Below are 57,671 nucleotides of genomic sequence, written 5' to 3'. Positions count from 1 at the left end.
AGCACCCGTGCGTGCGCCTTCGCTGTCCATGACGTCGAGACGGAATTGCACCTTCGCCCATGCGCCCGATTCGAACAGCCGCATCACCTCGGACACCGCGCTCGGATACAGCACGTCGTCCGAATCGAGAAAAATGACATATTCGGTGTCGATCAGTTCGATCGCATGGTTATACGCGGACACCTGCCCGCCATTACTCTTGAATACCGCCTGCACGCGCTCGCCATAGCTTTCGATGATCGCGCGCGAACCGTCGGTCGAGCCGTCGTCGACGACCATCACTTTGGTCGCCGGATAATCCTGTGCGAGCGCGGAGTCGATCGCCGCGGCCAGATAGCGTTCGTAGTTGTAGTTACAGATCGCAATGGTGACGTTATTCATGATGCCTCGACGCTATCGGTCAGTTTCGATCCGCCGGTTCCCGGCGGGCATAAAACACACGATATATGGAGATGCGACGCGCTACGCTGCATTGCGCACCACCAGATAAGCCAGATGTTTCGGTGGGTTGTTGCGCGCGCCGTTGACACGGTCGGGGACTCGGAAACGCAGTTTCATCAGATCGTTATCCCAATCGATTGCCAGCTGGTTCGACGCGCTGGTCTCGCCGCTGAGCGCATCGACAAAAGCGGTCCTTACGGTGCCGGCGCGCAACGCTTGCAAGCCGCCGATGCGAATTTCCTGCCAGCCCGCATTCGCGCTGACCTGCAGCACCAGATCGCGGCCGGACAATAGCGCTTTCGCAGCAACGCCCGGGCCTGTCTGCACGGGGTTCGCGAAACTCGCGAGTTCGCCGCCGACGGTCTGACGCAGCACGACGAGGCTGCGGCCGGACACGTTGTAAGTTCGCGCCGGCGGCCCGCGATGGGTCAGACGGAAGGGTTCGAAACCGTCCCAGTGATAGATCATCGACACGTACTTGTTCGGATCGTCCCACTGTCTGTCGAGCGCCCACACCGCGAAATCGAAGAAATAGCGCGGCAGGTAATGCGGGTCCTTCATGTACTCGTCGCCGATCTCGGTCTGCCAGATACCGCGCGCCGGACCGTTCTTCACATACTGCTGATAAAGCGACTCCATGTCGGACACCGACAGATAATGCGTGTCGATGTAATCGACCCAGTCGAGCATCCGTTCCTTCGATGCCGGGCTGCGGTATTCGAGCCAGCGCTGAAAGTTGTCCAGACCGCCCTGGTCCGGCCAGCCGCCATACACGATGTAAGCGTGATACTTGCGGATGATGCGCGCGGCCGGCAGATGAATTTTTTCGACGTAGTCCTGCATTGCGCGCTCGTACGGCTTCGCGCGCTTCTCGTCCTTGTCGAAATGCGGTCCGTGCCAGAACGTCGCCTGCGGAAGTCCGCCAGACAGCTTGCCGGCCGCCTCGTTCCAGATCTGGAAATAGCGCAGGTTATACGGGGGCGCCGAGTACTTGCGAACCACCGCTTCGACGTATTGCTCCCACGGGCCGACATCGACCGGCGCCGAGTTGCCGTCGCCGGGCACGCTCGCATTCCATTCCGGCGTATAGCCGAGCAGCAGCAGCGAACCGATGCCGTTGCGCTCGTTGCGAATCAGTACCGACGGTAGATCGCTATCGAATGCGGAGCCGGTTTTGTCGATCCGCATGTTCTCGCCACGGCGGTCGGGTTGCCCCGGCCCCACCGAGCCGCGCCCCCAACTGATGCCCATCGCGCGCCACATCTCGAAGTCGGTAGGCGAGCCGGCCCAGCCGTTGGTTCCGATCAGATCGGTCATCATGCGAGCGCCGGCAGCGGCGCGCGGCGGCTGGGCGTTCTGCGCCAATGCATATGCGGGAGCGCTACGCGTCAGCGGCAACACGCCGCCTGCGGCGAGCGCGGCAAGCGCGCGCAATGCACGTCTTCGACCGGCACGGGTTTTCACGTGATTCATATTCGTGTCCGCCCATTGCTAGCTCGCCGACGCACGCGGCGCCAGGTTGGCCAGCCGGGTGCCGGTCTGACCGTGGAGAATGTCGAGAACCTTCTTCGCGGAGCGCTCCCAGCGATACTCGCGCGCATGCGCGAGGCCCGCGCTTCGATAGCGCTGGCGCAATTGCGGATCGCTCATCATCTGGGTGATTTTCGCGGCGATGTCGTCGGGCGAAGTGGCCTCGCAGTACATCGCGGCATCCCCGCACGCTTCCGGAATCGATGTGCGCGCCGACGCGATTACCGGACAGCCGCAGTACATCGCTTCGAGCGGCGGCAAACCGAACCCTTCGTACAGCGATGGAAACACGAGACAACCGGCATTCTCGTACAGCGACTTCAATTCGCCGTCCGATACGAATCCGGCCCACACGATCCGCCGCGAGCGCGCGGGCGGCTGCGCACCCTCACCGCTGAAAACGCGCGAGTTCTTGCCGCCGACGATCACGAATTTGACGTCGGCCAGATGGTCGAGCCGCTCGATCGCATCGAGCACGCCTTGCAGGTTCTTGCGCGGATCGAGACTGCCGACGATCACGCAATAAGCGTCCTTGTTCAATTCGAGGCGCTGAAGCACCGCGGGGTCCGCGACGATCCGGTCGAGATGGTCGGCGCCCGGCGTGACGACTTTCACGCGCGACTCATCGATCTTCAGATGATGACAGATACGCATCTTCGAGAACGTCGAGACGGTCAGCACCGTCGGCTGGGTACGCGGCAGCAACGAAAAGCACAGCCGGTACCAGAGCCGGAATTTTCTCGAGAAGCCATTGGGCACGTCGTACACGGCCATATCGTGCACCATCACGACCTGGCCGCGCTTGAACAACGGATTGGTATTGCACAGACTGAGCAGCGTAATGCCGCGCGCCGCGAGCGGCAGCGTGATCTGCTCCCACAGCGTGCCGCGCAGCCCCGGCACCCGCCGCTGCGGCTGCAGCAGCGCGCCCGGCGCGACCGCGTTCTGCGGCACCAACAGCTCCGGCTCGTCGCCGGGGTCGGAGTTCATCTGCATCGCCCGTGTCAGTTCATACGCAACGCGCTGAACCCCCGTGACAGACTGCGAAGTAAATTTTCCGTTGATTGCAAAGGCCATCTGCTGATTCTCCGTTTTACGCCGTCGCAAGCCGCTCAATTGCCCTTTCCTTCCTGTTTGTTGTGTTCAATTCCGAACCGCTCACGCGCCGTGCGGCGCCTGGCGCGTGGCGTCGTCCTCGCCGTAATCGCTGGCGTAATTGGTTTCGTAGTCGTAGTTTTTGGTGCTCCGGCGCAACGGAATGCCGTTGAACACCGCGCCCGCGATCCGGCCTTCCGCACGATCGACCTTCTTGACCGTGTCGGCGATTTCCTCTTCGCTCTGCATACCCGAGCGCAGCACCAGCAGCGACGAGCCCGCATCGCTCGCGATGATCGACGCATCGGTGACCGCGAGGAACGGCGGCGTGTCGATGATCACCAGATCGAACTGGGTCGACAGCCGCTCCAGCACTTCCTTGAAGCGCGGCTTCATCAAGAGTGCCGCCGGGTTCTCCGGGCGCACGCCGCACGACAGGAACGTCAAACCGTCAATACCGGTTGCGCGCAGCGCGCTGCGCAGCGGCATCCGCTCGGACAGCACTTCCGACAGACCGCCGCGATTGGCTTCATTGAATAGCGACGCCAGATGACCGCGCCGCATATCGGCATCGATCAGTACGACACGCGAGCCGACTTCCGCATGCAGGATCGCCAGATTCGCGGCGACGAAGCTTTTGCCGGCCGAAGGCGTCGGCCCGATGATCATCATGATGTTGTTGCGCGCCCGTGCGAGATCGCGCGTCATCGCGGTACGCACGCTGCGCAGCGCTTCCACCGAACTGTCGTGCGGGAAACGCGCGGCCAGAATCCGGTTGTTCTCGCCGGCATTGAACTGGATGTCGTGCGCGCCCTTCTGCATCAGCGGCCCGCCATGCGCGGCCGCCGCCGGAAGCGATTTGCGCAGGGTACTCGCCGTGTTGCGATCGAGCAGCGACTGCTGCTGGCTGAACAGGATTTCGCCGAACACCGGCACGCTCATCTGACGCTCGATAAAACGCGGATCCGTCACGCCGACCAACACGTGGCGACGCATGAACACCATTACGACACCGGACACCAGACCGAGGATCAGCCCGCCGCCCAGCACCAGCATCGGCTGCGGCATCACCGGACGATGCGGGGTCAGCGCCTGATCTAGAATATGCGCGCCGCCGGTCGTGCTCGCGCGCCGCACCTGCAATTGCTGAGCCTTCTGCACCATGCCGAGATAAACCGTTTCGGCGACCTTCTGCGCGCGCAGCAGGTCGACGCTCGCGCGCTCGGATGCGGGCATGCCGTTGAAATGCGTGTCGAACTTCGCTTTCGCGGCCTTCAGTTGCGACAGCTGCTGGTCGATGTTCTGCACCCAGCGGCTTTGCTCGGTATAGCGTTCGAGCATTTGCGTGCGCTGCAATTGCAGACTCGCGATCTGCTTGTCGAGATCGAGGCCGCCTTGCAGATACGCTTGCGCTTCGTTGGTAGGCTGCATCGATTGGGCATTCGCGCGGTAGTTCTTCAGCGCCTCTTCCGACTTGCGCAGATCGCCGAGCAGTCGCGGCAATTCGCCGTTGATGAACTCGAGAGTCTGGGTATCGTTCAACTGGCGGCTGGCAATCGCTGAATTCAGGTATTGCTGGCCCAATGCATTGGCGACGGCCGCGGCCTTATCCGGGTCCTTGTCGCGGTACTGGATTTGCAGCAGTCCCGAGTCCTTGACCTTGTCGCCGACTTTCACGGAGTTCTGAAAATTTTTCACCGCGTCCAGTTCATTCCAGCGAATCACTTCAAACTTGGTACCGGGACGCGCTGCGAGCTCTTTCACCAGCATCGACACGCCATTCTGTTTGACGGGCGTGCCCACCGTGCCGCTCACCAGCAATTCGCCGGACGGATTGAGCAATTCGAAAGCACCGTGCTCGCCGGCCACCAGCGTGAGCTTCTCTTCTTCGAGTTCGCGCGGCACGTCCAACGAGCCGATCTGTACGCGCTCGCCGCCCCACGCATAGGATTTCAGTCCCAGCCACGGCGCCGACGGATGACCCGGCGTCGAGAATTTTTCGGCGATCGGTCCCAGCACCGGAACCTGATGCGGCTTCACCGACACGTCGAAACGGAATTGATCGATGACCGGCTGCAGCACCGCGCGACTTTGCATCACCGCGGCTTCCGTGACCGGTGACGGCGCCGGTGGCGGCAGCGCTTCCTGGGTTTGCAACGCAAGTCCAAGCGCATTGGGTTCGGGCGGATCGACGCGCACGACCACGTCACTGGAATAGATCGGCGTAGCGATCAACAGATAGGCGACGGCCAGCGTGAGCACGACGACCGTCGTTACGACGATCTCCCACACGTGGTCGCGCATCAATGTGAGCATCCCACTGGCTGTGAGTTGCCTGCGCTCGCTGTCGACAGCGGGATAGAGCGAATTTTGCGGGTAGTAATCCACCGGTCTGATCCTTGCAGGTTAATAGGCAAAGCAATCGACGATCGCTTTACGTCGCCACAACGTCATGAGCACCGCCGCCCCAGAAACGAGCTGAATCGGCGGGTAGCACGGCGAAGCGACGTGCTGGGTCGGGTTAGGTCGGGGAACCGGGTTCGGGACCTCTCGAACGCCGGCAGGCAGCGCGCCTATGGCTATCCACCACGGCGCGGCCGAACGCGCTCCTCGCGAACTCGTAGACACACAGGTCCATAGCCCCATTCGCGAGAGGCACTTTTTCTTTGGATGTTGCGCTGAAGCATAGGTGGGGAAAGCGCCGGACTTTCGCCGGGGGCGCAAAGTCGGGTGCTATTGGCCGATTTTGTGGAGCAATTTACGGCGCGAGAAGTTGACAGAAAGCGTTGTTGCGATGTGCAATTGGTGTAACAGAGTTATACGGTGAAACCCGTACAACGCGCCAGAACCGCAGCGCCGTTTTCTGTTCCGAAGAATTGCGCGCGATTCACCTCAATCGGCCGCAATCCATTGCCAGATGGCGCATTCGGCACGATTTTCGCAGCGTTTTCGGCCTGGGCGGCCTAAAGCAGGCAAAAGAAAATCTTCCCTGCAGTGTTAAGTAATAGAACCATTTTAAAGAAATCGCAAGTAAGAATTTCTGCGCCCCAGTCGATTACGCCAAAACACCCCGCGAGCCGGCCAGACTCGTCTGTCACTCTTCGATGCGCTAATCTCAAGCGTAGATCTTCCCGTCTGGAGAGCCTCGCGTGATGAAGCACATTGGTCTATTCGTCTTTCAAGACTGCTCGATGGCAAGTACCGGAGCGATCGGCGACGCCTTTCGCCTTGCCAACGAATTCAAAAAGGCGGGCGGCGAAGAGCCGCCCTACAAGTTCACCGTCGTGTCCGACGGCGGCGGTCTCGTCACGAGTTCGTCCGGTATTTCAATCTGGACACAAGGGCTCGAACGCTACTGTCTCGCCGATTTCCATGCGTTCTTCGTCGCCTGTCGCGACGTGAGCGAAGTGGCGGAATCAAACGATCGCTTCCTGTCATGGATCTCTTTACAGGGATCGATCGCTTCGTTCGGCATGCAGCAAGGAGCGAACCTCGCGGTGATCTGCAACGATCCGCTGCAATCGACGGTACCGATATTTCTGTTCGATGACAGCGGCGACGCCGCGCGCTCGCAAAGCAGCGTCACGCCAACCGATCTCGCGCTTGCGCAGATCGAGCGCGACATGAATACCGACACCGCCCGCAAGATCGGCCGCATTCTGCAGGCGGGCTACGTGGAGAAGAGCCGCGCCGAATACGACGATGCGAATATCACCACGACCACCGAAAAGATTCGCGAGTCGGCCCGCTGGATCAAGGAGAACTACAGCAAGCCGATTTCCGTCGCGCAGGCGGCTGAGTCGGTCGCCATGAGCAAGCGCAATTTCCAGCGCCGCTTCAAGTGTGAATTCGGCATGACACCCCTCGAATATTTGTTGCGTACCCGTTTCGAAATCGTCTGCTCGATGCTGAAGAATACGGATCTGCCTGTCGACAAGATCGCGCGCCGCTGCGGGATGGGTGACGGCAACCGGCTCGGCCGTCTGTTCAAGGAGCGCTACGGCATGGCGCCCACCCAATTCCGCGCGCAGCAGCATGTGGAATCCGAAGAACGCTGGCTCAAGCCGGAACAGAGCTGGAGCGCCGCGGCCGAGAGGTTGCGGCAGATCCCCGCTACCGTCTGACCTCAATCTTTGTCTTTCCGGGTGCGATAACTCGTTGCAATGTTTTGTAGCGAGAGAATCGCCTCGTCCACCCGAAGGGAAATAACAATATGACAATCCTTAAATCCGCTGAGCTCGACGAGGAGGTTTCGGCAGTCGGACCGAAACCCAATGCTTTCGGACAAATCGACGGCCGCGCGGGTGCCGCCGTTCTCGCGCAGACGCCTCCCGCGCAAGCCGGGCATGCCCATGGAGCGGCGTCTCAACCGCCGTCGCGAGCGAAAAAACTGAAGGAAGTCGCCAAGACATTCCTGCCGGACGCGTTATTCGTCAGTCTGTTGCATCACAAGTGCATTGGCCGTTACCCGAATCTGTTGAATCCAACCACCTTCAACGAAAAGATTCTCCAGCGCAATCTGCACCCCGATCCACGCTACATTCCGCTGACGGATAAGCTGGCGGTTCGGGAATATATTGCCGGCAAGATCGGCGAGCAGCATTTAATACCGCTCATTAGCGCACCGGAAGAGTTCACGCCCGAAGTGTTCGAGGCGTTGCCCGAAGCTTTCGTGATGAAGGCCAATCATGGCAGTACTTTTGTCGAAATCGTCAGAAACAAGGCGGACACTTCATTCGAGAAGCTGAAAGCATTGGCCGATAAGTGGCTGACCACCGAGTTCTACTACGTCGCGCGCGAACGCCATTACCGGACGATCGAGCCGCGCCTGTTCTTCGAGCAGTTGCTGCTCGACCGGCGCGGCCAGATTCCTGCGGACTTCAAGTTGCATTGTTTCAACGGTCGTCCCGGCCAGCGGCCGATCATGTACCTGCTGGTGATTTCCGATCGCTTCGGCGATGCGACGCATGGCGACGTGTTCGACGTCGACTGGAATCGCCTCGATATCCAGATCGGCCCATACACGCGCAGTCCGGTGCCCCCGCCTCGCCCCGCGCATTTGCAGCAGATACTGGATGTGGCCGCGCGGCTGGTCGAAGACTTCGACTACGTGCGTGTCGATCTGTACGCGCCGGACGACAAGGTCTATTTCGGCGAATTGACCTTCACGCCCGGCGCGGGCGTGCTGCCGTTCAAACCGGACAGCATCGATTACGAGTGGGGCAAACTGCTCGCCTGAACGTTTGCAGTCTGCGGCGCGTGTGCACTGGCGTGCATGCGCGGGCAGTGCAGCGTGATCATTCGTATTGCTTTGAACCGGCCATCAGTTCGCGCCTGCCGATCAGTTCGTCAAGCGCCTCGAAATCGGGCATGCGATCGCGCCACGGAACGGCCCAGGCGACAATCCGCTGACGGCTGTCAGGCCGGCGTCATCCCATTGGCCAGCTTCGCGCCGGCGGCCTGCGCCGAAACCAGAAAGTCCAGCAATGCCCGCGCGGCGTCGCGCTGGCGCGCGGCCGTGCAAATCGCGGCGGTGAACACGGTTGTGGCTTGCACATCGGGCGGCAATTCGCCGAGTACGGCAATACCCGGCACGTGAATCAATTCGCTCAATTGCTGAAATCCCAACGCAACTTCGCCACGCGCGACGAGCTGACCGACCGGCACACCCGGCGGCGCCTTCACGAGCCGCGGCGCAATCCGTTCGGCCACGCCCCAGCGCTCGAACAGCTTCAGCAGATGCGCGCCGCTCGGCCCGGTCGAATAACCGACGCTGCGCGCGCCGAGCACCGCGTCGCGCAGCGCCGCTTCGCTGCCGATGTCCGGGCGCGCGCTGCCGGCCGTCACCGCGACCGCGATGCCCGAACGCGCGACACCGACCCGGCTGGCCGGCTCGACTCGGCCGGACACCACCAGCCGTTCGATCGCATCCGCGGCGAGCACGACGATGTCGAACACTTCGTCATCCTCGACGCGGCGCGCCGCATCGACGCCGCCGACCGATTCGATTGCCACTGCCCGCCCGCTGCGCCGCTCGTATTCGGCGGCGAGTTTTAGCAGCACCTGGCGGGTCGCCATCGACGAAATGCCGGTGATCGGCAGCGCCACATGCTGCCCATTCGTCAGCGCGACCACGGCCGTCAGTCCTTGTAACGCAGGCCGGCCTGCTCGAGCGTGCCGCGCATGTCGTACATGTCGAGACCGAGCACGCCGGACGCGAGCTTCGCGCGCTTGTCCGCTTCGTTGGCTTCGCGCGCAGCGGCTTTTTCGAGCACCGCCGGCGCCGCTGCGGACGGCACCACGACCACGCCGTCGTCGTCCGCGACGACCACGTCGCCCGGCGTGACCAGCGCGCCCGCGCACACCACCGGAATGTTCACCGAGCCCAGCGTCGCCTTGACCGTGCCCTTCGCGGAAATTGCCTTGCTCCACACCGGGAAATTCATCTCGGTCAGCACGCTGACGTCGCGCACGCCGGCGTCGATGATCAGCGCGTGCGCGCCGCGCGCCTTGAAACTGGTGGCAAGCAGATCGCCGAAATAGCCATCGGTGCAATCCGCGGTGACGCCCGCGATGACCACGTCGCCTGGGCGAATCTGTTCGGCCGCGACGTGTAGCATCCAGTTGTCGCCCGGCTGCAGCAGCACGGTGACCGCGGTGCCGCTCGCGCGCGCGCCGACGTAGATCGGCCTCATATACGGCTTCAGCAGACCGGTGCGTCCCATCGCTTCGTGAACGGTGGCCGCACCGAGCGCGCCGAGTCTGGCGGCCACGTCGGCATCCGCGCGCTGGATGTTGCGATAAACGACTCCGAGTTCATACATGATTACAGCCCCTTCGCTTTGAGCATTGCATCGAGACGCGGATAGACGCGCCGCGCGTTGCCTTCATAAATCTTCTGACGATCTTGCGCAGCCACGTGCGCCGCTTCGACGTAGCGTTTCGTGTCGTCGAAATAGTGGCCGGTTTCCGGATCGATCCCGCGCACCGCGCCGATCATTTCGCTCGCGAACAGGATGTTGTCGACTGGAATCACCTTTGTCAGCAGATCGATGCCCGGCTGATGATAGACGCAGGTATCGAAGAACACGTTGTTCAGCAGATGGTCTTTCAGCAGCGGCTTTTTCAGCTCCTGCGCGAGTCCGCGGAAACGGCCCCAGTGATACGGCACCGCGCCGCCGCCGTGCGGAATGACGAAACGCAGCGTCGGAAAATCGCGGAACAGGTCCGAGGTCAGGCATTGCATGAACGCGGTCGTATCGGCATTCAGATAATGCGAGCCGGTGGTATGGAAGCACGCATTGCAACTGGTGCTCACGTGAATCATCGCCGGAATGTCGTACTCGACCATCTTCTCGTAGATCGGGTACCACGAGCGATCGGACAGCGGCGGACTGGTCCAGTGACCGCCGGACGGATCGGGATTCAGATTGATCGCGACATTGCCGTATTGCTCGACGCATCTGACGAGTTCGGCAATGCAGGTGGACGGATCGACACCCGGACTTTGCGGCAGCATCGCGGCCGGCACGAAATGATCGGGAAACAGCTGCTTCACGCGATAGCACAGTTCGTTGCAGATCGCCGCCCACGTGCTCGAGATTTCGAAGTCGCCGATGTGATGCGCCATGAAGCTCGCGCGCGGGCTGAAGATCGTCAGATCGAGGCCGCGTTCGCGCATCAGCTTCAGCTGGTTGCTTTCGATCGACTCGCGCAGCTCGTCGTCGCTGATCCGCAACTCCGAGACCTTCGGCATTTCCGACGGACTTCCGATGCCCGCGATCTGGCGGTTGCGCCACGTCTCCAGCGCTTTTGGCGCGGTCGTGTAGTGGCCGTGAATGTCGATGATCACCGTGATTCCTCAATTAATGATTTGCTCTAACGGCGCGCGCGGGTTGCGCGCACGCCGCGTTTCCTATGCGGGTTCCTTTTGCTCGTGCATCAGTGCGCGGTGCCCGGCTGTGCGGCCAACACCACGTTGCTCACGCGCTGACTCACGAGGATCGCGATGGCGGCGAGCGTGGCCGGAATCGCGAGCATCGCCAGAATCGCGCCGAACTGCCAACCCAGACCGAGCAGCGCGCCGCCGATCGCCGAGCCGAAAATACTGCCGAAGCGGCCCATGCCGAGCATCCAGCTGACGCCAGTGGCCCGCGCGACGGTCGGATAACGGCCCGGCGCATACGCATTGAGACCGGTCTGCGCGCCGCTCATGCAAAAGCCCGCGGCGAATACCAGCAGCGCAAGCGAAGACGACAGCGCGCCGATATAGCCGAGTGCGAGCACGCATAACGCGCCGCCGACATACGCGGCGCTGATTACCGGCGCCGGACGCGCCTTGTCCATCACCCAGCCAACCAGCACCGCGCCGATCGTGCCGCCGATCTGGAACATCGCGGTGACGTTCGCCGCGGTCGTAACCGTCAGACCCGCATCCTTCATCAGCGTCGGCAGCCAGCCGGTCAGCAGGTAGATCACCAGCAGACCCATGAAATACGTGACCCACAGCGCGATCGTCATCGTGCTGTAGCCGTGCGAGAACAGCACGCCGATCGGCTTACGGGTCGGCAGCGGCGGTTCGTTCGATACGAATACTTCGTCGCCGTTGAAACGCGCGCCGCACACGCGGCCGAGCACCGCGCCGATGCGTTGCGAAGTTGCGCCCCGCACCGCCAGCAGACGGGCCGATTCAGGCAGCAGCCAGATCTGGAACGGAATCAGCACGAGCGGCAACGCGCCGCCGAAGATCAGCACCGAGCGCCAGCCCTGCATCGGGATCAGCCAGCCGGCCACGAAGCCGATCAATGCCGAGCCGAGATTGAAGCCGGTAAACATCACCGTGATCAGCAATGCGCGCTTGCGCTGCGGCGCGTACTCGGACAGCAGCGTGGTCGAATTCGGCATCGCGGCGCCGAGACCGATACCGGTCAGCAGACGCAGCACGGCCATTTGCAGCGGCGATTGGGTGAATGCGGTCGCGATCGTGAACACGCCGAACAGAAACACCGAAGTAATCAGCACCCATTTGCGGCCGATGCGGTCCGATGCCGGACCCGCGGTCAATGCACCGATCACCAGACCGATCGGCGCCGCGCTCATCACGAGGCCGAACGCGGGACGCGAAATCGCCCAGTCGTGAATGATCGACGGCGCGACGAAACCCATGATCGCGACATCCATCCCGTCGGCGGTCACAACCAGAAAGCACAGCGCCACCAGCAACCATTGGTACGCCGAAATAGGCCGTTCGTCGATGAACGCCTTGATATCAATTGTTTTACCGCTCGTGGTTCCACTCATTTGAATCTCCTGCCTCCATCACTGGTCTTATCGCGCGCTCGAAGCGCATCACTTCGCACTACGTTCGTACTGCGTCGCCTCCGTAACCGCCGTGACGACGGTCGCTTAGTTGCCTTATTCAAGTAACTGGCGTGAAGGTACGTTTGCCGATTCGTCAGCCAAAGCGCGGGTTAACCATAGGGCTGTTGCGAGTATCCGCATTTCTGCGATTGCGCATAGCGTCCCCGCGCACTGACCGGAATGCGACAATGCCCATCTGACAGGCGTGGCCGCCCATCCATAAGGGCCCGATTGCGGTCATTCCGACTACTCGTTCGCACACCCTTCAATAAATAAAACTGATGACGCGCGAACGAAGTCGCATAGAAGTCGCAAGAACAGCCGCGCGGGTGACGCGGGAATAGAAAAAGCGGAAGGACCGGGACAACGGTCATTCCGCCTGGGAGAAGAACCGGCCAATGAAGGCCGGCTATTCGATCGGGTTCAGCCGCCGGTTAGCGCTTACGGCGCGGCCACGCCACGCCTGGTCGGCGTGTAGGTCGTGTAGAAGCTCGAGCCGGCCCACGTGCGCGACGCCGCGCTGTACAGCGGCGAGCCCTGCGTGTAATTCGCGCCGTCGTGCCAGTCGCCCGAACCAGTGTACTTCGCGACCGCCGGGTACGGATAGACCGGACGCGATGCCGTCACGTTGTTCGACGCGTCGGTTTGATAGGTCATCACCGAATTGGGTATCTTCGCCTGCTCGACCCAGTTCGTGACCGACGTCACGAGGTCGATGTTCGGGAAGCCCTCGCCGCCGCCGCAATGCGCGACGCCCGGCACCAGATACAGACGCGCGAACTGATCGACATTCGAATTGCCCATCGTCTTCTGCATTGCTTCGTAGTACTGGATCGTAAACAGCGGCGAGATGTGCTGGTCGGCCCAGCCGTGCCACAGGATCAGCTTGCCGCCGGCCGCCTGGAACGCGGACAGGTCAGGGCTCGTCGCATCGATGAACGGATGGTTCGCCTTCAGGTACGTCGGGTAGAAGCTCGCGTCGGTATAGCCGAAGGTGTCGATGGTCGGCATCGTCGGCGAACCGGTGAAGATCAGGTTGTAGGCGCCGGTCACGATCGAATAGCTGAACAGCTTCGTGACGGGCACCGGTGCGCCGGTCGAGTTCGTCGTCGGCACTTCGACGCCAACCCAGTTTGCTTCCGAACCGTATTGCGGCGAGCCGGCCAACATGTACTCGCCGGTCGTCGCATCGGTCGGGCCGCTATAAATTGCCTTCGCGGTCGTCACCTCGGCGGCGGTCAGACAGCTGCTCGTGTCGGTTGCATTGTTTGCACACTGGATCGTGGCCGGATCGAAATGGCAGGTACGCGGATCGGCGAGCAGACCATCGGCCGCGCCGCTGCCACCGCCGCAAGCTGCCGCGACCGCCTTGTGCAGCAGCGTGGCTTTATCGGCGTACAGGATCGCATTGCCCGCGCTGGTGCCGGTCGTGCTTTGCGACTTCACGCTCCAGCCGTGATACAGCGAGTTCTGGATCTGGAAGTGCGCGGCCGGTGCGCCGGCGACGATACCATTGTAGTCGGTCGGGTAACGTTGCGCGGCCATCAGCGCTTCGCGACCGCCGTCCGAGCAGCCGATGAAGTACGCGTACTTCTGCTGCTGTCCGTAGTAGGCCTTGATCAGCTTCTTCGCGGTGAGCGTCGTGATGTGCTGGCCGCGATACGCGAAGTCGGCCTGCTTCTGCGGGTCCGAACTCCACGTCTGATCGGAGCCGGTGTGGCCCATGTCGGTCGCCGCCGTCACGAAACCGCCCTTCTGCACCAGCGGGCATTGATACGTGAAGCTGAACGAGCTTTGCTGGGTCGGATCGCTCAGATTGCCGCACAGGCCGCCGCAACCGAGTTCCGCGAAACGCTGCGTCCACGTGCTGACCGGCAGCGCGACTTCGAACGTATTCGACGGCGCGAGCGTGCCCTTCACGGTGCAGAACGCGACGGTGGCGCCATTGATCGTCGCGTTGGTGACCGTTGCGGAGTTGATCTTGCTGCCCGCGCCGCCGATATCGGTGATATCGACCGAAGCGAGCTTCGAGCAATCGACGACCGGTTGCACGACCGACAGCGTCGGATAGTTAAGAGTGCCGCCACCGCCACCACCACCGCATGCTGCGACGATCGCAGCGCTCGCGCACACGCCCACCAGCGTCAACAGCGAAACTGTACGGGTCCGGATGCTTGATAGCAGTTTCCGGGAAATCAAGGTTCTCATGCGCGATCTCCTCTGTGCGTTGTTCCAGGCTGTGTAACAGCCTTGTTTTTCACCTTCATGGATTTACCTCTCCTCTTTGATATTTCGGCTTCGAGAAACGTCGTGGATCTCTTGATGGCGGCCATGCGGTTCGCTGTTGCGCGACGGCACCTCTCGTTTTGACGCGACGTTACTGACTCGGTGAACGACGTGAAATCGCGGGTTAACCACAGGGAGCCGCGCTCGAAACCCGTGTGCGATGCCCGCGTGCATCTCGCAACTGCATTCGGCGCTGCGCACCACGCTTTCCCACAAGGACTTACGCGCGGCGGCCACAATCGGTACCGGCGCGGCGCGCAATCGCATACCGCCGCGAGCGATAAACTTTTTAGATATGAAAAGTAAGAAAATGGAATGCACTGCGCGGCGCTTATCGCGCCGGCCATTCCGGCAGCGTATCGGCGTGTCGACCACACACAGCGCGAAGTTGTGGCGTCTACCCAACGCCACGCGAAATCACATTGCGAAGTGATGCACGGGGCTCTCTCTTTTATTTATCGCGACGCGGGTTGGAGAACTTCGATTCTTACAGAGTTGCCGTTTAGCTTTTACGAAAAACAAACATCATCAAAACGTGACATAAAAATAAAACATTGTTTTTTCAACGCATTACAACGCATTCTCCGCAATCTCGCGGCGTGCCGCCGGATTTGTTAATGCGCGTAAACCCCACATGTTCGTCACTGCGTTCGCACATGCGATTGCCTATTTCGCATGGGCCGCACCACTTCCTCACGAACATCCCGCTCGACTATATTGAGCCCCGTTCTGCAACCGGCCGGCTTTTTCCTGGCGATGGCCACGGTTACGCATGACCCGCGACCGGCGTGTCCATCCCACATCGCCTCACTTCGCAGGACTAAATACAAAAGGAGATCATTACGATGAAGAAGACGCAAATCGCCCTCGCCATTCTCGCGAGTACCTTGATGGCAAGCGCGGCACATGCGCAAAGCAGCGTCACGCTGTTCGGCCTGATCGACACGGGCATCACCTATGTGAGCAACCAGTCGGGCAAGAGCAACGTGAAGATGGACGACGGCGTCAACGGGCCGAACCTGTGGGGCATGAGAGGCGTCGAAGATCTGGGCGGCGGCACCAAGGCCATCTTCGAACTGGTCAATCAGTTTCAGGTGAACAACGGCTCGTTCATGCCGAATGCAAGCCTGTTCAGTCGCACCGCGCTCGTCGGTCTCACCAACGAACGCGCCGGCAAGATCACACTCGGCAACCAGTACGACTTCATGACGGACGCGCTCTATTTCGCCGGCAACGACCCCGCCGAAATCTCGGGCCACTTCTATGCGTTCCGCGCGGGTCCGTTCAAGAAGCTCGCGCTGCCGAGCAATGCGACCGGCGCATTCGATTGGGACCGCATGGCCGGAGAACGGATCTCCAACTCGGTCAAATACGTGACGCCGGTATTCAATGGCTTCAGCGCTGGAGCGATGTACGGCTTCGGCAACGTGGCGGGTTCTATCGGCGCCGGCAACTCGACCAGCTTCGCGCTCAATTACGCGGCGAATTCGTTCGGCGCGAACGCCGCCTACACGAACATCAAGTACTACACCGCCGGTTCGCCGCAGGTCAGCGTGCGCAACTGGGGCGTCGGCGCGCATTACAAGTTCGGCGGGTGGTTCACCAATGCGCTATTCACGACCGTGCACAACTCCGCCAACGGTGCTTCGGTTTACGAAGGTTCGGTCGGCGCGCAGTACCGCATCACGCCCGCATTGGCAGCCGGTGCATCGTATATGTATATGAAGGGCAATTCGGTCGTCGACAACAATCACGCGCACCAGGCTGCGGCGATCCTCGACTACTCGCTGTCCAAGCGCACCGACGTCTATGTGCTCGGCGTATATCAACGCGCAAGCTCGGGCGCGCTCGCGCAGCTCAATGGGATGAACAGCGCGGACGGCACATCGAGCGGTCAGACCCAGGCGGTCGCGCGCGTTGGCTTGCATACGCGGTTCTGATCCGCGCATCGGCGCGAATCATCGCAGTACGCCGCGTGCCTCGCGCGCGGAACAACGCATGGCCTGAAGGGCGAGCCCGCTCCTCGGGCCATTTTCTTTCTGGATCGCCACCATCCATTCATCTGCTGATTCGAGCCCCCGCTGGCGCCCTCGGCCAGGGAAATCACCAAGCGCCTCCTTCACAACTTTGCATACAATGTATTGACCAATTCGCCGCTCCGCACCGTATATACCGTGAAAGACAACCTTTTGCATACAATGCAGGCTCCGCCGGCCCGTTCGCCGGACGATGTCTATCTCGCGATCAAGCAGTCGCTCGCCGAGAACCGTTATGGCGCCGGCCAGTATCTCCGCGAAGAGCAACTGGCGAAAAGCCTCGGGGTCAGCCGCACGCCGGTGCGCGAAGCACTGCGCCGGCTCGGCGCCGAGGGCTGGGTCGAGATCCGGCCGAACTATGGCGTGCGGGTCAAGGCGTGGTCGCTGCAGGACGCGCGCGAGATTTTCGAGGCGCGCCTGCTGATCGAGCCGTTTCTCGCCGGGCGCGCCGCGTTGAAGATCGGCAGCGCCGACATCGAGCGGCTCGGCGCGCTCGCCGCGCAGATGTCGGCGATCACGCTGCAGTCGTCCACCGCCGAGACCACCGAAGCCTGGTTCACCGCCAACGGCGAATTTCATTCGATCATCACGGCCGCCGCCGGCAACGCGCGGCTCGACCGCTCGTTGAAGTCGATGAAGGAAACCCCGTTGATCAAGTGGACGTTCGATTCCTATAACGACGAACACCGCGCGAGCAGCGCCCGCCAGCATATCGAAATCGTGCAGGCGCTCGCCAATCGCAATGCCGCGTGGGCCGAAGCAATTACCCGCTGCCATATCCTCGCCGCCGAAAAGGCGGTGCTCGACCGCTATCAACGCGAACACCCGGAACCGTAGCGCGCGCCCTGCCGCACGCCACGCTTTCAGCCATTACCGCAAAAACCGTCGTAGAACCCAACGTAGAACACATCGCAGAATCTTTCGTAGAACTCATCGCAGCACACATCGAAGCACCACGAACTAGCCGTCCCATGACGACGCAGGAGACGTGAAATGCCGAGCACCGTGAACGCTGGTCCACGACTGGACAGACTACCCATCTCCGGTTTTCACCGGCGCATCCTCTGGCTGATCGGCGGGGGCATGTTCCTCGATTCGTTCGATATCTATCTGGCCGGCGGCGTGCTCGGCGCGCTCGCGAAGACCGGCTGGTCGACGATGCAGCTAAACGCGGCGTTCCTGTCGACGACTTTCGTCGGCATGCTGTTGGGCGCGTTCACCGCGGGTCTACTCGGCGATGCGAAAGGTCGCAAGTTCACCTATCAGTTCAATCTGGCGATCTTCGGCCTCGCGTCGGTGGCCGGTGCACTCGCGCCGAACATGACGTGGCTGATCGTCTGCCGCTTTTTCATGGGCCTTGGGCTGGGCGCGGAAATCGTCGTCGGTTATGGCTCGGTCGGCGAATTCATTCCGCCCGCGGTGCGCGGCAAGTGGTCCGCGTATCTGTCGCTGATCACGAACTCGGCGCTGTTCTTCTCGACCTTTCTCGGCTATCTGATCATTCCGACGATCGGCTGGCGCGCGATGTTCGCGATCGTCGGCATCGGCGCGCTGATCATGTGGGTGATCCGCAAGAAGATGCCCGAATCGCCGCGCTGGCTCGAATCGAAAGGACGCTACGCCGAAGCGGATGCGATCCTGCGCGCGGCCGAAGCCGAATCGGCTAAAGCTCAGCCGTTGCCGCCGTTCGCGCCGGCGCCCGAGTCGGCGGCGGCAGTCCGCGCGACCACGCTGCTCGACCTGTTCAAAGGCTCGCAAATTCGCCGCATGCTGCTCGCGATCACGGTGCAGATCGGCGTGAACGTGGTGATCTACGGCTTCATCGTGTGGGTGCCGACCTTCCTGATGAAGCAGGGCTTCGGGATGGCATCGTCGCTCGGTTATACGACGCTGATGTCGCTCGGCGGACCCGCAGGCGCATTTGCCGGCGTGCTGATCGCCGACAGGATCGGCCGCAAGAACGGACTGATCGCGGTCGCTGTGCTCGCCGCGGTGGTCGGCTGGCTGTACGGACATTCGACCAGCGTCGCGATGGCCACGGCGCTCGGCTTCCTGCTGTTCACGCTGACCTATCTGATGGTCGCGCTCGGCATCGCCACCTATATCCCCGAGCTGTTCGCCACCGAAAACCGCATGCGCGCGAACGGCATTGCCGGTTGCGCGGGACGCATCGCCGGCATTCTCGCGCCGCAACTGGTGGTCGTCATGTATGCGACCGGCGGCGTGCGCGACGTGCTGTCGGTGATCGTCGGCGTACTCGCCGTGATGGCCGCGGTGCTCGCGATCTTCGGCATCGAAACCAATCAACGCTCGCTCGAAGCGATCGCGCCGCCCCAGACGCTCGATCCCGCTGCCGAGCTCGCCCGCGCGGGCGTCGCGCCGGAGTCGCGTCATTGAAACTTCATTTAAAACCTCATTGAAGCCGACTTGTCTCGAGCCGTCTTCTCCATTCAACCGGATTCATCGACATCAAACGGAACCCGCATGAACGCACAGAACAAACGTCAGCAACTGAAGGCCCGTCTCGCGCAAAAGGAAATCGTCACCGCGCCCGGCATCTTCGATCTGATCTCCGCGAAGATGGCCGATTCGATGAACTTCGAATGTCTGTATATGACCGGCTTCGGCACGGTCGCGTCGTATCTCGGCCTGCCCGATGCGGGACTCGCCACTTACACCGACATGGTCGACCGGGTCGGCGCATTCTGTGGCGCAACCGCTACGCCGATGATCTGCGACGGCGACACCGGCTACGGCGGCCTGCTGAACGTCGCGCACACGGTGCGCGGTTATGAACGCGCGGGCGCGGCCGGCATTCAGCTCGAAGACCAGGAGTTTCCGAAGAAATGCGGGCACACGCCGGGCCGCAAGGTGATCGCGCTCGACGACATGGTGAAGAAAATCAAGGTCGCGGCCGAAACGCGCGACGACCCGAACTTCCAGATCGTCGCCCGCACCGACGCGCGCACTTCGCTGGGACTCGATGAAGCATTGCGGCGCGGCGAAGCGTTCGCGAAAGCCGGCGCCGACGTGCTGTTCATCGAATCGCCGGAGACCGTCGAGGAACTGGAAACGATCGCACGCACGTTCGATACGCCGCTGCTCGTCAATATCGTCGAAGGCGGCCGCACGCCGCAACTGACGCCGGCCGAACTGCAGAAACTCGGCTTTTCGCTCGCGATTTATCCGGCCTCGGGGTTTCTGGCGGTCGCCAGGGCATTGCAGCAGATCTACGGCGAAATCCACGCGCAGCGCGGCACCGCGGGCGCTGAGCAAGCCATGTACCCGTTCGCCGAAATGTGCAAGCTGATGGGCTTCCCCGCAGTGTGGCAGTTCGACCGTGAGCATGCCGAATGAACCGGCGCTAACAAAATTTCACGTTATTCCCCCCACCGGATCGCGTAGCATAGCGGAGCACTTTGCTGCGAGCGCGTGCGCTCGCATTCAACCTATCTGCGGAGGATCTGAAGATGAGTATTTTCGGCGACATCGTTCACAAGCTGTTCGGCAAAGCCAAGCCGGACCAACCTGCCCCCGCTGCTGAACCGACTCCCGACCCGGCCGCCGCGCAAGCCGCCGCACCGGCAGCCGCGCCGCTCGCCGACGTCGACGTCGCCGCGGTGATGGATCAGCTCGTCAGCGAAAGCGGTCAGACGCTGAACTGGCGCACGTCGATCGTCGACACGATGAAGGCGCTCGGCGTGGACAGCAGCCTCGAGCATCGCAAGCAGCTCGCACAGGAATTGAAGTACAGCGGGGATATGAACGACTCGGCCAGCATGAACATCTGGCTGCACAAGCAGGTGATGCAGGCACTCGCGGCAAACGGCGGCAAGCTGCCGCCGGATCTGGCCAGCTAGGTTCGCTAGCCGGGCCGGCTAACTACTCTGATTACTTCGGTTACTCCGATTAATTAGCTAGCCTGGCAAAGCCGCGTGCGGCGAAGCAATTCGCCACTCCCGCGCGGTTGTCCGCGGCAAAGGCGGCGCAACCGCAGATACGGCCGCTGGCAGTCGTTACTCACTTGCATGTTCATGCGAGAAACGATTGCCAGCGGCCGTGCGTTTACCGACGCCCCGCGTGATTAACGAGGGCGACGAAGGCGACAGTCGAACTGATTGCAGCGACAGACACCCGGCTATTGCGCCGCGGTGAGCTTGAGTCCCGGCCTCAATGGCTGAGGCGCTTCCTGTGGACCTTTGCGCTCGTCCGAGACCTGTTCGATACCTTTTCTTGTGACTTCTTCGAGAAAGGTCAGGCGGGCCCGATAGTAGTCGGCGCGTAGCTGGGCGTCGAGCACCAGCTGTTCGGCCTGAAACAGTTCCATGCGCAAATTGTTCAGCGCGCGCTCGGCCTGTTTCTCGGGAGTAGGAGCATGTTGTGAAGCCCAGTTAGCCAGCCACCTCATCATGGTGAAGCCCTCCTTGAGTTCGATGCTCAACGAGCAGACAGGCTATCAAATTCCGCCACGCGCGTGTGTTAATTCGTTTCAGCCGTTGCTTATTGTGCAAGTCATGGTGGGGCAACGCACAATCGCGTGTTAGCGGCGCAACAACCGCGCCGCCGTCGAGCCGCCTTGCCCGGCGCACCGTCTGCACGTCAACCCGCCGGAAGAGAAACGAGAAAAAAGCCCGCGAAGGCGGGCGAATTCCACTCTCGGTCGATAGTGTCATCACGATGACACGCGCAAAGCTTAGCGTTCCTACCGGGCCGGCGTCGGTGGGCTGACGATCAGTTCTGCGCGATTGAACCCGTGCGACGCAAACGAATGACACAGTCGGCGACGTTGGCCAGCGCTGAGTTCATCCCTTAGCGAGATGCAATGCGCCGACGTTGTTCGCAATCGCCCGCGAAAATTGCGCGACCTGGCGGCCCTGCTCGATCAGATCCATCGCCAGCCGGAACGTCACCACGTCCGTCTTGTCCGTCAATCGCAACTTGGCCAGCACGACCTGGCGGGCGGTGGCCGCCAGCTTGTCGATGCTGGCCTTCGCGTCGACCACCTTCGCGACTTCTTCAGGATCCGGTTGCTCGATCGTGCGGATCGCCTGCTCGAGGTTGCGCAGCACCGCGTCGGTGAACGCGGTGGTCGCCGGTTCGCGCAGGCGCAGCAGATCGACCGGCTGGTTCATCCGCTGCTGGCCGACCGACATCAGCGTAACGCCGACAATGCCGCTGATGCTTTCCAGGTTGCTCGCCACCTGGGTATAGCCGACCATCTGCTGCCCCTCCTCCTCCGAGTGCGGAACCTGCGAGAGCTGGCCGATGTAGTGGAAGATTTCGAACGCGAGCCGGTCGGTTTCCTTGTCCTGATCGAGCATCCGGTTGATCTCTTCCATCGTCCCGTTCGACACCATCTGCGAACCGCGCTGCACGATGTCGAACACCTGTTCGCCGAGCCGTGTCAATTCCATCCGCACGCGCTGCAAGCCGAGCGCGGGAACGGTCAGCGACGATTCGTCGAGATACTGCGGCTCGCCCGCGCGTTTGGCGGCCTGCGCGCGTTTCGGCACTACCCATTGCGCGAAGCGCGCGATCGGGTCGGTGAACCAGATCATCACGAGCGTGCCCGCCACGCTGAACAGCGTATGCACATTGGCGACCTGGCGCGGCGCCTCGGCCGCGAGACGGGCGACGCCCTGCAGCTCCGGATACGACGGCGAGATCCAGCGCACGAACTCCGCCATTTGCGGAATCAGGAAGAGCGCGATCACGACGCCGACCACATTGAACACCAGATGCACGACGCCGACCTGCACCGCCTCCGCGGTCTTGCCGATCGATGCGAGCAACGCGGTACCGCAAGTGCCGACGTTCGCGCCGAGAATCAGCGTAATGGCGGCTTCGAGCGGCATCAGGCCCTGGCCGCTCAACGCGATCACGACCGCGAGCGTCGCCGCCGAGCTTTGCACGATCGCGGTGAAGATCGCCCCCGCGATCACGCCGAACAGCGGATTGCGCATGTCCTGCATCGCGTCGATGAACGGCTGATAAGTGCGCAGCGGGTGGGTGGACTCGCCCATCAGCTGAATGCCGAGGAACAGCAGGCCGAGCCCCAGCACGACACGGCCGATCTGGCGCAGCAGTTCGCGCCCGCCGAACGCATGCAGCACGAAGCCGGCCGCGAGCATGTACGGCGCGAGCCGCGACACGTCGAACGCGATGATTTGCGCGGTGACGGTCGAGCCGATGTTCGCGCCCATGATCATCGGCACCGACTGCGTGAGCGTCATCAGGCCGGCGGACACGAAGCCGACCATCAGCACCGTCGTAATCGTCGACGAGTTCAGCAGCGCGGTCACGGCGGCGCCCGCCAACACACCGCGAAACCGGTTCGCGGTCAGCACGCCGATCAGCGAGTGCAGCCGCGATCCCGCGATTGCCTTCAGGCCGCCGGTCAAAAACTCCAGACCGAGCAGAAACAGCGCGAGGCCGCCGATCAACAGCCCGAAGATGCCGAGCAGGTTCATGCCGACCGGGTCAATGTCTGCCAGATAATCAGTCATCCTGTTGGGCCTTTGTTCTGATGACGCAAATCCACCAACGAACGACTGCCGGCTCCAGTCCGGTCGGCGTCCACGCAATGGCTTCTATCGTGTTGTGTCGTTCTCTTCTGTTTGAGGCAGGTACTTAACGTCGGTACTTAAAGCGTAGAACGATGATTGTACTCAGGCAAGAAATTGGGGGCGGCGCAAGCCGCTCTGCGGCGCAACATGCGGCCAGCATAGCAATGCGCAAGCGCGACGCGGCAAGCTCGTCGCTTCTTTCCGCTTGGCAGTTAACCCCTAGGTAAAAATGCCCATCGTCCCGTCCGCTCGCGGGTGCCAATAATAGCTCCACCCTCCAGATAATCCTGCTCACTCACCCCAAAAAGAAGGAGGAGTTATGGCAAATCGCATTGCCTACGTCACCGGCGGTATGGGCGGTATCGGAACCGCCATCTGTCAGCGCTTGCACAAGGAAAACTATACGGTCGTCGCGGGCTGCGGCCCGAACTCGGCGCGCAAGGCCCGATGGCTCGAAGAACAGAAAGCGCTCGGCTATAACTTCGTCGCCTCGGAAGGCAACGTCGCGGATTGGGAATCCACGGTGAAAGCCTTCGACAAGGTCAAGAAAGAAGTCGGCGAAATCGACGTGCTGGTCAATAACGCGGGCATCACGCGCGACGGTGTATTCCGCAAGATGACCCACGAAGACTGGCAAACGGTGATCGACACCAACCTCACGAGCCTGTTCAACGTGACCAAGCAGGTCATCGACGGCATGGTCGAGCGAGGCTTCGGGCGCATCGTCAACATTTCGTCGGTCAACGGCCAGAAAGGTCAGTTCGGCCAAACCAACTACTCGACCGCGAAGGCCGGTATTCATGGCTTCACGATGGCGCTCGCGCAGGAAGTGGCGACCAAGAACGTGACGGTCAACACCGTGTCGCCGGGCTATATCGGCACCGACATGGTCAAGGCGATCCGTCCGGAAGTGCTGGAGAAAATCGTCGCGACGATTCCGGTGCGCCGTCTCGGCACGCCGGAAGAAATCGCGTCGATCGTCGCGTGGATTTCGTCGGATGAGGCCGGCTTTGCAACGGGAGCGGACTTCTCGCTCAACGGCGGTCTGCATATGGGCTAACGGTAACGGCGCCGCGCGACGCGCGGCGCGCACGTTCACGTAATGGCATTTCAGGTTCCGTGATGGTGTCGCGAGCCGGCGCGAGCCGGCCGCGTCAGTGAGCTTATGGCCAGAAAAGCAAGCCCTCGTCGCGAGACTCGCGTGAAGTCGCCGCAGCCCCGCTCCAAAGCGATGCTGCGGCCTATCGTGCCCGCCAAAGCAGGCGAAATCTCGCTCGACTATCACATGACGCTCGAAGCATTGCGCAGCGGCGTCGGCAATCAATATCACGTCGGCAGCATGGCGCAGGCCATTTATATGGCGATGCTGCTCAATCAGCGCGGCTATGGCACACCCGTGCCCGAGCTGTTTCGCGACGCGGAGAGCGTGATTCTGCATTGCCGCCAGAGCGGTCTCGACACCGGCATCTGCGTGGTCGACAGCGATGCGTATGCGCTGCTCGGCGAAGTACTCACGCTATTCGATCAGCAACTCGCGGCGGCGCCGGTGCAGGAACTGATCGCGATCAACGCGAAGCTGAAAACGATTTTCAACACCGCTAATGCGCGGCGCGAAGGCAAGGAGAACAGCGCGTAGCAGCGCGCGTCCATGCCTCTTTACTTATGCAATGCGCCGCGCACACTCGACACGTCGTTGGGAGTAACGGGCCCGGCCGCATTTCCCCAGGTATTCCGAACGAAAGTCAGCACGCGCGCCATTTCCGTGTCGGTCAGCTTGCCGGCAAACGGCGGCATCTTGCGCGGCTCCGGTCCAGTCTCCGTGTGCGGACTACCGCCGCCTTCCACGAGCAGCCGCACCAGCGATGCGCTCGACGCGGACAACACCGCCGGATTGCCCGCCAGCCGCGGATACTTGTTCGGCACGCCGCCGCCATCCATCTGATGACAACGCGCGCAAAACGATGCGTAGATGCCGGCGCCGGGCCGTTCCACCTCGCCGGTCTTTAATGCCTGCGCGGTTTGCCGGGCGGCCTCCGAGCGCGCATTGAAATAGCCGCTCGGCGTGCGCGCCGGCAAACTCTTCAGATAGCCGGCGATCGCGTCTAGGTCGGCGTCGCTCAAGTACTGCGTGCTGTCTTCGACGACCTGCACCATGCTGCCGAACGTGACCAGTCCACCGCCGTGGCCTCGTTTCAAAAATGCGGCGATCTCGGCGGCGGAAATGCGCCCGAGTCCCGAGCCGGGGTCGCCGGTCAGGTTCGGTGCGAACCAGTGATCGTTGGTGCCGCCGGTCAAATACGTCGAGCTCTTTTCGTTATAACCGCGCTCTTCGTACGCGGGTCCGCGCGGCGTGTGGCACGCGCCGCAATGGCCGAGCGATTGCACGAGATAGGCGCCGCGATTCCATTGCGCGTCGCGTTTGTCGTTCGCGTTGTACACGCCTTTCGGCGCGAAGGCCCAGTCCCAGAACATCAGCAGCCAGCGTTGATTGAAGGGGAACGGCAACTGCGTTTGCGGTGCGGGCTCCGCGACCGGCTGCACGCCGTGCATGAAGTACGCGTACAGCGCGTGCATGTCGTCGTCGTTGATCTTCGCGAACGATGGGAACGGCATCGCCGGATAGAGTCGTTTGCCGCCGGCCGCGATGCCGTCGCGCATGGCTCGCGCGAACTCGTCGTAGGTGTAGCGGCCGATGCCGTAGCGCGGATCGGGCGTGATGTTCGACGTGTAGATCGTGCCGAATGGCGAGCCCATGCCGAGACCGCCGGCGAACGGCGATGTGGCGACCGGCTTCGCGCCCGGATGCGGGACGCGCGGCGCGGCCGTGTGGCAGCCGGCGCAATCGGCGGCTTTCGCGAGGTAGGCGCCGCGGGCGATCTGGGCTGTGTCGGCGGGGTCGGCGGTAACCGGCGCGCTGGAAGTGCTGGAAGTGGCTGACGTAGCTGAAGCACCGGCCGCCGCAGCATTTGCCGCGCTTATCCACGCCCACGTGCCCGCGGCCATCACCGTTGCTATCGCCAATGCCACCGCGCCGCCTCGCAGGCCGCAGCGCACGACAATCGCATCGAGCATCCTCTTCGTCAGGTTAGCCTTCGTCATCACCACCACCTGCACGGCGACACGAGCGCGACCGCGATATCCGTCGCGATCAGTGCGAACAGAAACAACCCGCTGCTCATCGCGGCGACATGCACGAGGAACCCGTCGAGTTCCGCGCGCGTGCGACGCTCGCCGAAAAGCGCGCCCCGCTTCAGCGGCGCAATCCGGCGCAGATTGCGCACCGCGACCCAGCTACCGAACGCGCCGGCCAGCAGACACAACACACTGACGCCGATCAGCAGCGGATGCATCCACCACACGATCGGCGTGCCGAGCGGATGGTTGTACGGATAACAGGTCTGCGCGGCCACCGTCTCCGCGATCATCATCTGCACCAGCCACGCGAACGGTGCGGCCAGCAGCGCGATCAGCACATAGCGCGGCGCGACGCGACTGCCCGATTGCGTCGTCATGACAGCGCCCGAAACAGATAAGGCGTCAGATACAGCGTGCTGAAAATAAACAGCCAGACGATATCGACGAAGTGCCAGTAAAGCCCGCCTACCGACAACGCCGCGCAACGTTTGTCGTCGAAATAGCCGAGCGCGGTCCAGATCAGCAACAGCGCCAGCACGACGATCCCGACCGCGACGTGGGCCATGTGAAAGCCGGTAATCGTGAAGTACAACGACCCGTAGAGATGCGAGGTCAGGTTGTACGGACGCTCGTGCCATTCGCGCAACTGAATGCCCATGAAGATGCAGCCGAGCACGATGCCGGCCGCCATCGACGCGACGGCCCAGTGCAATCGCTTGCGTCGCACCAGCTTTTCGCAGCCCCACACGAACACGCTGCTGCTGAGCAGAATGACCGTATTCACGCTGCCCAGGCCAAGCTTCGGCAATCCTTCCGGCGGCCAATGCTGCTGGCTTTGCGACGCGAGATACAGATACGAGAAGATCAGATAGCCGAACAGCGCCGCTTCGGTCGCGATCAGCGTGAAGCAGCCCCACCACCCGCTCGAACGCTCGCCCGCGCTGCCCACCGGCAAGGGCCGCGGGGTATAGATCGGCTCCTGTGCGGGTGAATCGAAATCGACAGCGTCGCTCATCTCAGCCCCCCGCGTTTTCGACCGCGACCGGCTCGCGCTGGATCAACGCGCGCTCGGGCCACAGCCACGCGATGATCGACACCGCGCAACCGGCCAGCATCGCGCCGGCGACCAGCCACGCAGTCAATTGCATCGCCGCGAACAGCAGCGCCGCGAATAGCGCGACCCAGAACGGCGCGTAGGAATCCTCGGGCATCTTCAGGATGATGTCGGGGCTCGCTTCGAGCGGCGTGGTGCCCATCGCTTCACGCCCTTGCGCGAGCAGATAGCCGTCGCGCAATTGCGAGCGCGTCTGCGCGCTCACATCCGGCTCTTCGACGCGGCCCTCCCACAACGGATGCCGGCTCGCGACCGTCGGCACGACGGCGAAGTTATACGGCGGCGGTGGCGAGCTGACCGACCATTCGAGGGTCGGCGCATCCCACGGATTGGCGCAGGCAAGCTTGCCGCGTTTCAGGCTCACCGCAATATCGATCAGAAACAGCAGCACGCCGGCCGCGAACAGAAACGAGCCGAGCGACGTGATCAGGTTGAGCGAATTCCAGCCCATATCGGCCGGATACGTGTACATGCGGCGCGGCATGCCGAGCAGGCCGGCGATATGCATCGGAAAGAACGCGATATTGAAGCCGACGAACAGCACCCAGAACGCGAGCTTGCCGAGCCGCTCGCTGGTCATCCGGCCGGAGAACTTCGGAAACCAGAAGTAAATGCCGCCGATCACCGGAAACACGTTGATGCCGAGCAGCACGTAGTGCAGATGCGCGACGACGAAGTACGTGTCGGTCAGCTGCCAGTCGAACGGCACCGCGGCCGTCATCACGCCCGACACCCCGCCGATCACGAACAGCAGCACAAAGCCCGCGAAAAACAGGAACGGCACGCGGAAAACCGGTCGCCCGGTCCAGATCGTCGCGATCCACGCGAACGTCGCGACCGCGCTCGGCACCGCGATCACCATGCTGGCCGCGCCGAAGAACGACAACGCGAGCGCGGGAATGCCGGTCGCGAACATATGGTGAATCCACACCGCGAAGCCGATCACCATCGTCGCGACCGTCGACAGCGCGACCGGCCCATAGCCAACGAGCGGCCGCCGGCAGAACACCGGCAACGCGTCGGAGACTATGCCCATCGCCGGCAGCACCACCACGTAGACCCACGGGTGCGCGAAGATCCAGAACAGGTGCTGCCATAGCAGCGGCCGGCCGCTATTGAGGACGTCGAAGAAGTGCGTGCCGATACGGCGGTCCATCCACAGCATCAGAAACGCGAGACTCACCGACGGCACCGCGAACAGATTGCCAGCCGATGCGGTCAACGTACCCCACACCAGCACCGGCACGCGGTCGAGCGACATGCCCGGTGCCCGCATTCTCAGCAACGTGACGACGAAGTTCATCGAGCCGACCGTCGTCGAGATGCCGAGCAGCACCATGCCGAGCGCGTACACGTCGATGTTGGGGCCGGTGCTGTACTGCAGGCCCGACAACGGCACGTAGTTGAACCAGCCGGCGTCCGGCGCCTGGCCGCTCGGAAAACTCGCGTACAGGAAGATGCCGGCGAACAGGAACACCCAGTACGACAGCGCGTTCAGACGCGGAAACGCCATGTCGCGCGCGCCGAGCACGAGCGGCCACAGATAATTCGAGAAGCCCGACAGCACCGGCAGCGCGTACAGGAAGATCATCGTCACGCCGTGCATCGTGAACAACTGGTTGTACTGCTCCGGCGTCAGCACGGTCGCGTTCGGACGCGCGAGCTGAACCCGCATGATCAGCGCTTCGACGCCGCCCATCAGCAGAAACGCGAATGCGGTCACCAGATAGCGCAAGCCGATCGCCTTGTGATCGACCGTCGAAAGCCAGCCGCGCCAGCCCGGTGCCGTCTCCCAGATTTCGCGCAAGCGCTTTTCCTGCTCGCTGCCGGGTTCGACGCGGCCGCGCTCCGGAATGCGTTGCAGTGCGGGCGGCGAAACGGGTGACGCGGCAGGTGGCGAAGCGGGCAGCGGATGATCGGACATTGAACAGGGCTCCATGCGTGCGGTGGGCGTCACTGCAGCGTCGCGAGATACGCCGACAACGCGGCGGCCTCGTTCGCGCTGAGCGCGATGCTGGGCATCAATCCATCGGGTTTGATCTGCTGCGCGTGCTGGATCCAGTCGAGCAGATGATCGGGCGTGTTGGCGAGCATGCCGGCCGCGAGCGTGCGGCGCGAACCGAGATGGGTCAGATCGGGGGCCTGCTGGCCGTTGGCGTCGCTGCCGCGAATCGCGTGACAGCCGGCGCAGCGCTCGTCGAACAGATGCTTGCCGGCCGCGACCGCGGCATCGCCCGTGGGTACGCTGGCCGCGCGGCCCTGGGCGTCGCGCCACGCGGAAAACGCGGCGGGGTCCTGCGCGACGACTTCGAACGCCATATGCGCGTGCTGCGCGCCGCAGAACTGCGAGCATTGCCCGCGATAGATGCCAGCACGATCGGCCTGAATCCACTGCTCGTTGGTCTGGCCTGGAATCGTCTCGGTCTTGCCGGCGAGTTGCGGGACCCAGAACGTGTGAATCACGTCCGCGCTTTTGAGCTGGATCTTGACCGGCTCGCCGACCGGGATATGGATTTCGTTCGCGGTACTGAAGTTACGCGCCGGATTCGGATCGCCGCCGTAGTCGGCTTTCCACCACCAGTCGTACGAGGTCACGGTGATCGTCAATTGCGGATAGCTGGCGGGCGACGCGACCGATTCGAGCGTGACCAGAAGGTAGACCAGCATCGCCAGCAGCACGACCGACGATATGCCGGTGCCGACGTAGATCCAGCGCATTCCGCCGGCTTCGGCGTGCAGATCCTCCGCTGGCGCGGCCGGACGTTTGCGCAGCAGCGCGCCGATCAGCAGGCCCGCGATCAGCAGCGCGACCAGTGTCGAGATCGCCGCGAACACCCAGCCGAGATACATCGTCGGCGTGGCTGCGGGGCCGGCCGCGTGCAGGAAGTAGTTGAGCGGAGCCGCGGGACTCGCTTCGGCGGAAGAGACCGTTGACGCCGGTAGCAACGTCAACGCGAACGCCAACGCGACCGTCACCGCAAACGTGCGAGCGCCGCGCAATACACGCCGGGCTGACGTTGCGGACGTTGGCGTTGCTGACACTGGCGGCTCCTCGGGACCTGACGGCGTGACCACGCACACCGGCGCCTGCGCTCGATGTGACGCCCGAGAAGTCGAGCAAAAAGCAGACCGCGCCGGCTTACCGCGCGGTCAGGAAGTTGAAAGTTACGCGGCGGTTCAGGCCCGCGGCGTCTCGGTCGCGCGCGACCACGCGACACAGCCGGCGTAACCGGCCGGCACCTGCAGCCATACCGCGTCGAGTTGCAGCAGCGCGGCGCCGCTGCGCGCGCGCGGATCGTCGAGCGCGACGCGCGGCTCGCGAGCGTCGCCGTCATCGTCGTCGTGGAGCACGGAAAACCACGTCATGCCCTCGCCGATGCCAACGCCCAGCGCTTTCAATAGCGCTTCTTTCGCAGTCCAGATGTCATAGAACGCAGCAACTCGACGCTCGTCCGGCAAAGCCGCCACGGCCGCCTCGTCGCGCGGCGCGAACACCGCCGGCGTCAGCGCCTGCCAGTTCTTGTCGCGACGCGCGACCTCGATATCGACGCCGACTTTGCGCCGTGCGGCGAGGGCGATCAGCGCGTGCTGGCCGGAATGCGATACGTTGAAATCGGGCCACGCGTGAGCGGCCTGATGCGCCGGATCAGCGCTCCCGGCAAGCCGGGGCCGTCCCGCCGCGTCCTGTTCGAAACGCAAGACCGCGGGCGCTATGCCGGTTCGTTCGGCCAGCAGTTCGCGCAACGCGACGCGGGTTGCCGCGTGACGCACCGCGTCTTCGTGGCGCAGATAGCGGGCGGCTTTCGCGCGCTCGGTGTCGGACAGCACCGCGAACGCGTGATGATCGAGCATCGCGGTGAAATCGAACGTCACGCAGAAGACCTCGACACCGGCGGCGGCTGCACGCGGTATCGCGAGCGGCTGGAAATCGAAGTCCGGGGCGGCGGCGGCAAGCGTCGAATTCATCCGATGCGGGTAGTGGTTGACAGGAGGCCGTACCATTTACCTGAAATCGACTCGCGCGGCAAGTGCGCCGGTAACCGCTGCGCCAGTTTCAAGCCCGAAACGAGCGGCCGGCCAACCTTTGCGCGCGACAGCCGCATTTAGCGGCTAAGCTCGCGATTGCGCGAGGCCAGTCGGCGCTCGATGCGATCGCTCAACGTCAACGTGAAAAACAGGCCATGCGTTCGAACGTTTCTTTTCGCTGCCGCGTCGCGGCCTTGGCAATAGCGCTACCGGTCGCCGCCGTGCTGCAAAGCTGCGCGAGCACCGATGCCGACACCCGTTCGCACACCGGTCCCTATCAGGCCGAAATCCGCCGTACCGCGCTCGGCATTGCGCATATCAAAGCCGCCGATTGGGGCAGCCTCGGCTACGGATACGGCTACGCGCAGGCGCAAGACAATCTGTGCACGATGGCCGAGAGCTTCGTCACCTATCGCGGCGAGCGCTCGCGGTATTTTGGCGCGGATGCGCGGCCCAGCTCCGAAGCGTCGTTCGGTCAACCGAATAATCTCGACGCGGATTTTTTCTTTCGCTTCATCGTCGACGATGCAGCCGTCGCGCGTTACCGGAACAGCCAGAGCGACGACATGCGCGCGCTGATCGATGGCTTCGCCGCCGGTTACAACCGCTACGTTGCCGATCTCTCCCACGGCGACTTTGCGGGCGCGCATGCGGTTTGCCGGACAGCACCGTGGCTCGGCAAGATTAATAACGCGGACTTGTACCGGCGTCTGTACGCGGCGAATCTGGCCGGCGGCGCCACCCGCTTCATTGGTTCGATCGCCAACGCTCACCCGCCGGCTGCCGGCTCACCGCACCCGCACGGGGCGCTGAGCGAGCCGGCGGAACCCAGCGCGCGACTCGCGCTCGCCGCCCCGCTCGCCGAGTTCGGCGGCCACGCGGGCCTGGGCAGCAACGCGCTCGCATTCGGCGCGGACGCGACCCATACGGACAGTGCGCTGCTGCTTGGCAATCCGCACTGGTTCTGGGACGGCCCCGACCGCTTCTACCAGGCTCAACTGACCATTCCGGGCAAGCTCAACGTCGCCGGCGCGTCCTTTCTCGGCGTGCCGCTGATCATGATCGGCTTTAACGACAACGTCGCATGGACGCATACGGTGTCAGCCGCGAAGCGCTTCGGACTGTTCCAGCTTGCGCTCGCGCCGGGCGCGCCGACCCGCTATCTGGTGGACGGCCAGGCCGAAGCGATGACGCCGACGCGGATCGACGTCGAGGTTCGCGCCGCCGACGGTTCGCTACACACCGTGTCGCGCACGCTGTACCGTTCGCGCTTCGGCCCGCTCGTGAATCTGTCGATGCTGTCGCCCGCGCTCGCATGGAATACGGAGCAGGCGTTCGCGCTGCGCGACATCAACGCGGACAATTTCCGCGTGTTCGACAACTTCCTCGCATGGAACCGCGCGGACTCGCTCGACGAGTTCATTCGGATTCAGAAGCAGTACGCGGCGATGCCGTGGGTCAACACGCTCGCGATCGGGCGCGACGATCCGCGCGTCTGGTATGCGGATATCGGCGCGATCCCGAACGTGCCCGACGAACTCGCACGACGTTGCACGCCGCCGGCGGGTCAGGCCTTCGCGCAGAAAGTGCCGGGCGTGCCGTTTCTCGACGGCTCGCGCGCCGAGTGCGACTGGCGCGACGCGCCGGGCGCGGTGTAACGCGGTGCGCTGCCCGTCGCGCAGATGCCGGCGCTGCTGCGGCGCGACTATGTCGGTAATTTCAATGGCAGCTACTGGCTCAGCAATCCGGCTGCGCCGCTGAGCGGTTTGCCGCAAATCGCCGGCGCGACCGGCACGCCGCAATCGCTGCGCACACGGCTCGGCCATACGATCGCCGCGCAATTGCAGCGCGACCCGCACGGCGTTTCCGCCGATGCGCTAGGGGCTGCGGCACTCGATAGCCGTTCGATGTCGGCGTTGCTGTTCAAGAAACCGGCGCTCGATCGCGTGTGCAAGAGCGAGGCGCTCGCGGCGATGCCGACCGATCCGTCGAACGGAGAGTTGCGCGCGGCCTGCAAGGTGCTCGCCGCGTGGGACGACACCGCCGCGGCCGATGCGACAGGCGCAACGCTTTGGGATGAATGGTGGCGGCGATTGCAAACCATCGCACCGGCGCAACTGTATGCGGTGCAGTTCGATCCCACACAGCCGCTGACCACGCCCGCCGGTATCGCCGCAGATTCCGTGAAACTCGCCGCGACGCTGCGCGATGCGATCGCGGCGCTGAAGCACGCGGGCCTCGCGCTCGATGCGCCGCGCAGCGCGGCGCTCTACGTGCAGCGTAACGCCGAGCGAATTGCGTTGTTCGGCGGTTGCGACGCGGGCGGCTATTTCACCGCCGCGTGCGCCGCGCATCCGTTCGACGCGAGCGGTTATTCGATGAACGTGAATCCGATCGGAGATACGTATCTGCAGATTGTGCGGTTCGCGGAAAACGGAGTCGTCGCGCGCACGTTGCTCGCGTCATCCGCGTCCGACGATCCGGCCTCGCCGCACTACGCCGACGCCACACGCGATTACGCCGCGCAACGTTGGCTGACGATGCCGTTCACGGAAGAAGCGATCGAGCGCGATCCGGCGTTGAGCATTCAATTGCTGAGTTCGCCGGGTGCGCCGACGCCGAAGCAATAGCACGCGCGGACCGTCAGCCCGCGCGATCGCGTGAATCACAGATCGAGCACCAGCACCTGCGACTTCGCGCGCGAGCAGCACGGCAGGAACTGATCGTTTGCCGCGCGTTCCTCATCGGTCAGATAGGAATCCAGGTGGTCGGGTTCGCCTTCGAGCACGCGCGTCAGACAAGTGCCGCACACGCCCTGTTCGCACGACGTGATCACTTCGATGCCATTGGCGGCCAGCGCCTGCACGACCGTGCATTCCGGCGGCACGTCGATCGTCGCACCGCTACTCGCGATACGTACCTGGAAGCTGCCGCCCGTTGCCGGCTGTTGCGCGGGCGCCGCGAAGAACTCATAGTGCAGCCGGTCTTGCGGCCAGCCCTTCGCGCGCGCGGTGGCGAGCACGAAGTCCATGAACCCGCTCGGGCCGCACACATACAGATGCGTGCCGGCCGGCGCGCTGTTGAGCACCTGTTCGAGTGCGAAAGTCGAGCCGCCGGGGTGGTCGTCGTGATGCAACTGGACCGAATTCGCGAAGCCGGCCTGCGCAATCCGCTCGACAAACGCGGTACGTTCCTTCGAGCGCGTGCAGTAATGCATGTCGAACGACGCGCCGCTCGCCGCGAGTTGTTCAGCCATGCAAAGAATCGGCGTAACGCCAATGCCGCCCGCGAGCAGCAGATGATGCGGCGCCTCTGGCGCGAGCGCAAAAAGATTGCGCGGCGCGCTGATCTGCAGGCGGTCGCCGACGCGCACCATCTCGTGCACCGCCTTCGACCCGCCGCGTCCCGCGTCGTCGCGCAGTACCGCGATCAGATAACGATGCGTTTCGCGCGGATCGTTGCACAGCGAGTACTGACGCACCAGGCCGTTGGGCAGATGCACGTCGACGTGCGAACCCGCTTCGAACGCGGGCAACGGTTCGCCGGTTTCGCTCGCCAGTTCGAAGCTGGCGATCCCCAGCGCTTCGTCGCGCCGCTGCGCGACCACCACATTCATTACCGGATGACTCATGTTGCCGCCCGCACCGGAATCACCCTCGTCACTTGCGCGGCCGGCGTGCCAGCGTCCGCCGCCGCGCGCTCCTGCGCGACCAGCCGGTCGATCACGCGACGCGACATCACCCCGCCCGCATCTATATTGAGCTTCAGCAGATTGCGTTCGGGCCAGCGCAGCAGGTTTTCCTGCTGGCGTTCGAGCATTTCCAGATCTTCGCTGAAGATCTTGCCCTGGCCTTCGCGAATGCTCGCGGTCAATTCCGCGTCGTTCGGACGGAAATTGCGCGCCATTCCCCAGAAATACCAGATCGACGTTTCAGTTTCCGGCGTGATGAAATCCACCACGATCGACGACGCTTTCTTGTCCGCCGGCGCGTGGTAACCGCCATGCCCCGCGTGCGCGACGCCGACTTCAATCAGCACATGGCTCGGCGGCGTGAAGTGGCAGATCTGCCAGCGGTCGACCGGCACGTCGTCCGCGAGACCGTTGCCGCGCAACGCCATTTTCCAGAACGGCGGCGCGCCGACGTTCTCCATGAAGCGGCTGGTGCGCACGGTGTCGCCCTCGGCAACCGTCTTCGGCGCGGCTTCGTCGATTTCCTTCTGGCCGATGCTGTTCGCGTGCACATAGGTTTCGTGCGTCAGATCCATCAGGTTATCGATCATCAGCCGGTAATCGCAGCGGATGTGATACAGCCCGCCGCCATACGCCCACTCGGAACTCTCGGCCCACTCCAGATGATGCAGCTTGGCCGGATCGGCCTGCGCAGCATCGCCGGGCCAGACCCACACGAAGCCGTAGCGCTCGATCACCGAGAAGTTGCGAATCGCGGGAAAGCCGTTTACGCGCTGACCTGGCATCCCGGTCGCCTTGCCCTGACAGCCCATTTCGAGGCCGTGATAGCCGCACACCAGCGTGCCGTCGCGCACGAAACCGAGCGACAGCGGCGCGCCGCGATGCGGACAGAAATCTTCCAGCGCGGTTACCGCGCCTTCGGCGTTCCGATAGAAAACCATCGGCTCGCCGCAGATCTGGCGGCCGAGCGGCTTGTCCGTAATTTCATCGGGCATACATGCGACATACCACGCATTCCGGGGGAACATGTCAGTCTCACTCCTGATTGAGGGGCGCACGCAGCCAAGATTAGCTACGCGATCGGCTACGGTTCATTCCGTACACTCATTGTCATTCAGTGTACTCAATGAACCTTTGGTGATTAAATGAAGGTTTTCCCTTAGTGAGTCTTTCAACTAGATAACGCGCTATCATTTGCGCCCGAGCAATACGCAACACGACAAGCCGTCTGAGTTCTTTATGGCCACCTCAACCGAAACCAGTCCTTCCGCGATCAGCATCGACCTGTACGACCAGCCCGGCCATCTGATCAGACGCGCGCATCAGATTTCCGTGTCCATGTTCCATGACCTGGTGGGCCGCGAAGTGACGCCCGTGCAATACGCGGTACTCAGAATGCTGCAGGAGTTGCCGGGACTGGATCAGGTGACTCTCGCGCAGCGCGTCGGCCTCGATACGTCGACGACCGCCGATATCGCCGTGCGGCTCGAAGCGAAGGGCTGGATCGTGCGCGAGCTGTTGCCGCGCCGGCAGCGTCGTCTATTGCTGACGCCAGCGGGACAGGAACTGCTCGATCAGTTGATTCCCGGCGTCAGCGCGCTCAATCACGAGCTGCTCGACGGGATGGGAGAAGAGGATGCACAGGATCTCTTGCGACTGCTGAGAAAGTTCGTGCATCTGAATAACGATCAGAGCCGCGCGCCGCTGCGCAGCGCCAGCGACGAAGCGAAAGCGCAGTAAAGGCGCAATGAAGGCGCAGTGAAGGTTGCAGAACCGCAAATGCAAAAACGGCGATGCCTTTACAGCATCGCCGCTTCGATATTCTCGCAACAGCAGACCGCCTAGCCGAGTTCCGCCTGCAATTGCGCGGCCCCGCCGCGCCGATACAGCGCCACTGTCGCCGAAAATCCGCACACGGCCGCGAAGATCAGCCAGTACGCCGGCGCGGCTTTATCGCCGGTGACCTGAATCAGGAACGTCGACACCGCCGGAGTAAAGCCGCCGAAGAGCGCGGTCGCGAGACTGAACGCGAGCGAAAATCCCGCGACCCGCACATTGACCGGCATTATTTCGGTTAACGCAGCAACCATCGCGCCGTTATACACGCCGAAGAAGAACGAGAAATACAGCAGCACGGCCAGCATGCGCATAAATCCGGGCGCCGCGGTGAGCCATGCGAGCGCCGGATACGCCGTCACGATCGCCAGTGCCGACACGAACAGCAGCAGCGGCTTGCGACCGATCCGGTCGGACAGCGCGCCGCCGATCGGCAGCCAGATAAAGTTCGACACGCCGACCAGCAACGTAACGATCAGGCTGTCCGACGTGCTCAGATGCAGCACGGTCTTACCGAAGGTCGGCGTATAGACGGTGATCAGATAGAACGTCGTGGTGGTCATCGCGACCATCAGCATCCCGGCGATCACCGTCTTCCAGTTCGCCAGCATCGAACGGAACACCTCGCCGCTCGCCGGCCGATGCGCGCGCGCTTCGAATTCGGCGGTCTCCTGCAACGAGCGGCGCAGTACATAGAGAAACGGCACGATCGCGCAGCCGAGAAAGAACGGCACGCGCCAGCCCCATGCACCGATCTGTTCGTGACTGAGCCACAGATTGAGCGCATAGCCGAGCGCCGCGGCAACCACGATCGCGACCTGCTGACTCGCGGATTGCCACGCGGTATAAAAGCCCTTCTTGCCGGGCGTCGCCATTTCCGCCAGATAGACGGACACGCCGCCGAGTTCCGCGCCCGCGGAAAAGCCCTGCAACAGGCGGCCGATCAGCACCAGCGCCGGCGCCAGCAAACCGATGCTCGCGTAGCCGGGCACGCACGCAATCAGGATAGTGCCGCTCGCCATGATCGACAGCGTGACGATCAGGCCGCGTCGCCGGCCGACCCGGTCGATATACGCGCCGAGCACGATCGCGCCGAGCGGGCGCATCAGGAAACCCGCGCCGAATACCGCGAAAGTCTGCATCAGCGAAGCGAATTCGCTGGCGGCCGGAAAAAAGGTCTTCGCGATGAAAGTCGCGTAGAAGCCGAACAGAAAGAAATCGAACTGCTCGAGGAAATTGCCGCTGGTGACGCGCAGCACCGCGCCGACTTTCGAAGCGGCCGGCGTGCTGGCGTTGCGGATAGGGGTAGTAGGTGCCATGAAGTCTCCTGGGCGCACGGCTTGATCGTTCCGTGGCGCTTCTTTTATCTATGTTCCGTGTGCGCGTCGCGCCCGCTCAATCTTCGACCAGCAAGCTGCTCGGCTTTCTTTTCTCGATCGACCACTTCAATAGCGCCGCGCTGCGATAGATGCCGTGCGCGAACTTGCCGTACGGCAGCGTCAGAAACAGCGCCATCACGATGCCAAGGTGAATCGCCAGCAACACGCCCATCAGCGACGTATCGCGCAGCAGCATCAAACCCAGACCGCTCGCGCTCGTCAGCAGCAGCAACGCGATAAAGCCGCGGTCCATCGGCCGCTGCGCGGCATCGCCGGCGAGCGGATGACGCTTCAGGTTCAGCCACAACAGCCCGGCTGGACCGACCAGCAAACCGAGGCCGCCCAACGTGCCGAGCACCACCGGCAGGCTCGCCAACGCATAAGGCGCTTCGAGCGCGAATACGTAGTGGTAGAGCGTCGCGACGCAGGTTGCCGCGAAGCACAGCATGAAGCCGTAGAAGGTCAGGTGATGAAAGCGGCGGCGCGCGAGCGAGAATGCGTCGCTATCCGTATTGCAGCCGGAGCCGTGACCGCCGCCCAGATAGCGCAAGCTCAGCACGTCATGCACCGTTTCGCCGAGGGCGGCGCCGGACATCGCGCCCGGGTCCTCGTTGCGCCAGAAGCGGCGCACGCCGACGCCAAGCGCCGCAATGGCGAACATGAAGACCACGCCGAACAGCAATGCAAGCGTGTTGTGCGGAAACACCGCGTAGAAATTGCCGGCCACCGGCGTAAACAGCGACGCGCCCTTGAACAGCATCGCCAGAATCAGGAACAGCGCGAGGCCGCCGGCCAGCGCGAGCGCGAGCGTTACGCCGTTGCGCTTGTACAGCGCGCCGAAACCGGCTGGCCACGCGTAATCGGTGTAGGTCTGCAAGCGCACCTGCGCCATCGCTTGCGGCACGTTGACAGCGAATTCGTGCGGCGGCGCGTACTGGCACGCATGCAGACAGGCGCTGCAGTTGTGGCACAGATTGGCGAGGAAGTGGGTGTCGGCGCGGCCGAATTCGAGGCGCCGGGTCATCGCCGGAAACACCGCGCAAAAGCCTTCGCAATAGCGGCACGCGTTGCAGATCTGCATGATGCGGCTCACTTCCGATTCGGCCGCGCTCATCGCGCGCGTCAGCGGCATTTCGTTCGACGCGAGCGCACTCGCCTCGCGGGTCAGCGCTTCAAGCGACTGCATGATCGTTTTCCTTCGCTTTCTGGTTCTCGGTGGTATTCGATTGCTGTTTAGCCAGCAGCGCCGCGCGCGCGGCCTCGGTGCCGGCAATCCGGCCGAATGCGGTGCCGATCGCCATCCCGACACCCGCCGTATAGCCTTTGCCGAGCACGTTGCCGGCCATCATTTCGCCCGCCACGTACAGGTTCGAACTTGGCTTGCCGTCGAAATGCACGGCCGACCGTTCGTTGACCTTAAGACCCAGATAGGTGAACGTGATGCCGGGGCGCAGCGCGTAGGCATAGAAAGGCGGCTTGTCGATCGGCTGCGCCCAGTGGGTCTTGGCGGGTTGAATGCCTTCGGTATGGCAATCGTCGAGTACCGCGTGATCGAAACTGCCGACCCGGCACGCGCGGTTGTAAGTCTCGATCGTGTTGACCAATGCCGTTTCGTCGAGGCCGGTCGCGCGCGCGAGTTCGGCCAGCGTATTGGCCTTGGTGCCCGGAAAAACCGGCGGCATGAAACGGCCAATCGCTTTGGAATCGATGATCGAATAGCCGATCTGCCCCGGCTGCTGCGCGACGAGCCGGCCCCAGATCGCGTAGCGTTTCGGCCAGAAGTCCTCGCCTTCGTCATAGAAGCGCTGCGCGTTCCGGTTGACCACCACGCCGAGCGACACGCAATCGACCCGCGTGCAGATGCCGCCGTCATAGAGAGGCGCGCGCGCATCGATTGCGACGCAATGCGATTGCGACGGATCGCCGATCGCATCCGCGCCGGCGTCGATCATGTATTTGAGCAGCACGCCCATATTGAAACGGGTGCCGCGAATCAGGAAGTTGTCGGCGACCCATTCGCCGTTGACCTGCCCCCACGCTTCGCGCAGCCACTCGCGATTCGATTCGAAACCGCCCGCGGCCAGCACGCACGCGCGCGCCTCGATCCGCTCGGCGCCGATCCGCGCGGCGACGAAGCGGTCGCCGTCGAGTTCGATCGCATCGACCGGCGCGTTGTAGCGAATCTGCACGCCGAGCGCCTCGGCGCTGCGGTAATACGCGTTGACGAGCGCCTTGCCGCCGCCCATGAAAAACGCGTTGGTGCGCGCCACGTGCAGCGCGCCCGACAGCGGCGGCTGGAAATGCACGCCATGCCGGCGCATCCAGCCGCGACAGTTCGACGACGCGCGAATCGCGATCCGTGCGAGCTTTTCGTCGGTCAGACCGCCGGTGACCTTGAGCAGGTCCTGCCAGTACTCTTCTTCCGGGTATGCATCGACGAGCACGTCTTGCGGCGCGTCGTGCATGCAGCGCAGATTGCGGGTGTGCATCGAATTGCCGCCGCGCCATTCGCGCGGCGCCGCTTCGAGCAGCAATACCGAGGCGCCCGCCTCGCGTGCCATCAGCGCGGCGCACAACGCGGCGTTGCCGCCGCCAATGACCAGGACATCCACCATGTTCGAGCGTCTCCTTCAGTTGCCCGGAGTGTAGGACGCGCTCGAGTTGATCCGCCAGCACGCAGCCGGCAATAGGTGTTCACGAATCGTGAAGGGTGCCCCGCTCAGGTGGCCCGCTCAGGTGGCCCGCTCAGGCTGCCCGCTCAGGTTGCCCCCGCCCCCTGCCCCGCGAGCGTCGCGCCGGCCCAGCGCCCTTCGGCGACCAGCGAACGCGCGACGTCCGCCAGCACCACGCGCGCCGCGAGGCCGGCCGGCGACAGTTCGTCGTCGGCAAGGCTGACCAGTTGGTTGGGCCGCACCATCTGCCGGTCCGCGAGCGGCAGCGCGCGAAACGCGCCCGGGTCGCGACGCGCCAGCGCGGCGCCGGGCTGAATCGTCACGCCGATGCCGCCGCCGACCGCATCCATTAACATTGCCAGTCCATCGATTTCGGCGACCACGTTCGGCGTGCATTTCGCGCTCGCGAACGCGGCGCTCAGCAGCGCGCGCAAACCGTGCGGACTGCTCGGCAGGATCAGCGGCAACGGCGCGACCTGCGCGAGCTTGACCTTTTTCGTGTCCGGCAGCGTGCCGGAATCGGCCGATGCGATCGCGAACAGCCGTTCTTCGATCAACGGCGTCGCGCTGAAGCGTTGCTGGCTGTCGGTACTCTGGAACAGGATCGCCAGATCGATCTGGCGCGCGTTGAGCATGACCGCGAGATGCCCGGACAGGCTCTCGACCATTCGCAGCCGCACCGCGGGATAGCGCTCGCGCATCGCCCGCATGAACGGCAGGCCGAGCACGCCGGTCGTACTCGGCGCCATGCCGACGCTGACGTGGCCGGACAAACGCGCGTGCTGGGCCGCATGCGCGGCATCGTCGACGTGGCGCAGCGCCAGTTGCGCCTGTCGCCAGAACGCGAGGCCCGCGTCGGTCGGCAGCACGCCGCTGGATGTGCGTTGCAGCAGGCGCGTCGACAGTTCGCTTTCGAGGCGGCTGATCTGCTGACTCAGCGCGGACGTGACCACGCCGAGCTCGGCCGCCGCGCGGCCCATGCTGCCGTGTTCGACGACAGAGACGAAATAGCGAAGCTGGCGCAGTTCCACGTGGTCCCCTTTCGCGCGGCGTGTTTTGACATGGATGTCTTATACACGAAGGCGTAACGGAGCGGAAATACAGCGGATGCGAATGCGCTGGAGTTCGACCGCACCGGCATTCGCGCGTTTCGTCAAAGTAACGCAACGCGCGAAAAGTGCGCCCGCCCAGGAATCGTCCGATTGCGTTTCCACGATCACCGGCCTACCGTTTGCCCCCTGTCTCCGGGCTTACGTTGTGAGCGGATCACATATGGAACGATCGAGGTCATCGCCCATGGCGACACTTGTCCGTAGGTTATTCAAGGTCACTTTCTCGATCGGCCTGTTCTTGCTGGCCGTGCGCCTGATCGGTACGAACGGACCGATGAAAGAGTGCGAAGCGCTGCGGTGGCTGGACATCGCTCATGGCTTTGGCCTGCGTGAACCGGACGATGTCTATATCCCCGTTAACCTGCTTGTCCCTCTAATCTTCGCTATATGGACTTATCGAACGATCTTCAAGCTATGGCGAAGCTATCGCGCCGGACCGCGGCACGGTCGGAAATGGCCCATGAGCATCGCGACACTTGCCGGTTGGCTTTGCAAGGCGGCGCTCCTGGTCGGGCTCTTGCTGGTCATGCGCTCTGCCTTGCCGAGTTTGCCATCGTCGGCGTGTGAGCCGCTTGCATGGGCGGATATTTCTTATAGTCGTGGTGAGCGCGAACGCGAATATTTCCATATCCCGACGAATCTGGCCGTCTCGTTGATCTTCGCGGTCTTGGCATATCGAGCGATCAGCAAAACATGGCAGCGCTATCGCCAGGAGACCTGACAGCCTGATCAGGCCCACCCGAGCGAAAGAATCAGTACCGCCAGTCAGCAACCGCGAATTACCGCGGTCTATGCCGCGACCTCCACCACGAGCTTGCCGCGTACATGGCCTTTAGCGAGCCTTTCGAGTGCCTTACCGACCGCGTCGAACGCAAAGCGCTCGGCGACCACGACCCGCACGCTGCCGTTGTCGATCAACCCCGCAATCTCCGTCAATTGCCGGCCGTCGGGTCGCGCGGTATACCGCGCGGCTCTAGCGCCATGACTCGACGCTTCGGTCTGCGACGGTTCGGTGAGCGTAGAAATCAGCGCGCCGCCGGTGGCGACCGCCGCCCACGAGCGGCGCTGCGTATCGCCCCCGATCAGATCGAAAACAAGGTCCATGTCGCGCGCGACGTCTTCAAAGCGTTGCGCGTGATAGTCGATCACCCGGTCCGCGCCGAGCGAGCGCACGAATTCGATGCCGTCGCCCGACGCCGTCGCGAACACTTGCGCGCCGTGCTGCTTCGCGAACTGCACCGCGAAATGGCCGACCCCGCCCGCGCCGGCATGAATCAACACGCGGCCACCCGCTTCGAGCTTGCCGTGATCGAACAGTCCCTGCCACGCGGTCAGCGCGGCTAGCGGCACCGCGCCCGCGGTGACCGCGTCGACGTGTTGCGGCCGCCGCGCAAGCGCGTTCGCGGCAACCACGACGAATTGCGCATACGCGCCCTGCCCCTGGCCGACGAAGCCGTACACGCCGTCGCCTGTACGCCACTGCGTGACGCCGTCGCCGGTGCGTTCGACGACGCCCGAGAAGTCGCGGCCCAGCGTGTACGGCAGTTTGTCCTCGCGAATCAGCGGGTACTGTCCCGCGCGGGTTTTCAGGTCGACCGGATTCGCGCTCGCCGCGCCGACCCGCACCAGCACTTCGCCCGCGCCCGGCTCTGGAATCTCGATGTCCTCTGCCTTCAATACTTCGGGACCGCCGAAACCGTGAATGCGGTAAGCGCGCATCGTGCTCATGATTGCCTCCTTGGACGATTCGCGCTTGGTGCGACGCGCGAGCTGAATGGACGACGCTGCGCAAGCGGCGTTCCTCACCGGGTTGGACACGCAGCGGGTGACCGGGCGCGCTGTGCGGGCATGCGTGCTGCTCGCGCGGAACAGACGGTCGTCGTGTCGATGACCGCGGCACGAGATATGCGAACCCGACATTGAGCAATAACGTTGGCCGACGAGGTTGGCCGACGAATGTGGCCAACGAATCTGGCCAACACGGCGGCCCGCTCGATCCGCCATCACTTTTTGACCCAAAGGAGCACACCGTGTCTCAACACCCCGCCCACTCGCAGGACCATCGCCATCCAGGCCAGCCGAATCCCGCCGACATTCAGAAGGCACTCAGCGGCATTGACTATCCGACCACGCGCGAAAAGCTCGTCGACCAGGCGCGCAAGAACCATGCGAATACCGACATCGTCGATCTGGTCGATCGTCTGCCCGACCACAATTTCGACAGCCCCGCAGCGGTTGAGAAAGAGATCGCGCGAATTCAACGACATTGCCGTTTCCCGAAGCGGTGGCGGCAACTTCAGGAGAAGCTGATGGAACGTACTTCACCTATCTCAGCCGGCAGCGGCGGCAAGCCCGAGACCGGCGATTCGCGCGACCGGGCCAACCCGCCGACGCGCACACCGGCCAATCCACCGGCCAATACGCTGCAGAGCGAAAAGGACCAGCAGGAAAAGCGCAAACACCCGGCTTCCGAAAACGCGCTTGAATCCGCGCAGGACAAAAATCCGGTGCCACCGGGCGCGACGCGCGAATGAACAAAAGCGGCGACGTGCGGATCGGCATTTCCGGCTGGCGTTACGCCGGGTGGCGCGACAACTTTTATCCAAAGGATCTGAAACACGCGGACGAATTACAGTACGCGTCCACGCGCCTGCAGACGATCGAGATCAACGGCACGCATTACAGCCTGCAATCGCTCGACAGCTGGCAACGCTGGTGCGCGCAAACGCCGGCCGGTTTCGTGTTCGGCGTGAAGGGCGCGCGCTATCTGACCCACCTGCTGAGATTCCGCGACGACAGCGCGCGCGCCGGCATTGCCAACTTCTTCGCGCAGGGGCTGCTCGCGCTGGACGACAAGCTCGGCCCGATTCTGTGGCAGTTTCCGCCGTCGTTCCGTTTCGATCCCGACAGGATGGAGCGCTTTCTGAATGTGTTGCCGCCCGACACCGCCGCCGCGTTGTCATTGGCCGAACAGCACGACGCGCGCGTGAAAACGCCTTATCTGAAGATCGAACGCAAGCGCGCATTGCGCCACGCGGTCGAAGTGAGGCATCAGAGCTTTGTCGATCCGGCATTCGTGGCGTTGCTGCGGCGCTATGGCGTCGCGCTGGTGGTATCCGATTCGACCGAACCGTGGCCGATCGTGGAAGACCTCACCGCGGATTTCGTCTATATCCGCCTGCACGGCTCCGAAGCGAAATATGCTGGCTCCTATTCGGACGACGCGCTGCGGCAATGGGCCGAGCGGATCGAGGCATGGCGCCGCGGTTCGCAGCCGGATGACGCGCGGCTCATTGCGCCGGAGCACGCCCCGCGCCGTCGCGCGACGCGCGATGTGTACTGTTATTTCGACAACGACGTGAAAGCGCGCGCGCCTTTCGATGCGCAGCGCTTGATGGAACAGCTCGGCTTGCACGCACAGCCCGCAACTTCAAAAATCTGACTACCTGGCTTTACGCTCGAGTGCAAGTTTCTGTGCGGTTTGCAGCGCAGCGACGATCTTCTCGTACACATTGCGACGCGTGTCCGGATCCGGCGCGCGCAACGCGAACGACGGATGATAGGTCGCGACGACACGCTGGTTTCCGCGCTCGATCGTCTTGTCGAATGCGTCCTGCAAGCGCGCGTGCGAATCGTCGAGTACCGCTTTCAACGCGGTCGCCCCCAGCGCAACGACCACTTGCACATCGGGTTTTGCCAGTTCCTGCTCGAGCCAATAGCTGCACGCGTCCACCTCCCGCTGCGCCGGCGTCTTATGCAGCCGGCGCTTGCCGCGCGCGATCCATTTGAAATGCTTGACCGCATTCGTCACATAGACGTCATGGCGTTTCAGGCCCGCCTCCGCGAGCGCCTTGTCGAGCAACGCACCGGCCGGACCGACGAAAGGCTTGCCCTGCAAATCCTCCATATCGCCGGGCTGTTCGCCGACCAGCACGATCGCTGCGTGTCGCTGGCCCTCGCCAGGCACCGCTTGAGTCGCGTTGCGCCACAGCGCGCAGCGGCGGCAGTCGTCGAGCTTCGCCGGCTGCTGAGCGGGGTCGACGTCCGCCTGTTCGGGTTGCTGCGCCCGAGCACCGTCCCGCGTGCGCTTTTTCGGCTGTCCGTCGGTCATCGGCGTAATGGGCGTTATTTATCGTGCTTCTTCGGAATCTTCGCGCCGGACTTGCGCGCCTGATTCAGCGCAATCGCGACCGCCTGTTTTTGCGGCTTGCCATGTTTCGTTTCGGTCTTCACGTTGTGCGACACCGTCTCTTTCGACGTCCCTCGTTTCAGCGGCATGATTCTTCTCCTGTTGCGTGATGAACTGGAAATGACGAACCACCTGAGGCGGCGGTTGCCGTGCTGGAAACGCGCAGCATACGGCGTGCCGCGCCGATGAGACACGAGTCCGATAGTGAGGTGAGAATCCGGATTTAAACGGCCAATAAGGTTGGCAACGCGGGCGGCCTCGTTGCTCCACCGCGTTTCGCGAATTCAGCCAGTGCGGCGGCCAGCGGGTGCCGTCTTGCGCTTCGCGCCGCCGCGCTTGCCGGCGAGCGACGGCGAACGCTCGGTCAGCGCCGGCACGCTTTCGTCCTCGGCTTGCCGTGTGCCCGTGAACTGTTGCCGGTACTCGGCCGGCGTCATCGCTTTCGAGCGTCTGAATTGCCGGTTGAAATTCGCGACGTTCGCGAATCCCGAACGCGCGGCGATGACCGAAACCGGCAGGCCGGTCGCGGTCAGCAGGCGGCATGCATGGCCGATGCGCACGCGCGCGATATAACGCCCGACACTCTCGCCGAGATGCTGCGTGAAGTGCCGCGTCAGCGAGCGCTCGGATAGTCCGGACGCTTTCGCGAGCGTCGCGAGCCGCAATGGATGCGCGAATTGCGTGTCGATCAGCGCGAGAACCCGGTTCAGCTGATCGGGCTGATAGCCGGACGGCGTACCGGTATGCGCGCCGCTATTCGCATCGAACGCGCTCGGCGACGCGAGCGGCGTGGCCGGTGCTTCTGCCAGCCAGTCGAGTACATCGAGTACCGCTTTGAGCCGCTCGCGCGGGTTGGCGGACAGCAACCGGTCGAGTTCGCCGCGCAAATGCGCGGCCGCGCCGGGTTCGAATGCCAGGCCGCAGGCCGCGCGCCGCAGCAGATTGCACAGGCCGCTGTACTCCGGGCAGACATCGGCGAGTCGCCGCACCCACGCACCGTCGAACCAGACGACGATCGCGACCTGCGCGGCCGACGAATCGATCGAGCGATTCGATGCCCACGTATGCGGCAGATTCGGCGGCACCAGCACGAGGTCGTCGTCGCCGTAGACCGTCACCGAATCGCCGATAAAGCGCTTGCCCTGACTGTTCAGCGTCAGCGTGAGTTCGTATTCGGGGTGGTGATGCCACTCGAACGGAATCCTCGGCAGCCGCCGATGGTAAACCCGCACGGAACAACTGGCGCCGATCTCGACGTGCTCGTAAGTCGCCTTCATGACCGGATATGCAAAGAGGTTGGCCCGATCATATCACCCAGATCCGCGCCGCCGCAGTACGCTCCGTACATCGCCAACACTCATCGAAAGACGGAGACGACACCATGGCCCTGCAAATCGACGACCTGCCCGCAAGCATCCGCAACGCCAAACGGGAACTGCGCGCAATGCTGCCCAATTACCGCCAAGTCTTCGCCGAAGTCGAAGCGGCGATGACCCGCGAAGCGCAACAGATCGCGGCGCTGCGCGAACGCGGCGAAGCGGTAATCCCCGAAATCCGCTTCGCCGACATCGCGAATAATCGTGTCAGCGCCGCGCAGATCGCGCTCGTCAAAGCGCGCGGCGCCTGCGTGATTCGCGAGGTGTTCGAGCGTTCGCGCGTCGAGCAATGGGATCGCGAGATCGCCGACTACGTCGAACGCAATGATCTGGATACCAAACTGCTCAATCGCGCCGAAGACAAGTACTTCGGCCAGCTCGCGTCGAGCAAGCCACAGATTTACGGCGTGTACTGGTCCAAACCGCAAGTGCTCGCGCGCCAATCGGTCGAGCTCACGCAGGCGCGCGTCTTCCTGAACCGGCTGTGGCGCAGCGAAAGCGAAGGCCGCGTGCACTTCGATCCCGATCATGTGCCGGTCTACGCGGACCGGCTGCGCCGCCGCCCGCCCGGTTCCGAATCGCTGGGCCTGTCCGCGCATTGCGATGGCGGCTCGGTCGAACGCTGGATCGAAGCGAATTTCCGCAAGGTCTATCGGCATGTGTTTGCCGGCAACTGGCGCGACTACGATCCATTCGATGCCGCATGGCGCACCGATGTCGAGGAAATTGCGTCGCCGGCGGTCTGCTCGATGTTCCGCACGTTTCAGGGCTGGACCGCATTGACGCCGCAAGGCCCCGGCGACGGCACGCTGCAACTTGTGCCGATTGCGAACGCGATGGCGTATATCCTGCTGCGCGCGTTGCAGGACGATGTCGCCGACGACGACCTATGCGGCGCGATGCCGGGCCGCGCGCTGTCGATCGACGCGAGATATCACGCGCCGCTATTCGACGCGCTGTCGTCGATTCCGCTGATGCAGGCCGGCGACACGGTGTTCTGGCACAGCGACGTGATTCACGCGGTCGAAGACGCGCATCGCGGCGCAGGCTATAGCAATGTGATGTATATCGCGTCCGCACCGGCGTGCGCGAAGAACGACGCGTACCTGAAGCGGCAACGCGTGAGTTTCGTCGAGGGAAAAAGTCCGCCGGATTTCCCGGCCGATCATTTCGAAGTGGATTTCACCGGGCGCGCGACGACCGAAGATTTGACCGCATTGGGCAAACAGCAGATGGGCTTCGGCCTTTCATAACGAAGCAGCGCAATACCGGCTACGCGACATGCAGTTCGTAGCCGGCATTGAAGACCAGCGACACCCCGCCCACCAGAATCAGACTCAGCGCCCACACCGCATCGAGATTGAACCAGCTGCGCGACACGAACTTGAGTCCCAGATAGCGATAGACGAGCCACGCGAGCACACCGCCGGCCGCGATCATCGCGGTCGCGTGCACCGCGGCGACCGCCAGCGCGGTGCGCAACCCGCTTTCGATCAGCGTCTGCGCGGCCCGGTGCGCGTCGTCCAGTCGATCGGCGCGGCATAAGCCCAGATAGATCGGCACCAGCATCAAACCCGCGCCATGCGCGATGGCCACCGCGAACGACCACAACGCGAGCCGCGCCGGCGGAATTCTCGCAAGCATGCGCGGATGCCGGCGGCGTATCAGCAGCACCAGACCGAAGCCGATCACCAGCACGCTGGCCGCTATCTGAATCTCGCGCTGCCACGCGAGCACGCCTGCGAGCAACGCGAACGGCAGCATCATCAGCAGAATCGCGAGCGCGTGCCCCGCCGCCAGATACAGCAGCGCGGTGAGCAATGCCTGGCTGCGCCGCTGCATCAAACCGTTCGACACCGCGAGCGGCCAACCCATCGCCGGATTCAGGCCGTGATACAAACCGCTCGCGAGCACCGCCAGCCACAGGCCGCCTTGCGGCGACACCGCGCCGCTCAAACGCCCACCGACGGATAGCAGAACGAATCGGTCGAGCAGTCGCCCCCTTCGAGGCGGATCTGATGCGCGCGATAACCTTGCGGAAATTCGACGAAGTAATCGTCGGCGAGCGTCAGGCCGCCGTTCGGATCCGCGTACGCCATCACCTGCGCGCCGGGCACGCCATCCGGGTAGAACTGGTCGTCCCACGTCGAGTACAGCGAATTGGTCCAGTACACGCGCTTGCCGTCGCGGCTGATCTCGACCATCTGCGGCCCGCCGGCGAAGCGCTTGCCGTTCGGATGCGGGGTGCAGCGCTCGATCCCGCCGATTCGCACCGAGCCGGTCAGCTTCGGCTTGCGCGGCTCCGTCACGTCGTACTGACGCATTTCGCCGGTGCCCCAACACGCGACGTAGAGGAATTTATCGTCGATCGACAGATCGATGTCGGTGACGAGCGGCGGCACCGCGCCGAAACCTTTCAACAGCGGCGGCAATTCGTCCGCATGCGCGGGTTCGGGTGGAATCGTCGCGGTCTTCTCGATGTGGAACTGGCCGTCCTCGCGCCACCACGTCCAGATCGAACCCTCCAGATTGGTGGTATCGACGACCACGCCGATAAAACCGTATTCGCGGCTCGGATCGTGCGCGGGCCGCACTTCGAGCGCCATCTGATGATTGGCGCCCAGATCCAGCGTCTGCACGTTGCGGCGCGCGCGCAGATCCCAGAAGTGCACCCGGTGTCCGTAGCGGTTAGCGAGCAGATCTTCGGGCACGATGCCGTTTTCGAATTGCGGCGGCAATGCCCATTCGGTCGACACCATATAGTCGCGCGGCAGATTCCACCAGAAGTCGTAATGCTTTTCCTGCGCGCCGCGCTCGATTTCCCAACGGCCGAGTACCTCGAAAGTCTCGCAATCCATAATGAAAATGCCGGGCGGCCCGTCGGTGCCGTCCTCGCCCGCGCCGCCGAGCGTGCTCACATAAATGCCTTCCGGTCCGCAATGCACGGTGTGCGGGCGCGAATAACCGGTCTTGCGAAAGATCTCCTCGGGCTCGATGATCTTGTGAATCTTCGCCTGAGTCGGATGCGGCTTCGTATCGACGATATAGATGCGCGACGAGCGCATCCCGGGAATGATCAGATAACGCCGTTCGAGAAACGCATGGCCGGTCAGCGGCGACAATGACGACGAGCACGCATTCCAGCCGAAATGATGGAATTCGTCGCCTTTATTCGGCACCGGCACCGTATGCACGACCTGGCTATAGGTCGGCGAACCGGGCTTCACGTCGATCACCGCGAGCGCGTCGGGCTGCGAGAAATCCGGACTGAGCAGCACCGTATACGCATAGTCCTCCGCCGGCGCATCCATCGCGAGTTTCGGCGACGCATGAAAAGTGGGATCGGGGCGCATTCCCATGACAGCACTCTCCTTGGGTTCTGACTGAAAGCCCGCGATGGGCCGGCGCTCCGGCTGGCAGGCGAAGGCTATCCACCGTACCGCGGCGCAACATCGTTTTTCCGGCATGGCCGGCGCGAAGGCCGGCCCGGCGAAATTCGGGCCACTGCACAGCTTTAGATTTGTAGTTCACGGCGGCGTGCGAAGCAACCGGAAAATGCCGACCGCCCGATCAGATGCTCACTGCTGCAAACCCCAGCGCCGCACGGTCACGCGTTCGAGCGTATCGAACACGAGGTGCTCGACCAGCAGACCGATCACGATCACCGCCGCGAGCCCCGCGAATACGCGATCCGTATACAGCTCGTTGCGATTCTGGAAGATGTACCAGCCGAGCCCGCCGCTGCCCGAACTCGCGCCGAACACCAGTTCCGCGGCGATCAGCGTGCGCCACGCGAATGCCCAACCTACTCGCAACCCGGCCAGAATCGACGGCAGCGCGGCCGGCACGAGAATCAGCAGCACATGGCGCAGCCCGGTCAGCCCGTAATTGCGGCCGGTCATCTTCAGCGTCGCCGGCACCGACTGAAAGCCGGAATAGGTATTGAGCGCGAGCGGCCACAGCACCGCGTGCACCAGCACGAACAACAGGCTGCCCGTGCCGAGCCCGAACCACAGCAACGCGAGCGGCAGCAATGCGATCGACGGCAACGGATTGAACATCGCGGTCAGCATCGACAGCAGATCGCGGCCGACCCGCGTCGACACCGCAAGCGAGGTCAGCACGAACGCGCCCGCCGCGCCGAGCAGATAGCCGCGCAGCAGAACCGACATCGACACCGCAGTTTTGGCCAGCAACTCGCCGGACCACACGCCCTGCACGAACGCGCTGAAAGTCGCGCCGAACGTGGGCAGCAGCAGGTCGTTATTGATTGCGCGCGCGGCGATTTCCCAGCCGGCGATCAGCACCAGCGCGATCAGTGTCTTGCGCAGCCACGCGTGCTCGAACAAACGTTTAGCGACGGGCAACGGCGCTTCGAATGCGAGCTCGCCGGGCGCTTCGAGCGGGCGTTCGTATTCGTCGCGCACCGGCGGCAGCAATGTGGCGGGAGTACTCATTGCACGGCCTCCGTCGGTTCGAACAACAGATGATGAATGCGCGCGACGCTGCGCTGAAAATCCGCGCGGCCGAAACTGTCCTGTGAATACTGGTGACTGTTCAGTTCCGCGCGCACGCGGCCCGGATGCGGCGACAGCAGAAGAATCCGGTTGCCGACCACAAGCGCCTCTTCGATCGAATGCGTGACGAACAGCAGCGTGAACCTGACCTCTTCCCACAGCCGCAGCAGTTCTTCCTGCATCTTGCGGCGCGTCAGCGCATCGAGCGCGGCAAACGGCTCGTCCATCAGCAGCACGCGCGGCTGCATCGCCAGCGCCCGCGCAATCGCGACGCGCTGCTTCATCCCGCCCGACAGCGTGTGCGGATACGCATTCGCGAAGGCGGCGAGCCCGACCTTGTCGAGGTAATAGAGCGCGCGTTCGTGCGCTTGCGCCTTCGACAGCTTCTTTGCGACTCGCAGCGGAAACGCGATGTTCTGCACGACCGTCTTCCACGGCGGCAACTGGTCGAATTCCTGAAACACGACGATCCGGTCGGCGCCCGGCCCGCGCACCCGCTGGCCATCGAGTGAGATGCTGCCGGCGCTCGGCTCGATGAAACCCGCGACCGCCTTCAGCAACGTCGACTTGCCGCAACCGGACGGGCCGAGCAGCACGAAACGGTCGCCGCCGTAGACGTCGAAACTGATGTCGTGCGTCGCGCGCACGATGCGTTCGCGCGTGCGGTATTCGAGGCTCAGGTTCTCGACCGTCAGCAGTTTGCCGCTGGTTGACGCCGCAGTTGCCGCCGCAGTTGCGACGGTAGTTGCCGGATTGCTTTGCGCCGCATCGTGCGGAAATAGAAGTTTAGGATTGGCCACCATCAGAGCGCCTCCCGCGAGTGATTCGAATTCAAAACCAGCGGATTCATACTCAACTGCCCGCCGCGGTCGCCGGATCGTCGAAGAAATAGTCCTGCCACGATTTCGGTTCGTTCTTGATCACGCCCACGCGATGCATGAACTGCGCGAGCCCGAGCGTGTTTTGCGGGACGATCTTGAACTGCACCTGCGGATTCGTGATGATCTTCACGAGCAGATCGCGATCGATCTTCGACTGATTGGTGCGGATATAGATATCGGCAGCGCCTTGCGGATTCGCGTTGATGTACTTCGCCGCATCGGCCAGCCCATCGACGAACGCGCGATAAGTCTTCGGATTGTCGCGGCGGAATTTCTCGGTTGCGTACAGCACGGTGGCCGAACTCGGGCCGCCGAGCACGTCGTACGAATTGAGCACGATATGCGCTTTCGGATTGCCGGCCAGTTCCTGCTCCTGGAACGGCGGATTGCCGAAGTGACCGGTAATTTCCGTGCGGCCCGCGATGATCGCCGCGGCCGCGTCCGGATGCGGCAATGCCTGCGTGTACTTGTCGAGCCGGTCGTATTCCTTGTCGCCCCAGCGTTTGGCCGCCGCGTATTGCAGCACGCGCGACTGCACCGACACGTTGACCGCCGGCAACGCGATCCGGTCTTTCTGCGTGAAGTCGGCGATCGTCTTCACGTTCGGGTCGTTGCTGATCAGGTAATACGGCAGATTGCCGAGCGACGCGACGCCCTTGACGTTCTGTTTGCCGCGCGTGCGGTCCCAGATCGTCAGCAGCGGACCGACGCCCCCGCCCGCGATATCGATCGCGCCCGACAGCAACGCATCGTTGACCGCCGCGCCGCCCGACAGCTTGACCCAATCGACCTTGATGTCGAGCCCCTGCTTACGGCCTTCGGTTTCGATGAAATGCTGATCGCGCGCGACGTTCAGCAGCAGATAGACGATGCCGAACTGCTCGGCCACGCGAACCTGGCCTTCGGCGTGCGCGGGCGCGGTGACGGCGAGACTCGCCGCGCCGGTCGTGAGACTCAGTAATAGTGCGGTCAAGCGTCGGAGATTCCGGCTATGGCGGATAGACGACGGCCGTGCGGCGGTCGGACGAATCAGGCTCGGCATTGCAGCTCCAGTCGGCGTGCGGTGTGTAACGGTGTACTTGTAATGGAAGCGCGCTGCTCAGAACGGCACGTCGCCTTCGATCGTCGTGCGATACAGCTTGCGGCGCAAATGATTGGGCGTGCCGGCGGCCAGATGCATCAGCGAGCGGTTGTCCCAGAACACCATGTCGTGCGCGGCCCAGCGGTGCCGGTACAGATGCTCGGGCCGCACGCTGTGCGCGAACAGTTCGGCGAGCAACGCGCGGCTTTCGTCTTCCGGCACGCCGATCACGCGGGTCGTGAAATGCTCGCTGACGAACAGCGCCTTGCGGCCCGTTTCCGGATGCGTGCGCACGATCGGATGCACGACGGGTTTGACCTGGGCGATCTGCTCGGCCGACAGATTGGGACGCCATGGGCTGCGCTTTTGCAACTCCGCGTATTTCGCGAGGTACGTGTGCTCGGCGCTGCGCCCTTGCACCGCGCTGCGCAGATGCGCGGGCAGCGTGTCCCACGCGAGATGCATGTTCGCGAACAGCGTATCGCCGCCTTCGGCCGGCAACTCCTGCGCGTGCAGCAGCGAGCCGAGGCTCGGCTTCTCCTTGTATGAAAGGTCCGAGTGCCAGTAATGACCGGCATCGCCGAGACCGATCGGCTGGCCGTTCTCGATGATGTTCGACACCACCAGCACCTCCGGATAACCTGGCAACCCGAACTGATGCAGTACGTGAATCTGCAGCGGGCCGAAGCGACGGCTGAACGCGATCTGCTGTTCCGGCGTGATGCGCTGATCGCGGAACACCAGTACGTGATGGTTCAGATGCGCGAGGTGCAGGCGCGCGAAATCGTGCTCATCGAGCGGTTGGCTCAGGTCGAGGCCGAGCACTTCGGCGCCGAGCGGCGCGTCGAACGGGCGGATCTCGAAGGATTGCGCGGACGCGGCGGCGGCCGGCGTAGTGGATGCAATAGACGCGGTGGGCGTAGCAATAGAGGCAGCAGCGGTAGTCGTCGTCACGGGAAGCTCTTCGTCGGATCGGTTCAGCGGGCGCTTAACGGCGCGGACAGTCCGACGAATGTAACGGGCGGCGCGTGCAAAGCCAACGAAGCAAATCCGATACGGTTATCTGCTGGAGTGATAAACCCGCCGCTGCAACGCGTCGCGGCTTGCGGCGCCGCCTTTCATCCGCCTTTCACCGCATTAGAACTTGGGCAGGCCGGGCGGATTGCTTTCCGAACGCGGCAACGCTTCCGACTCGATCCCCCACAGCGCGAGCAAGCGCCGGTAAGTGCCGGCGGCGATCAGACCGTTGGTCGCGACCGTCAACGCATCCATCAGGCCGCTGCCCTTGCGGGTCGCGATCGCGACGTCCGAGCGGGCCGGCCAGCCGGCGTTCAGCGTGCCGACCTGGCGGATCGCGCCGGTGGTGGCCGCGTCGTACGCGAGCGGCGCGTTCGGATTGAATTCGACATCGGCGCGGCCCGACAGCAGCGCGACGCGGCTCGCGGCATCGTCGTCGAAGTACTGGAATTCGACCGGCTTCAGTCCGCTTGCGATGTTGCGCCTGTTCCATTCGAGAATGATCTTCTCCTGATTGGTCCCCGCCGACGTGATCAGCCGCAGTCCGGCCACGTCTTGCGGTTGCGCGATCTTTCTGATCGGGCTCGCGGTTCTCACATAGAAACCGTGCAGCCCCTGCCGGTAAGTCGTGAAGTCGAACTTCTCCTTGCGCTGCTCGGTCACGCCGACGTTCGAGATCACCGCGTCGTATTTGCCGGAACTCAGACCGAGCGGCCAGTCGGCCCATGCGATCGGCACGAGGTTCAGCTTCAGTCCGAGCGAATCGGCTACCAGTTGTGCGTAATCGGGATCGGCACCGACGACGGTCCGCGCATCGGTTGCATAGGTCGCGGTGGGCGGCACGTGCGGCGTGATCCCGACCGTGAAATAGCCGTCTTTCGCGAAGCGGTAGTGATTGCCGAGCGCCGCGAGCGCGGCCGGATTCTTTTGCACCCGAATCCGGTTCGGCTGCTGCGGACTCAGGTCGACCGTGTCGCGCGGCGTTTGCGCCGCGTGGGCGAATTCGAACGAGTTGGACAGCAGCAGCGCGCCGAACGCACTGCCGGTAAGAAGGAATTGACGTCGATCGGGCATGGCTAGTTTCGTAATACGTTCACAGAACGCGCGACAGGAATTCGCGGGTGCGCGGATGGCTCGGCTGGTTCAGCACCTGCGCGGGCGGACCCGCTTCGACCACGCGGCCGCGATCCATGAAGACGATGTCGTCGGCGACTTCGCGCGCAAAGCCGATTTCGTGCGTGACGATCACCATCGTCGTGCCGGAACGCGCGAGTGCCTTGATCACGTCGAGTACTTCGTTGACGAGTTCCGGGTCGAGCGCCGAGGTCGGTTCATCGAACAGCAGCACCTTCGGTTTCAACGCCAGCGCGCGCGCAATCGCGACCCGCTGTTGCTGGCCCCCGGACAACTGACGCGGCCACGCATGCGCCTTCGCTTCGAGACCGACCCGCGCGAGCAGGCTCAGCGCGAGACTTTCCGCTTCCGCGCGCGACAGGCGCCCCAATGCGACCGGCGCTTCGACGATGTTTTCGAGCACCGTCAGATGCGGGAACAGATTGAAGTTCTGGAACACCATGCCGACTTCGACACGGCGGCGCAGAATCTCTTTCTCTTTCAGTTCGTATAACGTAGCGCCGTCGCGGCGATAGCCGATCAGCTCGCCGTTGATATCGATCAGGCCGGAATCGACGCGCTCCAGGTGATTGATCGTGCGCAGCAACGTCGATTTGCCGGAACCGGACTGGCCGAGAATCACGGTGACGCTGCCGGGATGCATCGTCAGCGACACGTTGTCGAGTACTTTCAGCGTGCCGAAACTCTTCGACACCTGCTGGATCACGATGCGCGCGCCATCGCGCTGATCGGCCCAGCGTTGCGGCGCAGCGGTGGCGTTAGCGCTTGCGGCGGCGCCCGCCGCTTGCGCGTCTGCGTCCGCCGCGTCCGTCCCAACGCGTGCAGCGACGCGCGCCTGTTTGTCACCGCGCGCGAAACCCACGTACTTCAGCAAACCGCCGAAAACGGACGGCGCCGCATTGCGCTTCACACCGCGCGAAAAATGCCGCTCCACATACACCTGTAGCGCCGACAGCACGGTCAGAATGATCAGATACCAGACCGTCGCGACCATCAGCAGCGGAATCACTTCGAGATTGCGCCGATAGATGATCTGCACCGTGTAGAACAACTCCGGCATCGCGAGCACGTACACCATCGACGAACCCTTCGCGAGCGCGATCAGATCGTTGAACGCGGTCGGCACGATCGCGCGCATCGCCTGCGGCAGTACGATGCGCGATGCCTGCCGCTGGCGCGGCAAGCCGAGCGCGGCGG

49 protein-coding genes and 1 pseudogene (2 of these 50 only partly in view) are annotated in these 57,671 nt (G+C 63.3%); 15 read left to right on the top strand and 35 right to left on the bottom strand.

Features of this window, described 5'->3' with window-relative positions; translation table 11 throughout:
• From LJ656_RS26730 to LJ656_RS26715, 4 genes are all read right to left on the bottom strand, one after another.
• Positions 1 to 381, bottom strand: partial view of a glycosyltransferase family 2 protein gene (locus LJ656_RS26730; protein WP_230512531.1) — the 5' portion only. The gene continues 630 nt to the left of window position 1, outside the view; the window shows 381 of its 1,011 coding nt (coding positions 1–381); it begins with the start codon at positions 379 to 381; its stop codon lies beyond the left edge, outside the window.
• Between the two features lie 81 nt (positions 382 to 462).
• Positions 463 to 1,914, bottom strand: coding sequence for a hypothetical protein (locus LJ656_RS26725; protein WP_230512530.1), 1,452 nt, complete (start codon positions 1,912 to 1,914; stop codon positions 463 to 465).
• 18 nt (positions 1,915 to 1,932) lie between these two features.
• The gene (locus LJ656_RS26720) at positions 1,933 to 3,048 is read right to left on the bottom strand and encodes a glycosyltransferase family 4 protein (RefSeq protein ID WP_230512529.1); all 1,116 of its coding nucleotides are present in this window, start codon (positions 3,046 to 3,048) and stop codon (positions 1,933 to 1,935) included.
• An 81-nt stretch (positions 3,049 to 3,129) separates the two neighbouring features.
• Positions 3,130 to 5,454 carry a polysaccharide biosynthesis tyrosine autokinase gene (locus tag LJ656_RS26715; RefSeq protein WP_230512528.1) on the bottom strand — a complete coding sequence of 775 codons (2,325 nt, stop codon included), beginning with the start codon at positions 5,452 to 5,454 and terminating at the stop codon, positions 3,130 to 3,132.
• 803 nt (positions 5,455 to 6,257) lie between these two features.
• Between LJ656_RS26715 and LJ656_RS26710 the strand changes: the two genes are divergently transcribed.
• Positions 6,258 to 7,190 carry a GlxA family transcriptional regulator gene (locus LJ656_RS26710; RefSeq protein WP_230512527.1) on the top strand — a complete coding sequence of 311 codons (933 nt, stop codon included), beginning with the start codon at positions 6,258 to 6,260 and terminating at the stop codon, positions 7,188 to 7,190.
• Between the two features lie 89 nt (positions 7,191 to 7,279).
• The gene (locus LJ656_RS26705) at positions 7,280 to 8,305 is read left to right on the top strand and encodes an ATP-grasp fold amidoligase family protein (RefSeq protein WP_230512526.1); all 1,026 of its coding nucleotides are present in this window, start codon (positions 7,280 to 7,282) and stop codon (positions 8,303 to 8,305) included.
• Positions 8,306 to 8,484: 179 nt separating this feature from the next.
• Here LJ656_RS26705 and LJ656_RS26700 read toward each other — a convergent pair whose 3' ends face one another.
• From LJ656_RS26700 to LJ656_RS26680, 5 genes are all read right to left on the bottom strand, one after another.
• Positions 8,485 to 9,201, bottom strand: a complete 717-nt coding sequence (locus tag LJ656_RS26700) for a substrate-binding domain-containing protein (protein ID WP_425606020.1) — start codon at positions 9,199 to 9,201, stop codon at positions 8,485 to 8,487.
• Positions 9,202 to 9,206: 5 nt separating this feature from the next.
• Positions 9,207 to 9,890, bottom strand: a complete 684-nt coding sequence (gene ligK, locus LJ656_RS26695) for a 4-carboxy-4-hydroxy-2-oxoadipate aldolase/oxaloacetate decarboxylase (RefSeq protein WP_230512525.1) — start codon at positions 9,888 to 9,890, stop codon at positions 9,207 to 9,209.
• 2 nt (positions 9,891 to 9,892) lie between these two features.
• Complete coding sequence (locus LJ656_RS26690) at positions 9,893 to 10,918, bottom strand: amidohydrolase family protein (RefSeq protein ID WP_230512524.1); 1,026 nt, start codon at positions 10,916 to 10,918, stop codon at positions 9,893 to 9,895.
• An 89-nt stretch (positions 10,919 to 11,007) separates the two neighbouring features.
• Positions 11,008 to 12,366 (bottom strand): MFS transporter, encoded by a 1,359-nt coding sequence (locus LJ656_RS26685; RefSeq protein WP_230512523.1) that lies wholly within the window; start codon positions 12,364 to 12,366, stop codon positions 11,008 to 11,010.
• Positions 12,367 to 12,867: 501 nt separating this feature from the next.
• Entirely contained in the window at positions 12,868 to 14,634 is a 1,767-nt protein-coding gene (locus LJ656_RS26680; RefSeq protein WP_230512522.1) for a tannase/feruloyl esterase family alpha/beta hydrolase, read from the bottom strand.
• A 923-nt stretch (positions 14,635 to 15,557) separates the two neighbouring features.
• Here LJ656_RS26680 and LJ656_RS26675 point away from each other — a divergent pair.
• The 5 genes from LJ656_RS26675 (at position 15,558) to LJ656_RS26655 (ending at position 20,608) form a co-directional block, all read left to right on the top strand.
• Positions 15,558 to 16,652, top strand: coding sequence for a porin (locus tag LJ656_RS26675; protein WP_230512521.1), 1,095 nt, complete (start codon positions 15,558 to 15,560; stop codon positions 16,650 to 16,652).
• Between the two features lie 258 nt (positions 16,653 to 16,910).
• The gene (locus tag LJ656_RS26670; RefSeq protein ID WP_230512585.1) at positions 16,911 to 17,585 is read left to right on the top strand and encodes a GntR family transcriptional regulator; all 675 of its coding nucleotides are present in this window, start codon (positions 16,911 to 16,913) and stop codon (positions 17,583 to 17,585) included.
• 156 nt (positions 17,586 to 17,741) lie between these two features.
• A complete protein-coding gene (locus LJ656_RS26665; RefSeq protein ID WP_230512520.1) occupies positions 17,742 to 19,145 on the top strand; it encodes an MFS transporter in 1,404 nt (467 codons plus the stop codon).
• Positions 19,146 to 19,232: 87 nt separating this feature from the next.
• The gene (locus tag LJ656_RS26660; protein WP_230512519.1) at positions 19,233 to 20,105 is read left to right on the top strand and encodes an isocitrate lyase/PEP mutase family protein; all 873 of its coding nucleotides are present in this window, start codon (positions 19,233 to 19,235) and stop codon (positions 20,103 to 20,105) included.
• Between the two features lie 113 nt (positions 20,106 to 20,218).
• A complete protein-coding gene (locus LJ656_RS26655; RefSeq protein WP_230512518.1) occupies positions 20,219 to 20,608 on the top strand; it encodes a DUF3597 domain-containing protein in 390 nt (129 codons plus the stop codon).
• A gap of 278 nt (positions 20,609 to 20,886) precedes the next feature.
• Here LJ656_RS26655 and LJ656_RS26650 read toward each other — a convergent pair whose 3' ends face one another.
• Both LJ656_RS26650 and LJ656_RS26645 read right to left on the bottom strand, forming a co-directional pair.
• Entirely contained in the window at positions 20,887 to 21,159 is a 273-nt protein-coding gene (locus LJ656_RS26650) for a hypothetical protein (protein WP_075299339.1), read from the bottom strand.
• A gap of 391 nt (positions 21,160 to 21,550) precedes the next feature.
• Positions 21,551 to 23,254, bottom strand: coding sequence for a Na/Pi cotransporter family protein (locus LJ656_RS26645; RefSeq protein WP_230512517.1), 1,704 nt, complete (start codon positions 23,252 to 23,254; stop codon positions 21,551 to 21,553).
• Positions 23,255 to 23,633: 379 nt separating this feature from the next.
• Here LJ656_RS26645 and LJ656_RS26640 point away from each other — a divergent pair, with 379 nt between their 5' ends.
• Entirely contained in the window at positions 23,634 to 24,374 is a 741-nt protein-coding gene (locus tag LJ656_RS26640) for a 3-ketoacyl-ACP reductase (protein WP_230512516.1), read from the top strand.
• Positions 24,375 to 24,560: 186 nt separating this feature from the next.
• Entirely contained in the window at positions 24,561 to 24,950 is a 390-nt protein-coding gene (locus tag LJ656_RS26635; protein WP_230512515.1) for a Fis family transcriptional regulator, read from the top strand.
• A gap of 20 nt (positions 24,951 to 24,970) precedes the next feature.
• Here the strand turns inward: LJ656_RS26635 and LJ656_RS26630 are convergent, their stop codons facing one another.
• From LJ656_RS26630 to LJ656_RS26605, 6 genes are all read right to left on the bottom strand, one after another.
• Positions 24,971 to 26,317, bottom strand: coding sequence for a c-type cytochrome (locus LJ656_RS26630; RefSeq protein ID WP_425606024.1), 1,347 nt, complete (start codon positions 26,315 to 26,317; stop codon positions 24,971 to 24,973).
• 95 nt (positions 26,318 to 26,412) lie between these two features.
• Complete coding sequence (locus LJ656_RS26625) at positions 26,413 to 26,826, bottom strand: hypothetical protein (protein WP_230512513.1); 414 nt, start codon at positions 26,824 to 26,826, stop codon at positions 26,413 to 26,415.
• A complete protein-coding gene (locus LJ656_RS26620) occupies positions 26,823 to 27,464 on the bottom strand; it encodes a cytochrome c oxidase subunit 3 (RefSeq protein WP_230512512.1) in 642 nt (213 codons plus the stop codon). Before LJ656_RS26620 ends, LJ656_RS26625 begins: the two co-directional genes overlap by 4 nt.
• A 1-nt stretch (position 27,465) precedes the next feature.
• On the bottom strand, positions 27,466 to 29,487 hold the full coding sequence (gene ctaD, locus LJ656_RS26615; protein WP_230512511.1) for a cytochrome c oxidase subunit I: 2,022 nt from the start codon (positions 29,485 to 29,487) through the stop codon (positions 27,466 to 27,468).
• A gap of 29 nt (positions 29,488 to 29,516) precedes the next feature.
• Positions 29,517 to 30,539 carry a cytochrome c oxidase subunit II gene (gene coxB, locus LJ656_RS26610; protein ID WP_425606018.1) on the bottom strand — a complete coding sequence of 341 codons (1,023 nt, stop codon included), beginning with the start codon at positions 30,537 to 30,539 and terminating at the stop codon, positions 29,517 to 29,519.
• A gap of 201 nt (positions 30,540 to 30,740) precedes the next feature.
• Positions 30,741 to 31,565, bottom strand: coding sequence for a 4'-phosphopantetheinyl transferase family protein (locus tag LJ656_RS26605; RefSeq protein ID WP_230512510.1), 825 nt, complete (start codon positions 31,563 to 31,565; stop codon positions 30,741 to 30,743).
• Between the two features lie 179 nt (positions 31,566 to 31,744).
• Here LJ656_RS26605 and LJ656_RS26600 point away from each other — a divergent pair.
• Positions 31,745 to 34,219: pseudogene (locus LJ656_RS26600) on the top strand (penicillin acylase family protein).
• A 35-nt stretch (positions 34,220 to 34,254) separates the two neighbouring features.
• Here the strand turns inward: LJ656_RS26600 and LJ656_RS26595 are convergent.
• The gene (locus LJ656_RS26595; RefSeq protein WP_230512509.1) at positions 34,255 to 35,220 is read right to left on the bottom strand and encodes a PDR/VanB family oxidoreductase; all 966 of its coding nucleotides are present in this window, start codon (positions 35,218 to 35,220) and stop codon (positions 34,255 to 34,257) included.
• The gene (locus LJ656_RS26590) at positions 35,217 to 36,308 is read right to left on the bottom strand and encodes an aromatic ring-hydroxylating oxygenase subunit alpha (RefSeq protein WP_230512508.1); all 1,092 of its coding nucleotides are present in this window, start codon (positions 36,306 to 36,308) and stop codon (positions 35,217 to 35,219) included. The genes LJ656_RS26595 and LJ656_RS26590 overlap by 4 nt, the downstream gene beginning before the upstream one ends.
• Positions 36,309 to 36,519: 211 nt before the next feature.
• On the opposite strand from LJ656_RS26590, the gene LJ656_RS26585 reads away from it, so the two are divergent.
• A complete protein-coding gene (locus tag LJ656_RS26585; protein ID WP_230512507.1) occupies positions 36,520 to 37,020 on the top strand; it encodes a MarR family winged helix-turn-helix transcriptional regulator in 501 nt (166 codons plus the stop codon).
• A 101-nt stretch (positions 37,021 to 37,121) separates the two neighbouring features.
• On the opposite strand, the gene tcuC is transcribed toward LJ656_RS26585, so the two are convergent.
• The 4 genes from tcuC to LJ656_RS26565 form a co-directional block, all read right to left on the bottom strand.
• Entirely contained in the window at positions 37,122 to 38,435 is a 1,314-nt protein-coding gene (gene tcuC, locus LJ656_RS26580) for an MFS transporter (RefSeq protein ID WP_230512506.1), read from the bottom strand.
• A 76-nt stretch (positions 38,436 to 38,511) separates the two neighbouring features.
• Positions 38,512 to 39,681: a tricarballylate utilization 4Fe-4S protein TcuB gene (gene tcuB, locus LJ656_RS26575; protein WP_230512505.1), complete on the bottom strand. Its 1,170-nt coding sequence runs from the start codon at positions 39,679 to 39,681 to the stop codon at positions 38,512 to 38,514.
• Complete coding sequence (gene tcuA / locus LJ656_RS26570) at positions 39,668 to 41,110, bottom strand: FAD-dependent tricarballylate dehydrogenase TcuA (RefSeq protein WP_230512504.1); 1,443 nt, start codon at positions 41,108 to 41,110, stop codon at positions 39,668 to 39,670. The genes tcuB and tcuA overlap by 14 nt, the downstream gene beginning before the upstream one ends.
• 143 nt (positions 41,111 to 41,253) lie before the next feature.
• Positions 41,254 to 42,198 (bottom strand): LysR family transcriptional regulator, encoded by a 945-nt coding sequence (locus LJ656_RS26565; protein WP_230512503.1) that lies wholly within the window; start codon positions 42,196 to 42,198, stop codon positions 41,254 to 41,256.
• Positions 42,199 to 42,463: 265 nt separating this feature from the next.
• Between LJ656_RS26565 and LJ656_RS26560 the strand changes: the two genes are divergently transcribed.
• Complete coding sequence (locus tag LJ656_RS26560) at positions 42,464 to 43,000, top strand: hypothetical protein (RefSeq protein WP_230512502.1); 537 nt, start codon at positions 42,464 to 42,466, stop codon at positions 42,998 to 43,000.
• A 68-nt stretch (positions 43,001 to 43,068) separates the two neighbouring features.
• On the opposite strand, the gene LJ656_RS26555 is transcribed toward LJ656_RS26560, so the two are convergent.
• Entirely contained in the window at positions 43,069 to 44,007 is a 939-nt protein-coding gene (locus LJ656_RS26555; protein WP_230512501.1) for an NADP-dependent oxidoreductase, read from the bottom strand.
• Positions 44,008 to 44,237: 230 nt separating this feature from the next.
• Here LJ656_RS26555 and LJ656_RS26550 point away from each other — a divergent pair, with 230 nt between their 5' ends.
• Positions 44,238 to 44,813, top strand: coding sequence for a DUF2795 domain-containing protein (locus tag LJ656_RS26550; protein WP_230512500.1), 576 nt, complete (start codon positions 44,238 to 44,240; stop codon positions 44,811 to 44,813).
• Entirely contained in the window at positions 44,810 to 45,721 is a 912-nt protein-coding gene (locus tag LJ656_RS26545; RefSeq protein ID WP_230512499.1) for a DUF72 domain-containing protein, read from the top strand. The genes LJ656_RS26550 and LJ656_RS26545 overlap by 4 nt, the downstream gene beginning before the upstream one ends.
• On the opposite strand, the gene LJ656_RS26540 is transcribed toward LJ656_RS26545, so the two are convergent.
• From LJ656_RS26540 to LJ656_RS26530, 3 genes are all read right to left on the bottom strand, one after another.
• Entirely contained in the window at positions 45,722 to 46,390 is a 669-nt protein-coding gene (locus LJ656_RS26540; RefSeq protein WP_230512498.1) for a UdgX family uracil-DNA binding protein, read from the bottom strand.
• Between the two features lie 14 nt (positions 46,391 to 46,404).
• Entirely contained in the window at positions 46,405 to 46,557 is a 153-nt protein-coding gene (locus LJ656_RS26535; RefSeq protein ID WP_230512497.1) for a DUF6496 domain-containing protein, read from the bottom strand.
• Between the two features lie 195 nt (positions 46,558 to 46,752).
• On the bottom strand, positions 46,753 to 47,745 hold the full coding sequence (locus tag LJ656_RS26530; protein ID WP_230512496.1) for a helix-turn-helix domain-containing protein: 993 nt from the start codon (positions 47,743 to 47,745) through the stop codon (positions 46,753 to 46,755).
• 104 nt (positions 47,746 to 47,849) lie between these two features.
• On the opposite strand from LJ656_RS26530, the gene LJ656_RS26525 reads away from it, so the two are divergent.
• A complete protein-coding gene (locus LJ656_RS26525; RefSeq protein WP_230512495.1) occupies positions 47,850 to 49,097 on the top strand; it encodes a DUF1479 domain-containing protein in 1,248 nt (415 codons plus the stop codon).
• A gap of 19 nt (positions 49,098 to 49,116) precedes the next feature.
• On the opposite strand, the gene LJ656_RS26520 is transcribed toward LJ656_RS26525, so the two are convergent.
• The 8 genes from LJ656_RS26520 to LJ656_RS34985 all read right to left on the bottom strand — a co-directional run.
• The gene (locus tag LJ656_RS26520; protein ID WP_230512494.1) at positions 49,117 to 49,800 is read right to left on the bottom strand and encodes a hypothetical protein; all 684 of its coding nucleotides are present in this window, start codon (positions 49,798 to 49,800) and stop codon (positions 49,117 to 49,119) included.
• Positions 49,797 to 51,203, bottom strand: a complete 1,407-nt coding sequence (locus LJ656_RS26515) for a selenium-binding protein SBP56-related protein (protein WP_230512493.1) — start codon at positions 51,201 to 51,203, stop codon at positions 49,797 to 49,799. The genes LJ656_RS26520 and LJ656_RS26515 overlap by 4 nt, the downstream gene beginning before the upstream one ends.
• Positions 51,204 to 51,422: 219 nt before the next feature.
• The gene (locus LJ656_RS26510) at positions 51,423 to 52,301 is read right to left on the bottom strand and encodes an ABC transporter permease (RefSeq protein ID WP_230512492.1); all 879 of its coding nucleotides are present in this window, start codon (positions 52,299 to 52,301) and stop codon (positions 51,423 to 51,425) included.
• Positions 52,298 to 53,164, bottom strand: coding sequence for an ABC transporter ATP-binding protein (locus LJ656_RS26505; protein WP_230512491.1), 867 nt, complete (start codon positions 53,162 to 53,164; stop codon positions 52,298 to 52,300). The genes LJ656_RS26510 and LJ656_RS26505 overlap by 4 nt, the downstream gene beginning before the upstream one ends.
• A 49-nt stretch (positions 53,165 to 53,213) precedes the next feature.
• Positions 53,214 to 54,284: an ABC transporter substrate-binding protein gene (locus tag LJ656_RS26500; protein ID WP_230512490.1), complete on the bottom strand. Its 1,071-nt coding sequence runs from the start codon at positions 54,282 to 54,284 to the stop codon at positions 53,214 to 53,216.
• A 57-nt stretch (positions 54,285 to 54,341) separates the two neighbouring features.
• Positions 54,342 to 55,250, bottom strand: coding sequence for a TauD/TfdA dioxygenase family protein (locus tag LJ656_RS26495; protein ID WP_425606023.1), 909 nt, complete (start codon positions 55,248 to 55,250; stop codon positions 54,342 to 54,344).
• Positions 55,251 to 55,460: 210 nt separating this feature from the next.
• A complete protein-coding gene (locus LJ656_RS26490; RefSeq protein WP_230512489.1) occupies positions 55,461 to 56,414 on the bottom strand; it encodes an ABC transporter substrate-binding protein in 954 nt (317 codons plus the stop codon).
• 19 nt (positions 56,415 to 56,433) lie between these two features.
• A protein-coding gene (locus tag LJ656_RS34985) for an amino acid ABC transporter permease/ATP-binding protein (RefSeq protein WP_329958903.1) crosses the window boundary here: on the bottom strand, positions 56,434 to 57,671 show its 3' portion. Its footprint extends 610 nt past the window's final position; 1,238 of the gene's 1,848 nt are visible here — the last part of the coding sequence; the start codon falls outside the window, past its right edge; it ends in the stop codon at positions 56,434 to 56,436.

Origin of the sequence: Paraburkholderia sejongensis, from assembly GCF_020880815.1 — a bacterium.
Classification (GTDB): Bacteria; Pseudomonadota; Gammaproteobacteria; order Burkholderiales; family Burkholderiaceae; genus Paraburkholderia; species Paraburkholderia sejongensis.
The sequence above is the reverse complement of the archived record's forward strand: the minus strand, read 5'-3'. Positions and strand labels throughout refer to the sequence as shown.

What these genes read in the sequence shown, in the direction of transcription:
- ligK (WP_230512525.1), bottom strand. Translation starts at nt 9,890, where the DNA reads ATGTATGAACTCGGAGTCGTTTATCGCAACATCCAGCGCGCGGATGCC.
- LJ656_RS26655 (WP_230512518.1), top strand. Translation starts at nt 20,219, where the DNA reads ATGAGTATTTTCGGCGACATCGTTCACAAGCTGTTCGGCAAAGCCAAG.
- LJ656_RS26665 (WP_230512520.1), top strand. Translation starts at nt 17,742, where the DNA reads ATGCCGAGCACCGTGAACGCTGGTCCACGACTGGACAGACTACCCATC.
- LJ656_RS26605 (WP_230512510.1), bottom strand. Translation starts at nt 31,565, where the DNA reads ATGGTACGGCCTCCTGTCAACCACTACCCGCATCGGATGAATTCGACG.
- LJ656_RS26630 (WP_425606024.1), bottom strand. Translation starts at nt 26,317, where the DNA reads ATGGCCGCGGGCACGTGGGCGTGGATAAGCGCGGCAAATGCTGCGGCG.
- LJ656_RS26645 (WP_230512517.1), bottom strand. Translation starts at nt 23,254, where the DNA reads ATGACTGATTATCTGGCAGACATTGACCCGGTCGGCATGAACCTGCTC.
- LJ656_RS26670 (WP_230512585.1), top strand. Translation starts at nt 16,911, where the DNA reads ATGCAGGCTCCGCCGGCCCGTTCGCCGGACGATGTCTATCTCGCGATC.
- LJ656_RS26525 (WP_230512495.1), top strand. Translation starts at nt 47,850, where the DNA reads ATGGCCCTGCAAATCGACGACCTGCCCGCAAGCATCCGCAACGCCAAA.
- LJ656_RS26535 (WP_230512497.1), bottom strand. Translation starts at nt 46,557, where the DNA reads ATGCCGCTGAAACGAGGGACGTCGAAAGAGACGGTGTCGCACAACGTG.
- LJ656_RS26660 (WP_230512519.1), top strand. Translation starts at nt 19,233, where the DNA reads ATGAACGCACAGAACAAACGTCAGCAACTGAAGGCCCGTCTCGCGCAA.
- LJ656_RS26725 (WP_230512530.1), bottom strand. Translation starts at nt 1,914, where the DNA reads ATGAATCACGTGAAAACCCGTGCCGGTCGAAGACGTGCATTGCGCGCG.
- LJ656_RS26675 (WP_230512521.1), top strand. Translation starts at nt 15,558, where the DNA reads ATGAAGAAGACGCAAATCGCCCTCGCCATTCTCGCGAGTACCTTGATG.
- LJ656_RS26625 (WP_230512513.1), bottom strand. Translation starts at nt 26,826, where the DNA reads ATGACGACGCAATCGGGCAGTCGCGTCGCGCCGCGCTATGTGCTGATC.
- LJ656_RS26590 (WP_230512508.1), bottom strand. Translation starts at nt 36,308, where the DNA reads ATGTTCCCCCGGAATGCGTGGTATGTCGCATGTATGCCCGATGAAATT.
- LJ656_RS26710 (WP_230512527.1), top strand. Translation starts at nt 6,258, where the DNA reads ATGGCAAGTACCGGAGCGATCGGCGACGCCTTTCGCCTTGCCAACGAA.
- LJ656_RS26510 (WP_230512492.1), bottom strand. Translation starts at nt 52,301, where the DNA reads ATGAGTACTCCCGCCACATTGCTGCCGCCGGTGCGCGACGAATACGAA.
- LJ656_RS26680 (WP_230512522.1), bottom strand. Translation starts at nt 14,634, where the DNA reads ATGAGAACCTTGATTTCCCGGAAACTGCTATCAAGCATCCGGACCCGT.
- LJ656_RS26555 (WP_230512501.1), bottom strand. Translation starts at nt 44,007, where the DNA reads ATGAGCACGATGCGCGCTTACCGCATTCACGGTTTCGGCGGTCCCGAA.
- LJ656_RS26640 (WP_230512516.1), top strand. Translation starts at nt 23,634, where the DNA reads ATGGCAAATCGCATTGCCTACGTCACCGGCGGTATGGGCGGTATCGGA.
- LJ656_RS26595 (WP_230512509.1), bottom strand. Translation starts at nt 35,220, where the DNA reads ATGAGTCATCCGGTAATGAATGTGGTGGTCGCGCAGCGGCGCGACGAA.
- LJ656_RS26560 (WP_230512502.1), top strand. Translation starts at nt 42,464, where the DNA reads ATGGCGACACTTGTCCGTAGGTTATTCAAGGTCACTTTCTCGATCGGC.
- LJ656_RS26515 (WP_230512493.1), bottom strand. Translation starts at nt 51,203, where the DNA reads ATGGGAATGCGCCCCGATCCCACTTTTCATGCGTCGCCGAAACTCGCG.
- LJ656_RS26705 (WP_230512526.1), top strand. Translation starts at nt 7,280, where the DNA reads ATGACAATCCTTAAATCCGCTGAGCTCGACGAGGAGGTTTCGGCAGTC.
- LJ656_RS26505 (WP_230512491.1), bottom strand. Translation starts at nt 53,164, where the DNA reads ATGGTGGCCAATCCTAAACTTCTATTTCCGCACGATGCGGCGCAAAGC.
- LJ656_RS26585 (WP_230512507.1), top strand. Translation starts at nt 36,520, where the DNA reads ATGGCCACCTCAACCGAAACCAGTCCTTCCGCGATCAGCATCGACCTG.
- LJ656_RS26490 (WP_230512489.1), bottom strand. Translation starts at nt 56,414, where the DNA reads ATGCCCGATCGACGTCAATTCCTTCTTACCGGCAGTGCGTTCGGCGCG.
- LJ656_RS26545 (WP_230512499.1), top strand. Translation starts at nt 44,810, where the DNA reads ATGAACAAAAGCGGCGACGTGCGGATCGGCATTTCCGGCTGGCGTTAC.
- LJ656_RS26540 (WP_230512498.1), bottom strand. Translation starts at nt 46,390, where the DNA reads ATGACCGACGGACAGCCGAAAAAGCGCACGCGGGACGGTGCTCGGGCG.
- tcuC (WP_230512506.1), bottom strand. Translation starts at nt 38,435, where the DNA reads ATGGCACCTACTACCCCTATCCGCAACGCCAGCACGCCGGCCGCTTCG.
- LJ656_RS26720 (WP_230512529.1), bottom strand. Translation starts at nt 3,048, where the DNA reads ATGGCCTTTGCAATCAACGGAAAATTTACTTCGCAGTCTGTCACGGGG.
- tcuA (WP_230512504.1), bottom strand. Translation starts at nt 41,110, where the DNA reads ATGGTGGATGTCCTGGTCATTGGCGGCGGCAACGCCGCGTTGTGCGCC.
- ctaD (WP_230512511.1), bottom strand. Translation starts at nt 29,487, where the DNA reads ATGTCCGATCATCCGCTGCCCGCTTCGCCACCTGCCGCGTCACCCGTT.
- LJ656_RS26685 (WP_230512523.1), bottom strand. Translation starts at nt 12,366, where the DNA reads ATGAGTGGAACCACGAGCGGTAAAACAATTGATATCAAGGCGTTCATC.
- LJ656_RS26650 (WP_075299339.1), bottom strand. Translation starts at nt 21,159, where the DNA reads ATGATGAGGTGGCTGGCTAACTGGGCTTCACAACATGCTCCTACTCCC.
- LJ656_RS26500 (WP_230512490.1), bottom strand. Translation starts at nt 54,284, where the DNA reads ATGCCGAGCCTGATTCGTCCGACCGCCGCACGGCCGTCGTCTATCCGC.
- LJ656_RS26530 (WP_230512496.1), bottom strand. Translation starts at nt 47,745, where the DNA reads ATGAAGGCGACTTACGAGCACGTCGAGATCGGCGCCAGTTGTTCCGTG.
- LJ656_RS26620 (WP_230512512.1), bottom strand. Translation starts at nt 27,464, where the DNA reads ATGAGCGACGCTGTCGATTTCGATTCACCCGCACAGGAGCCGATCTAT.
- tcuB (WP_230512505.1), bottom strand. Translation starts at nt 39,681, where the DNA reads ATGCAGTCGCTTGAAGCGCTGACCCGCGAGGCGAGTGCGCTCGCGTCG.